The following is a 56,022-nucleotide window of genomic DNA, read 5'->3' as shown; positions in this document are numbered from 1 at the left end:
TCGCCGCACGGATCTCATCGTCGTCGACCACGACGATCTCGTCGACCAGGCGCTGGTTGATGGAGAAGGTGAGTTCGCCGGGGATGTCCGCGGCCAGGCCGTCCGCGATGGTGCGCGGCACGGGGACCGCGACCCGGCTGCCCGCGGCCAGGGAGCGCTGGGTGTCGTTGCCGGCTGCCGGCTCGACCCCGATCACCCGGGTCCCGGCCGCCACGCCCTTCACGGCGGTGGCGCTGCCGGCGATCAGCCCGCCGCCCCCGACCGGCACCACCAGTGCGTCCGGGGCGCCCGCCTCCTCGACGAGTTCGAGGGCGGCGGTGCCCTGGCCCGCGATGACATGTGGATGCTCGTACGGCGGGATCAGCGCGAGGCCGCGCTCCTCGGCCAGTGCCTCACCGAGCGCGACCCGGTCCCCGGTGTAGCGGTCGTAGGTGACGATCTCGGCGCCGTACCCGGCGGTGGCGGCCAGTTTGGCGCGTGGGGTGTCCTCCGGCATCAGGATCATGGCCGTCGTGCCCAGCTCCCGGGCGGCCAGGGCGACCGCCTGGGCGTGGTTGCCCGAGGAGTAGGCGGCGATGCCCTTGGCCAGCTGGTCCGGCGACAGCCGGGACGCGGCGTTGTACGCGCCGCGGAACTTGAACGCGCCGATCCGCTGGAAGTTCTCGCACTTGACGAGGACCTCCGCGCCGGCCATGCGGTCCAGGGTGCGCGAGCGCAGCACCGGGGTGCGGTGCGCCACGCCCTCGATCTGTGCGGCGGCGGCGCGCACGTCCGCCAGGGTGACCTGGGCCGTGTCCGTCATGCTGGTGACTCCCTCCCGAACCGGTGCGTGCCGGCACCGGCCGCCGATCAGGAGCCTAGTCCGGCGCTCCCGCGCCCGGGCGGCGTGGGTCGCCCACCCGCCCTTCGGGCGCCGCGGTCACCCGGGGCCCGGTCATCCGGGGCCCGGTCATCCGGGGCGAAGATCTCCTCGCACCGAGACCGGGGAAGGGCCTGCCCCTCGTCCACCAGATGGCGCTCGCCGTGCTCGGCCGGGTGCCGGGCTGCTCCCGGCCGCACCGGCCGGGGGTGCGTGTCACGTCCGCCAGGGGAAGGCGTCGCGCGGATCGGCGGAAGGCGTCGCGCCGGTCGGGGTCTCGGTGGGGCCGCCGTGGGCGCGGCACCGTGGCCGTCCGTCAGGCCATCGCCTCGTCGACGAAGCACCACCGCCAATCCTCACCCGGCTCGTAGGACTGGACGATGGGGTGCTCGGTGGAGGCCGCATGCCCGCGGGCATGCCGGCCCGGGGAGGAGTCGCAGCATCCGACGTGTCCGCAGGTGAGGCACATCCTCAGGTGCACCCAGCCGGTCCCCGCGGCCAGGCACTCCTCGCAGCCCTGCGGGGTGTTCGGCGTGACGGGGCGCACCATCGCGAGGTGCGGATCGGGTTGCATGGTCATCGAATTCGTCCCCTTCGTCCGGTTCGCCCTGTTTCCAGTCTCCTGTATTCGCCGCCGTACCGGATTCGCGGCGGCGAACGGAGGGGACTGAGCGCCGCGACCCGCTGACGCAGGGCGGGCGTGGAAGCCGCTCCCCGGCTGCCCGGGCTCGCCCCCCGCCCGCCCGGGGTTCGCCCCCGCACGCCCGGCCCCCGCTCCCTGCCCGTCCGGGACTCGCTCTCCGTCGGTTCCGGGCCCGGGGCTTTCCGTCCATCGGCGGCTATCGTCTACAGTTCTGTAGACGAAAGTCGGCGTCTCACGCTCGGCCTCCCGCACCGGACGAGGTCCCGCCCCGGAGCCGTGTCTTCCGTGCCCGCCGTCCTCACACCCGTACGAAAGAGAACCGATGAGCGTGATCAACGTCGGCCAGGCCGTGATACTCGGGGCCGTGGAGGGGGTGACCGAGTTCCTCCCGGTCTCGTCCACCGGACATCTGAAGATCGCCGAGGGCCTGATGGGCATCCCGGTCGACGACAACGCCGTGATCGGCTTCTCCGCCGTCATCCAGGTGGGGGCGATCGCCGCCGTACTGGTCTACTTCTACCGGGACATCGTACGGATCGCCGGCGCCTGGCTGCGTGGCCTGGCGCACAGGGGCGAGCGGTACCACCACGACTACCGGTTCGCCTGGTGGGTGATATGCGCCACGATCCCGATCGTCGCCGTGGGCCTGGCCGCCAAGCCGCTGATCGAGGGGCCGCTGGCGTCGCTGTGGGTGGTCGCCGGGTCCCTGATCGTCGGCAGCGGGGTGATGTGGGCGGCGGACCAGATGGGCCGGCACAAGCGCGGCGAGGACGACGTCTCCTTCAAGGACGCCATGCTGGTGGGCTGCTCGCAGATCCTCGCGCTGCTCTTCCCCGGCTTCTCCCGCTCGGGAGCGACCATGTCCACCGCCCTGGTGCTCGACCTGGACCGGGTCGCGGCCACCCGCCTCTCCTTCTTCCTCGGCATACCCGCGCTCACCGGTGCCGGCCTGTACGAGCTGAAGGACGCGCTCGGCACCGGCGTGGGGGCCGCGCCGCTCGCGGCCGGCACGCTGGTCTCCTTCGTCGTCGCCTACGCCTCGATCGCCTGGTTGCTGCGCTTCGTGGCGAAGCACTCGTTCAACGCCTTCGTCGTCTACCGGATCGTCGTCGGAGTGCTCCTGCTCGGCCTGCTGGGCACCGGCGCGCTGAGCTGACGGACGGCAGCGCGGCCCGGGGCGCCGTGGCCCTTCCACGGGGGCCGGGCAGGATGCGGTCGGGATGCGGACGGCCGCTTTCCGCCGGGACGGGACGTCCCCGGCCCGCTCAGGACCCGGGCCGGTAGCACCGGCCCGGCGGCACGTCATCGGCCCGGCGGCATGTCATCGGCCCGGCGGCATGTCATCGGCTTCCCGGCCATTCCCCCTGGGCCACCTCCACGCCGCGGTGCAGGACGAGGGCCCCGGCGGCGGCCGTGGCGGACGACACCCCGGCGCACAGCGTCAGCAGCGTGGCCAGCGCCACCACCAGCCGACGGGGGCCCACCGGGTGCCGCAGCAGCGCCGCCACCCGCTGGGGCACGGGGCCGGTGGTCGCGGAGGGCAGGAACGCCGGACGGGCACCCGAGGTGCCCCGGGCGGCCAGCGCGGCCCGGCCGATGGCCTGGGCGGTCAGCCGCCGGTCCCCGGTCACGCGGGCCGCGGCCTCGTCCGCGGCGCGCTCGGCGGCCAGGGCGACGGCGCCGCGCAGCGTACGGAGCCCCGGATGGCAGCGCGCGGACAATTCCGCGGCGGCGAGGAAGAGATGGTGCCGCCCCGCCAGGTGCGCGCGCTCATGGGCGAAGAGCGCCGCGTGCTCCCGCGGTGTGAGGGAGCGCAGCATGCCGCTGGTGACCACGATCCGCCCCGGGCTGCCCGGCAGGGCATAGGCGTCGGGCCGGTCGTCCTCGACGATGCTCAGATCACCGGCTGCATGCCGCCCGCGGGCCGCCGCACGCGCCCGCTGATACAGCCGCCACTGCCGGACGACGGAGCGCGCCGTGGCCCACCCCCAGACGGCGAGGGCGCCCGCCGAGAACAGCGTCGCCGGATACAGCAGCTCCCCGGGCCCCACCGCGAGCGGGTGGACCAACTCGCCCAGCTCGGCGGCCGGCGGCAGCCCCAGCACCCCGGACAGCAGCAGCCCGCCGAGCGAGACCAGCGTGCTCGCCCCGAGGACGGCGCCGGCGACCGTGAGCGACCACAGCGCGGCGACCGGGTGGCGCGAGCCGGCCAGCCGCGCCGCGAGCAGCGGGGCCGCGAACGGCACGAGCAGGGGGACGACCAGCAGCGCGATCACCGGTCACCGGCCTCCAGCAGCTCCCTCAGCACCCGCTCGTCGTCCGGGCTGAGCTGCGAGACGAAGCGGGCCAGCACCACCTCGCGGTCGCTGTCCTTGTCGAGCTCGTGGTGCATACGGCGGGCGGTGAGACCGTGGGCGTCCTGGGCGGGGGAGTACGCATAGCCGCGTCCCGCGCGCGCCCGGACCACCGCGCCCTTCTCGTGCAGCCGCGCGAGGATCGTGGCGACCGTCGTCCTGGCCAGCGGCATCGGGAGGCTGTCCTGCACCTGGGTGGCCGTGCGCGGCCCCTCGGCCGCCCAGAGCGCGGCCAGCACGCTCGCCTCCAGCTCACCCGCCGGTCGTCGCTCCGCACCCGTGTCGGACACGGTGAGCCTCCTCTCATGCTCCGAGCTGTTGTCTACACTGATGTAGACATCGCATCGATGCAAGCCGCCCGGGCATGCCGTTTCGCTGCCCGGCACCATTATGAGAGGCCCCCCGACCATGGCCGCACCCCTGTTCGCCGCGGGCCCGCTCGCCCTGAACGTGCTGGACGCCCAGTCCCTGCTGTCCGCCTTCGGTGTGCTGGGCATCGCCCTGGTGATGTTCGCCGAGACTGGGCTGCTGATCGGGTTCTTCCTTCCCGGCGACTCGCTGCTGTTCACCGCGGGACTGCTCTGCACCGCGCACGCGGGCCGCGGCACCGTCCTGTCGCTGCCCCTGGTGCTGCTCGCCTCGGCGGGGGGCGCCCTGATCGGCGCCCAGTGCGGCTACTGGATCGGGCGGCGTGCGGGCGGCGCCCTGCTGGCGCGGAGCCGTTCCCGCCGGCTGCACGAGGGCGCCGAGCGCGCGGAGGAACTGCTCGCCCGGTACGGGCACGCCAAGGCCATCGTGCTCGCCCGCTTCGTCCCCGTGGTCAGGACGGTGCTCAACCCGCTGGCCGGAGCGCTGGCCGTGCCGGTGCGGACGTTCACCTTCTGGCAGGTCGCGGGCGGTCTGGTGTGGTCGGTGGGACTGGTGGTCGCCGGGTACGCACTGGGCTCCTCCGTGCCGAACGTGGACCGCTACCTGCTGCCGGTCGTCGTCCTGATCGTCGTGCTCTCGCTGCTGCCGCTGGGTGCCGAACTGCTGCGGTCCCGCAGGCGGGCGCAGGAGGGCGGCAAGACACGATGACGTCCGAGGACCGGCCCGGCACCGGCGGGGACGTCCGCACCACCGCGGGGGCGGGGGATGTCCGCACTTCCGCGGGGGCGGGGGACGTCCGCACTGCAGTTGGCGCGGGGAGCGGCCGCACCGCCGCCGGTCCGCCACCGCCGCCGGGCCCCGCGGTTCCGTACGGGGTCCGACCCCGCCTGCCGCTCGGGGCCGGACTGGCGGCCCTGGTGGCGTTCGCGGGGCTGGCCACGGCGGTCGCGGTGGCCTCGGGCCGGCCCCTCCTCGCCGACGAGTCGGCCCATCTGTGGGGTGTCGAGCACCGGGCGCCCGTCGCGGTCGCGGCGGCCCGTGCCGTCACCGCCACGGGCACCGGAGTCTGGCCGTACGCGCTGGTGGCGCTGGCCGGTGTCGTCATGGGCCGCGGCGCCCGCGGGCGACTGTGGGCGGCGGTCTGCTGCCTGGTCTGCCTCTGCGCGGGGCAGGGTCTGCGCACCGGCGTGCTGGTCCTGATCGCGCGGCCCCGGCCGCCCCTTGGCGACTGGGCGACCCACGCGTCGAGCTGGTCCTTCCCGTCCGGCCACGCCACCACGTCCGCGATCACGGCCGGGGTGCTGATCACCGCCGTCCTCCTGCGTTCCCCGCCCGGCAGGGGCGTGCTGGTGGCCGTGATCGGCTGCTGGGCGGTGGCCGTCGCGCTGACCCGGGTCTACCTCGGCGTGCACTGGCTCACCGACGTCGTCGCCGGCTGGTGCTTCGCCGTCGCCTGGCTGTGCCTCTGCGGTGCGGCCCTGGGGCGGCTGACCTGGGGGCGGCCGGCGCCGGTGCGGGCGCCTCCGCCGGCCCGGGCCGGCGGGACGGAGGCGGCCCGCGGCTCCGGCTGACCCCGGATCGCGTCCGGCCGGGCGGCCGTCAGGGGGTGTGCGGCCGGTGGCCCCGTTCCTGGCGCGGCATCGACTGGACGTCCGGCACGGTCGGCGAGGGCAGCGTCGCCGCCTCCTCCACCTCGCGCTCGTACAGCGGCGCCGGGTCGGGCAGCCGCGGGAACGACGCGTCCGGACGGCCCAGTCGCAGCGCCGAGGTCAGGTCGCCGACGGTTCGGCGGCGCCAGGCGCTGATGTGGGGCTCGTGGACGCCGAAGCGGCGCTCCAGGAGCCGCAGCATGGAGGTGTGGTCGAAGACGTCGCTGCACACCCAGCCGCCCCGGCTGAACGGCGAGATCACCAGCGCCGGCACCCGGAAGCCCAGGCCGACGGGTCCGGCGGTCCCGGCGGCGTCCGGGGGCAGTGGTGCGGTGATCCACTCGCCGGGGGTGCCGGGCGGCGCGGTGGGCGGGACGACATGATCGAAGAAGCCGTCGTTCTCGTCGTAGGTGAGGACGAGGACGGACTTCGCCCAGATGTGCGGCCGGGAGGCCAGCGCCTCCAGCGCGTTGTAGATGTACTCCGCGCCGGCGGCCGGCAGTGCGGGGGCGTGCTCATTGGCCTCCGGCAGCCCGAACACCGAGGGCAGGTACTGCGAGTCCAGCCACACCACCGACGGCAGCCGGTCGTGCAGGACGTCGTCGGCGAAGTCCGAGGGGTGGTGCGGCGTCATCGCGGCCACGTGGAGGTCCGAGCCCGGCTCCGCCTCGCGGAACTGCCGGAACCAGCCGAGGTTGGTGTCGAGCGGGTTCGCGGTGTAGTACTTCCAGCTGACGCCGGCCGCCTGCAGCCGCTCCGGGTAGGTGGTCCAGGTGAACGGCGCGGCCGCGGTGAACGCGTTGCTCACGACCGGCCCGCCGTGCGTGCCCGCCGGGTCGATCGTGCCGCTGATCGACATCACCCGGTTGGGGTGGGTGGGTCCGAGCACCGAGCAGAAGTACCGGTCGCAGACGGTGAAGGCGTCCGCGAGGGCGTAGTGGAACGGAAGGTCCTCGCGTGTGTAGTAGCCCATCGCGAGCGGCCCCACCACGTCCCCGTCGGCGGCCCGGTGCGCGGGCATCCAGGCGTCCATCCGTCCGCCGTTCCAGGACTGGTGCTGCGGCCCCCAGGCGTGGGTGGTGGTGGGGACGGCCGCGGAGCTGGTCGTCGTGGTGTCCAGGCGGAACGGCAGCACGTAACCGTCCGGGTGGACGCTGTCGGGCTGGTGGAACACGCTGCGGCCGTCCGGCAGCGTCATCGCGTGCGGGTCGTCGAAGCCGGCGACGCCGGGCAGCGTGCCGAAGTAGTGGTCGAACGACCTGTTCTCCTGCATCAGGAAGATGATGTGCTCGATCTGGTCGAGCGACCGCAGCGGCTCGGCCTCCGCGGCCAGCGCCTTGCGCACCGACCCGGGCAGCAGGGAGAGGCTCGCGGCACCGGCCGCCGTGCCCGCGGTGCCGAGGAAACGGCGTCTGGTGACGCCCTTGGAGCCCTTGTGTCGCATGGCTGTACCTCCCGCAGCGTGGCCTGGCCGACACGAGAGGATCCCAGCACGTGACCGGCCGCCGCCAGCGGGCACCTGTCCGGCCGGGGACAGGAGTTGACGCCCCGGCGGTCCCCGCGGTCGTGCCCCGCGCCGTACGGGTCGGGGACCGCGGGAGCCGCCTGCGGACCGCCGGATCAGATGACCGCGGCCTCCGCCGACTCCGGCGCGAACAGCTCCTCGGGCGTGAACAGCCGGTCGGAGAGCCCCTGCTCGTGGTGGTAGCGCAGGAACGTCTCCAGCGTGGTGCGGTTGGCGTCGACGCCGTAACTCCAGTAGTCGTCGCCGAGGAGGTCGCGTGCCTCCTCCACTCCCTGGATCAGCCAGGGCAGCATGAAGCGCAGCGCCGAGCTGTCGTAGATGGTGTTGTACGCCTCGTTCTTGGCCGTCAGCAGCGCCTTGTAGAGGGATTGGGCGACCCACGGGTGGCGCTCGTAGACGTCCCGCCTGATCACCACCACGTGCATGATCGGGAAGATCCCGGTGGCCGCGTAGTACTCCTTCTCGCTGGCCACCACGTCCGGGAAGAGCCTGCGCACCCGCGGGTCGCGGGCGGCGAACGGGCTCGGCACGCGTGGCGTGCACAGCGCGTCTATCTCCCCGTCGGCCAGCATCCGGGAGAGGGTCCGGTCCTCGGGTGCGCGGCTGATCCGGACCGACTCGGCCAGTTTCAGGGTGGCCTTCTCCACCCGGCCCGTACTCTCCTGACCGCCGGTGACATAGCTGACGGAGTCGAACGGCACCCCGTACCGGTCCCCGAGGATGCCCCGCATCCACACACAGGCGGTGAGCTGGAACTCGGGCGTGCCGACCACCTTGCCCCGCAGGTCCTCGGGCTTCTCGATACCGGCCGCGGAGTTGAGGTACAGCGACCCGTGCCGGAACATCCGCGAGGTGAAGACGGGCAGCGCCACGAACGGCGACGGATCCTGCTGCAGCGACACCACGTACGAGGACAGCGACAGCTCGGCGACCTCGAACTCCTGGTGGCGCATCATCCGGAAGAAGGTCTCCTCCACCGGCAGCCGCAGATAGGTCAGGTCGATGCCGTCGGGGCGCACCGTGCCCTCCTGGAGGGCACGCGTGCGGTCGTAGTCGCCGCAGGCGAAGGTGAGATGCAGTGGGGCCACGGTCGTGCTACCTGCCTTCCGAGGTCAGTCGTGCGTCCAGCCGCGGGTAGACCCGCCGGGCGTTGGTCTCGAACACCTTGCGGCGCTGCTCCTCGCCGAGCGGCAGCCGGTCGATGTAGTGCTTGGTGTCGTCCCAGGCGCGTCCCGTGTCGGGGTTGGTGCCCCGCACCGCACCCAGCATCTCCGACGCGAACAGGATGTTGTCGGCCGGCACCACCTCGTGCAGCAGGTCGATGCCGGGCTGGTGGTAGACGCAGGTGTCGAAGAAGACGTTGGCCATCAGGTGCTCGGCGGGGTCGGGCCGGCCGAGCCGGGTGGCGAGCCCCCGGTACCTGCCCCAGTGGTAGGGCACCGCGCCGCCGCCGTGCGGCAGGACGAACCGCAGCCCGGGGAACCGGTCGAACAGGTCCGTCTCGACGAACTGCATGAACGCCGAGGTGTCCGCGTTCAGGTAGTGGGCGCCGAGCGCGTGGAAGTTCGGGTTGCAGGACGCCGAGACGTGCACCATCGCCGGCACGTCCAGCTCCACCATGGCCTCGTACAGCGGGAACCAGTAGGGGTCGGTGAGCGGCGGGGACGTCCAGTGGCCGCCGGAGGGGTCGGGGTTGAGGTTGCAGCCCACGAAGCCCAGCTGCTCGACGCACCGGCGCAGTTCGGCGACGGAGTCGTCGAGCGCCCCGCCGGGGGTCTGCGGAAGCTGGCAGACCGGCGCGAAGTGCCGTGGGAACAGCTCGGTCACCCGGTGCACCAGGTCGTTGCAGGCCCGTGCCCAGGCGCGGGCGGTGGCCGGGTCCGGCACATGGTGGGCCATCCCGGACGCCTTGGGGGAGAACAGCATCAGGTCGCCGCCGCGCTCGCGCAGCAGCCGCAACTGGTTCTTCTCGACGCTCTCGCGGATCTCGTCGTCGCTGATGGGCGCCTGCTCGGACACCGGCAGTGAGGCGTCGGAGAGCCGGGCGAGCTGGGCCTCGCGGAACGCCTGGTGCTGCGGGGGAGCGGTGGTGTAGTGGCCGTGACAGTCAATGATCATCGGTTCCGTGGTCCTTGCTGGGGTGGCGGGCGGGACGGGCGCGGCCTGCCGCCGGGGGCGCGGACACCGGTGCTGCGGCGCGATACCGGCACCGCGCGGCCCGCGGCGGCTGCCCGACCGCGGCGGGCTCAGTCGCCGTCCTCGTCCAGGTCGACGTAGGTGAGCCCCTTGCGGGCGAGCCGCTCGCGCATCGCGTTGACGTCCAGGCCGAGTTCACCGCGCGCATAGCGCTCGCGCGACGCGGCCTCCTTCTCCTCCCGGGCCCGGGAGGCCGCGAGGACCCCGGCGGCGGAGAGCCGGGGCACGGTCACCACGCCGTCGTCGTCGGCGACGATGACGTCACCGGGCTCGATCCGCTGCCCGGCGCAGACCAGCGACGTGTTGACGTCGCCGAGGGTCTCCTTGACGGTGCCGAACGCCGAGATGTGCCGGGCCCAGACCGGGAAGTCCATGGCCTTCAGCTCGGCGATGTCCCGGCAGCCCGCGTCGATCACCACGCCCCGCACCCCGCGGGCCGCCACGGAGGTGGCCAGCAGCTCGCCGAAGTAACCGGCCTCGGAGGGGGAGGTGGGGGCGATCACGAGGACGTCGCCCGCCCGGCACTGCTCGACCGCGACATGGATCATCCAGTTGTCGCCGGGCGGCACGCTGACCGTGACCGCGGTGCCCGCGATGTGCGCGCCCGGGTAGACGGGACGCAGGGCGGGGTCGAGCAGCCCGGTGCGGCCCTGTGCCTCGTGGATGGTGGCGACGCCGAAGGCACCCAGGGCGTCCACCGTGGCCTGGTCGGTGCGGCGGGGGTTGCGGACGACGGTGCTCACGCGGCCTCCCCCCAGGGCAGCAGGGAGACGTGCACGGCGTCCTCGCCGCCCTCACCGCCGACGGTGCGGATGGCACGGTCGGTGTCCTCGAGACCGAAGGTGTGGGTGCTCAGCTTCTCCAGGGGGAATCGGCCCGAGGCGAGCTGTTCCAGGGCGAGTTCGCAGGAGCGGTAGCTGTGCCCGCGGGCGCTCTTGAGGCTGATGCACTTCTCGGTGAGCTTCTTCAGCGGGAAGTCGGGGAACGCGGCCAGCTCGCCCTGCACCACCATGGTGCCCTCCCGGCGCTTGAGGGCGTCCACCCCGAGCAGCACCGGAGCCGTGCCCGCTCCCGCGGTGCAGTCCAGCACCACGTCGACGCCCCGGCCGCCGGTGATCTCCCGTACCCGGGTGAGGGCGTCCTCCTGGCGGACGTCGATGACGTGGTCCGCGCCCAGCTCCCTGGCCAGCGCGAGGCGGGCGGCGTCCCGGGTGGTGCCGGTGACGACGATGCAGGACGCGCCGGCCTGCTTGCAGGCCACCACCTGGGACAGTCCCTGCTGGCCCGGGCCCTGGATCAGTACCGTGGAGGCATAGCCGACACCCGCGGTGACCAGCGCCCACTCGATGCCGTTCGACAGCGGGGTGACGAGGCCGGCCAGCTCGGCCGAGACACCGTCGGGCACCTTGTGCGTCACCGAGTTCCACGGCAGGTAGAGGTACTGCGCGAAGCCGCCCCACAGGTGGTAGGGATTCTCGGCGGACGTGTAGCCGTAGCGCCGGGCGTCGGGATTGGTGCGCCAGTCGGTGGCCTCGCAGTGCCGGTACTCGCCCTGGTGGCACCACTCGCAGCGGTAGCAGCCCACATAGTGCTCGACGAAGATCCGGTCGCCCTCCACGAGCCCCTTGCGCTCGGTGAAGGTGCGGCCCGCCTTCGCGATCACGCCGACGTTCTCATGGCCCATGATCACCGGGTCGTCGAAGGGCGGCTTGCCGTACATCTTCACGTCGGTGCCGCAGATCCCGGCCACCTCGACCTTGAGCAGGGCCCCGTCGTCGGGTATGTCCGGCATGGGGAACTCACGCAGCTCCGTCGTGCCCGGCGCCGTCCTGACCGCCGCCAGCACCTGCTCAGCCATGACCTCTCCTCACCTCGGCGATCTCTGCGAGGCAGCACCCTACCCTATGGCCTTATGGACTGACCATGCTACCTTTCCGGACTGAGATTCCAACGGTCCTTCGATCCCGGCCGGCCGCCGTAACCGGTGTGCCGTACCGGCAACGCCGCACCGACACAAGGGAGACGGGCTTCCGACATGGCCGAACCGCACCCCACCTCCGTACCGCGGCTCACCACCGTGACCCGCACGCAGGGCAACAACGCCGCACTGAAGGACGGCACGGTCACGCCGCAGGGTTTCCGCTTCGCCTTCGAAGAGGTGCCCGTGCTGGTCAAGGCCTTCCGGCGGATGGTGCGCGGCCTGGAGTTCGACATCAGCGAGATGGCGCTCACCACCTACCTCGTCGCCAAGGAGCACGGCGTGCCGTTCACCGCCGTGCCGGTCTTCCTCGTGCGCGGCTTCCACCACGGCGCGATCCGGTACGACCCGGCTTCCGGCATCAGGAGCCCGAAGGACCTGGAGGGCCGCAGGGTCGGCGTGAGCCGCGGCTACACCGTCACCACCGGGGTCTGGGCCCGGATGGTGCTGCAGGAGGAGTACGGCGTCGACCTCAGCAGGATCACCTGGGTGCTCTCCGGCGACGAGCACGTCAGCGCCTACCGCCCGCCCGCCAACGTGGAGCCCATCGAGCCCGGTCGCACCCTGGAGGGGGAACTGGCGGCCGGGAACCTCGCGGCGGTCATCGGGGCCGGCTACGACACCCCCGACCTCGCGCCGCTGATCCCGGATCCCGAGGAGGCCGGCTTCACGGCGCTCCGCGAGCGCCGCCTGTACCCCATCAACCACCTGGTGGTGATCAGGGACGAGCTGCTGAAGGAGCACCCGGGCCTCGGCGCGGACGTCTTCGACGCCTTCGCGCGGGCCAAACACGGCTACGTCGAGCGGTTGCGGATCGGCGACATCGCCGACCCCGGACCGGCCGACCGGATGTACCGGCGCGTCCTGGAGCAGACCGGCGGCGCGGACCCGCTGCCGTACGGGATCGAGCCCAACCGGCAGATGCTCCAGACGCTGCTGCACAGTGCCGTGGACCAGCGCATCCTCACCCGGCCCAGGCCGCTGGAGGAGCTGTTCGCCGAGGGCACCCACGACCTGACGGCGTGACGGGCGGACGGCGGCGGACCGGGAGCGGACAGAGCAGGCGGAGGAGACACCATGCGCATCGCCCTTGCCGGGGACCACAACGGCATCGCACTCAAGGCACGGCTGACCGTCTGGCTGACGGAGCGCGGTCACCAGGTCGAGGACCTGGGCGCTCCCGACGGCACCGAGATGGTGGACTATCCGCCGCTGTGCGCCGCGGTCTGCCGCCGGGTGACCGAAGGGGCCGTGGACCGCGGGATCGTGCTCGGCGGCAGCGGGCTGGGCGAGACGATCGCCTGCAACAAGATCCACGGCATCCGTGCGGGTCTCTGCCACGACCTGTGGAGTGCCCGCATCTCGCGCGGCAACAACGACTCCAACGTGCTCGTGCTGGCGGCGAAGGTGCTGTCGCACGGGACGGCGGAGGAGATTGCGGGGGTCTGGCTGGAGACGCCGTTCAAGGGGGGTGTGCATCAGCGCCGGGTGGCGCAGATCGCCGATTTGGAGCGTGGCGCGCGGTAGTTCCGTGACCGGACCCGGGGCGGTCGCCCCCCGCGGGTTCGCGGTCGGCCGCGGGTCGGTGACGGTTCTCCGCGCGGTTCCCCGCGCCCCTGGAGGGGGTGCCTCTTGTGGGTTCCCGGTCGGCTGCCGGTTGGCGGTGGGTTGCCGCGCAGGTCCCCGCGCCCCTGGGGCGGCGCCCGGGGAGGGCACAACGGCTCGCCGTTCACAGGCCCGCCTCCCGCACGGGTCCGTCGAGCGGACGAAGGGCCGGGGCCGTGCCCCGAAGGGGGCGGCCCCGGCCCTTCCCGCGTTCGCGACCATCGCTACGCCGCCGCGGCCGGCACCCCGTCCAGGAAGCGGAGGATGCGCGCCGGTGCCGTATCCTCCGTCTGCTCCGCCACGGGGACGTCCCAGTACTCGGTCCGCGGCAGGCACTCCTGCAGGTAGCGGGCCGCGGACGTGGCATGGGAGTCGTCCTGGCCCGGGACGATCAACGCGGGCACATCGAGCTCCATCAGGTCCTCGGGCTCGGGTCCCGGCACGGTGTCGCGGTCGAAGAGCAGCCGCACCATGCCGGACACCAGGGTGAGGTACCGCCCGGGATCCGTGGCCGCGTAGCGGGCGGCGAACTCGGGGTCGCGCCGGAGCACATTGACCCAGGGCCCCAGGCGCGGGTCCTTGGTGAAGCCGGCGTCGGTGCTCCGGGCCAGCGCCACCACCTGCTCCAGACCCTCCGCCTCGGCGTACGCGAGATGGCTGGTGAAGCGCGCGTGCTGCTTCATCCGGTACCGTGCGCCGCCGGCGGGGGAGTAGAGCACCATGCTGAGCACCCGATCGGGGTGGGCCACCGCGACCGCGGCCACCGTGGAGCAGCCGACGCAGCCGCCCATCAGGTGGGCCTGCCCGATGCCGAGGTGGTCGAGCAGCCCCACGCCCTGGCGGACGTAGTCGGCCCAGGAGACCCGTTCGAGGCGCCCGCCCGAGCCGCCCGACTCGCGCCGGTCGAAGGTGATGCAGGTGTAGCCGCGGGTGAGGTGGTCGAGCAGGCCGAGACGGCGGTAGACGCCCACCGTCCGCCAGCCCTCCAGGGTGGCGTCGAAGCCGCCGGGCGAGAACATCAGCAGCGGCGGCCCCTCGCCCGCCACCTCGTAACGGGTCACCAGCCCGTCGATGACGGCGGTGGGCATGCGCTGCTCCTCTCCTCGGTGCCGATGGGACCGCGTGCCGGTGGCACGCGCGGTGCGGTGCGGGCCGTGTCCTCAGCCCGCCGGATCCGGCGGCACGGGCACGCCGCCCGCGATCTGCCGCCCGGCCCGGACGTCCCCCGTGTACGCGGTGATCGCGTCGAGCGTGATCTGTGCGACGTTCGCATAGGTGACCGGGGGGTTGTCGATGGCGGACTCCGCGTATCCGATGGCCGCGTGGGCCATCCGCATCCGCCCGTCGAGCCAGGGCCCACCGCCGAAACCGCCGACGACCGGTATGGAGACGGCACCGGCCACGGCGGCGCCCACCACGGGCCCCGAGTTGGTGAAGTTCAGCAGCACCGCGCCGGCGTCCTGGAGCCGCTTGGCCTCCGCGATCAGCGCGTCCCGCATCTCCACCGGTACCTGGTCGGCGGCCGAGGGGATGGCGCGGTACTCCACGCCGTACCGCAGCGCGGTCTGCGGGGTGATGCCGAACTGCGCGAAGACGGGGATGCCGGCCCGGGTGATCGCCTCCACGGCCTGAGGGAAGTCGGGCGCCGCATCGACCTTGACCATGTCGACGCCGGCCTCCTTGACGAACCGGATGGCCGCGCGCACCGCGCTGTCCGTGCCCTCCTGGAGCGGGCCGAACGGGAAGTCCGCGCTGAGCAGCGCCCTGCGGACGCCGCGCCGCACCGCCCGGGTGACCGTGATCATCTCGTCCATCGTCACCTCGAAGGGGTTCGACTGCCCCCAGAGGTTCACGCCGACCGTGTCGCCGACGGAGACGATGTCCACCCCGGCCCGGTCCACGATGCGGGCGATCTGGTAGTCCCAGACGACCACTCCGACGATCTTCTCGCCGTCGTCCTTCATCCGCTGCAGGCCGCGCACGCTGACCTTGTCGGGCATACGTTCTCCTCGTTCCCGTCCTCACACCTTGCCCGCCCGTGCCCGCCGGGGGCGCGGCGGGCACAGGACCTGGGGGGTTTCTGACCCCTAGACCCTGAGCGCCGTCAGCAACTCGGTCACATCGCTCTCGTCCGCGGACAGCAGCAGCACCCGGGCGTACGGCCGCAGCGCGGCGACCGCGTCGTCGGCCTCGAAGTCCTCGCCGAGCACCACGCCCGCGGTGGTGATGCCGCCCGCGCCGCACAGCCTGCCGATGGCCGCCGCGTACCGCTCCCCGCTGTCCTCGGTGGCCAGTACGACCACCACATCGGTGCCGCTCAGCACCTCACCGAGCGGCGCCGGCCTGCCGTCGAGCCGGTGCAGCACGGTCTTCTCCGGGGCCGCGCCGGGGTCCGGGGCGGCCTGGCAGGTGTAGAACGTGGCCTTGGCCCAGGGCCGTCCGGCGACCCGCCGCGCGACCGCCGTGGCCCGGTCGTCCAGGGCGATCACGCGTGCGTTGCGGGCCGGCCGGATCGGTACGTCGATCCGGAACCGCGACTCGCCGGGTGCGGTCGCGCGGGCACACTCGCTGAGGTGGACGGATGGCGCGCGCATGTCGGTGCCCGCCACGTCAGACCGAGGACTGCGGGACGCCGGGCATGACCTTGACCGCGTCGCGGCAGGAGTCCAGGAAGGACTCGGCCTGCGGCAGCACCACCGCGGCCGAGCGCACCCGGTGGTGCTCCGGGTTCACACCGGGCGGGGTGATCCCCTCGTCCCTGAGCGCGATGGCGGCCTTGCGCAGCTTCTGGCGGGCCTTGATGATCCCGCTGTCGGCGGGCACCAGGCGCTCCTTGCTGCGGTCCACGATCGGGCCCATGCTCTCCTGGAGCGAGGCGTCCTGCATGGCGATGCCCGCCACGCCGGAGTAGGTCTCGCCGCGCTTCTGCGCCTCACGGTCGATCAGGTAGTCGTTGTCCATGTTGGCGGCCGGCCGGTAGGTGCCCGGGATGTTCTTGCTGTGCACCCCGTGCCCGTCGATCATGGCCTGCCGCTCGGTCGCGGTGAGCGGCCTGACGGGGTGGTAGTCGAAGGAGTACGTCCAGCAGTTCTCGTCGTCGATCGGCACCCAGAAGTGGCCGTGCACCGGGTGGTCGCCGCGCGGCGGCACCATCGTGAAGGCGGGCATCACCCAGGGCGTGATGCGCCAGTAGTAGCTGCCCTCCTCCGCGTTGCGCCGGGCGCCCACGAAGAGCCCGCCGTCGCTGTCGGCGACCTCGAAGAACGGCTTGGTGTCCTTCATGTTGTACTCGTTGCCCTTGGCGCCCTTGAAGAGCGGGTCCGTCTTCAGGCCGCCGGAGTGCAGGAAGGTGACATGGCTCGAGTCGATGCCGCCCTCGAAGGCCTGCAGCCAGTTGCACTGCTGCCAGCGCTTGGAGGTGTAGGTCTGCTCCGGCGGCACATGCACGAACTCGAACTCGGGCAGCGGGGGCTGCTTCGCCGGGTCGCCCATGTACGTCCAGAGCACGTCGCCGACCTTGACCAGCGGGTACGAGGTCAGCTTCACGTTCTGGCAGAAGCTGCTGTTGTCGGCCTCCGAGGGCACCTCGATGCACTGGCCCGTGTAGTCGTACTTCCAGCCGTGGTACGGGCAGCGCAGCCCCGCTTCCTCGTTGCGGCCGAACCACAGGGACGCGCCGCGGTGCGCACAGAACTCGTCGACCAGGCCGTACCGCCCTTCGCTGTCGCGGAAGGCGATCATGCGCTCGGACAGCAGCTTCACCCGTACCGGCGGGGAGTCGTTCTCGGGAAGCTCCTCCGCGAGCAGGGCCGGTATCCAGTACTGCCGGAAGAGCTCACCCATCGGCGTACCGGGACCGGTCTGCGTCAGCAGCTCATTGATGTCTTTTCTCAGCACGGCCGTTTCCCTTTCACGTGATGGCCCGCCGGCGCGGTGACCCGGTGACCGGGTGCCCTCGGCGGCGCGGTGACCCGGTGGGGCGGCGGCCCGGCGGGTGGCGCCGTGCCGGGCCGGGCGCCGTTCGCGGCGCGGGGGTCAGGGCTGCTCGGGAGGTATCTCGACGGTCAGGCCCTCCAGGGCCTCGCTGACCCGGATCTGGCAGGCGAGCCGGCTGGTCTCGCGCCGCTCGGAGACCGCCATGTCGAGCAGGTCCTCCTCCATGTCGCCCGGCGGGCCGACGAGCGGCGCGAACTCCTCGCCCACCCAGACATGGCAGGTCGCACAGGAGCAGTTGCCACCGCACTCGGCGACGATTCCGGGGACGCCGTTCTTGACCGCGGCCGACATGACCGACTCGCCGTCCGTGGCGTCCACGGTGTAGGTGCGCCCGGCACTGCCGATGAAGATCACTTTGGACAAGATCCTCATGTCCTCTCACGGTTGGGACGGTCCCCGGAGCAGCGAACAGGCCGCTCTCCTGAGCGACGTCCGTTGGTATGTCCATTAGACCAGACGGTCTCACGGGCGCACAAGCATCCGCATGCGCCCCGGTCCGCCGCACTCCGCCGGCGCCCTCGCCGACCTGCGGCGCCGCACCCCACCGCGCCCCCGGGGCGCCCGGCCGCCGACCGCGTGGGCCAGGATGCGGCCATGAAGACGCTGATCCTCCTCCGCCACGGCGAGAGCGAGTGGAACTCCCGGAACCTCTTCGCGGGCTGGGCCGACGTCGACCTGACCCGCGCGGGCGAGGAGCAGGCGCGCCACGCCGGCCGGCTGCTGCGCACGGCCGGCCTGCTCCCCGACGAGGTGCACACCTCCGTGCTGACCCGCGCGGTCCGCACCGCCGACCTGGTGCTGCGGGCCGCGGACCGCTCGGACGTCCCGGTCGCCACACACTGGCGGCTGAACGAGCGCCACTACGGCGCCCTCCAGGGCCAGGACCGCGCCGCCGTGCTCGCCCGCTACGGGGAGCGGCGCTACCGGCACTGGCGCCGCTCCTACGACGGCACCCCGCCGCCCATCGACCCCGCCGGGCAGCGGGCACTGGCGGACGACCCGCGCTATGCCGAGCTGGCCGGGCGGCTGCCGCGCACCGAGTCGCTCGCCGACGTCACCGCCCGCCTGCTGCCCTGCTGGCACGGCGCGCTCGCCCCCGCGCTGCGCGCCGGGCGGCGGGTGCTGGTGGTGGCGCACAGCAACTCCCTGCGGGCGCTCGCCGCCCACCTCGACCGGCTCGACCCCGCCGAGATCATGACGCTGGACATCCCCACCGGCATGCCGCTGCGCTACGACCTCGACGACGGCCTGGTGCCGCTGGAGCGCGGCGGCCGGTACCTGGAGCCGGAACGCGCCGCCCGGCGCGCCGCGGCGGTGGCCGAGGAGGGCCACAGGCGCAGGGAGGGCTCGGCGCCGGGGCGGGCGTGACGCCGTCCGTGCCGTTGACAGGGGGAAATCCATGGACTTAGGGTCCTACCAATGTGCCGCCGCGGTCCTCCCGTCCGACCCGCCGCCCCGCCCCTTCCGGCCCCGCCGGCATCAGGCCGGGCCCTCGCGCAAGGACCGGCCCGCGGCCGTGCCGGCCCGGTGTGGGCCCCAGCCAAGTCCGAGCAGGAAGGGCCGCTGCATGGCCAGGGACGCAATCGTCAACGACAGCCTGGCGGCGAAGTTCGCCACCGAGAAGGACTCCCCGTACACGCGCTGGGTGGCCGACGAGGGGCTCGACATCATCGCCGCCCACTACGTGCCCGATCTGCGCACCGTCGAGCTGAAGCCGTGGGAGCGCCGCGGCGGCCGCGGCGTCTTCATCAACCACGAGGCCACCCGTACCTCCAACGACTGCTATGTGTGCGAGATCCCGGCCGGGGGCCGGCTCGCCCCGCAGCGGCAGCTCTTCGAGGAGATGATCCTCGTCCTGGACGGGCACGGCTCGACCAAGGTGTGGAACGACGCCGGTGCCGAGGTCACCTTCGAGTGGGGGCCCGGGTCCCTCTTCGCCATCCCGCTCAACACGAACCACCAGCACTTCAACGGGTCCGGGCAGAAGACGGCGCGCTTCGTCTCCTCGACGAACCTGCCGCCCGTCCTCAACCTCTACGACGACGTCGACTTCGTCTTCAACACCGCACGGGACTTCCCGGCCCGTTTCGACGGCGAACCGGACTATTTCGCGCCCAAGGGCGAGCAGAAGGGCCTGCTGCTCGACACCAACTTCGTCGCCGACGCGGCCAGCCTGCCGCTGATCGAGGCCAAGGAGCGCGGCGCGGGCGGCGGCCACATCCGCTTCGCGATGGCCAGGGGCTCGATGAACAGCCATATCTCCCAGTTCCCCACGGCCACGTACAAGAAGGGCCACCGGCACGGCCCCGGTGCGCACGTCATCATCCTCACCGGCACCGGCTACAGCCTGATGTGGCCGGAGGGCGAGGAGCCGCGCCGCTACGAGTGGGGCCCCGGCAGCCTGATCGTGCCGCCGAACATGTGGTACCACCAGCACTTCAACACCGGTCCGGAGCCGGGCCGCTACCTCGCCTTCAAGCACGAGGGCGTGTCGGTGCGCAACGCGCAGGGCGTGCCGAAGGCATGGATCAGCCAGCGGATCGGCGGTGACCAGATCGACTACGCGGACGAGGCGCCCCTGGTCCGCGAGATGTTCGCCGAGGCGCTGGCCGAACACGGCATGAAGCCGCAGATGGACGAGGCCTACGCCGCCGAGCTGGAGACGCTGCCGCCCAAGCCGTGACCGGCGGAGCCGGAGCTGCGAGGCGGGGGCCGCAGGAGGCGGATCCTCTGCCTCTCCCGAGCAGGTGCCGGACCGCCGGCCTGGTCCGGCACCGTTGACTGTGCGGCCCGCCAACTCCCCGGCGGGCCGCACTCGGCGTTCCCGGGACCCGCCCCGGACACCGGACCGCGGCCGCTCCCCGAACTCGGGCTCTCCACGCCGGATCCCAGCCCCCGCCGCCGGATCCCAGCCCGTCTCCCGGACCCGCGGCAACCCGCCGCCCGGCCGCACGCGGACGGCCACGCCCCCCGAGCACCACGAGGAGTTCGCCCGTGACGCACACCGCCCACCACCCCGACGAGGCGCACTCCCACCACCCCCCGCAGCACGGCGAGGACCGGCCGCGCACCGTCTACGCGGCTCACGTCCCCGACCACGACCACGTCCACGACGACGAGGCGCTCAGCCCGCTGGAGGAGAACCCGATCTGGCAGCAGGACAACGTCACGCTGCACAGCGTCGGCATGGACATCGGCTCGTCCGGCACCCAGGTCGTCTTCTCCCGCCTGCACCTGCGCCGGATCAGCGAGGAGCTGACGAGCCGGTACATCGTGGTGAACCGGCAGACCGTGTACCGCTCGCCGGTCGAGCTCACCCCGTACGCCGACGCGGAGCTGATCGACGCCCGCGCGCTGGGCGGCATCGTCGACCGGGCCTACGACGCGGCCCGGGTCGACCCCGCGGAGGTGGACACCGGGGTGGTGATCCTCACCGGTGAGGCGCTGCGCCGCCGCAACGCCGAGGCGATCGCCCGGGTGCTGGCCGAGCGCGGCGGCGAACTGGTCAACGCGACCGCGGGCCACCACATGGAGGCCATGCTCGCCGCCTACGGCTCCGGTGCCGCGAAGGCCTCCTACGACACCGGGCAGCGCATCCTCGTCGTCGACATCGGCGGCGGCACCACCAAGCTCGCCGTGCTGGAGGCCGGGCGGGTGGTCGGCACGGCCGCGCTGCACATCGGCGGCCGCCTCCAGGTCGTGGACGAGGACGGCAGGATCGTCCGCCTGGACCCGGCCGGCCGTGACCACGCCGAGCGCGCCGGATTCGACTGGCACCTCGGCGACACGGCGGCTCCCGCGGAGCTTCAGCGGGTGGCGCGGACCATGGCGGAGACCCTGGTCACCGCCCTGACCACCACCCCCCTGCCCGCGGACGTGGAGAAGCTGTACCTCACCGAGCCGCTCACGCTGCCCGGACCCGTCGACGGGGTGATGTTCTCCGGCGGTGTCGCCGAGTACGTCTACGACCGCGAGCAGCGCTCTTTCGGCGACCTCGGCGCGCCGCTCGGCCGCGAGCTGCGTCGTCTGGTGGACTCCGGCGCGCTCCCCTTCCCGCTGCTGCCCGCCGGCGAGTGCATCCGCGCCACGGCACTCGGCGCCTCCGAATACAGCGTCCAGCTCAGCGGGAACACCGGCTGCATCACCCACCCCGACGCCCTCCTGCCGCGCCGCAACATGCAGGTCATCAGGCCCGAGTACGAGCTGGGGGAGACGGTCGACGCCGCGGCGGTCACCGCCGCCGTGCGCACCCACCTGGCGGCGCTGGATGCCGGCCCCGACGGTCCGGACGTCGCCCTCGCCCTGACCTTCACCGGTCTGCCCGGCTACGACCGGCTGATCGCCTTCGCCCGCGGCGTCCGGGACGCCCTCGCCGAGCGGATCGACCGGGGCCGCCCGGTGTACCTGATGCTCGACGGGGACGTGGCCATGACGCTCGGCCGGCTGCTGCGGGAGGAACTCGGCGTCACGGCCGATCTGCTCGTCATCGACGGGCTGAGCCTGCACGACTTCGACTACATCGACATCGGCCGCGTCCGCTACCCGTCGAACACGGTGCCCGTCACCATCAAGTCCCTGGTGTTCAGCGTGGACCCGCGCAACGCTTGAGCGGAGTGTCCGGCCCGGTGGCGACCCACGGGCTTCGCCGTGGCCGATCGCAGGGGCCGGGCCCGCCCGGGCCGGCGCGCCGCATCTCCGCGCTGGCGGGCGCCTGACCCGGGACAGCCCACCGGGCGGGCCCACCGAGGTGGTCGCGGAGCCTGTCCGTGCTGACCCGCCCCGGCCCGCCCAGGGGCGCGAGGCCGTGTTCGTTATGCGGCTCCGGCGCGTGGCGGCGGCCGGCCCCGATAAGACAGCTGCCATGCGGTTGGTGATCGCCGAGGCCTCTGCGCTGCCGCGCGAGTGCCTCATGCGGCTGCCGGCCGACGAGGGGCACGAGACGGTCGCGGCGGTGCACGATGCGGACGTCCTGCCGGCCGCGGCGGCAGCGGGGCCTCCCGTCGTCCGGCCGCACTGGAGCGGGTGCACGGCGGCGGCACGGAGTGAGCGATTCCGGGATCGTGCGCCGCCTCTTCTGACCAGCCGAATTGCCGTAGCCAAGGCACGCACCGCGCTCCTCGCGCTGAAGCCCTCCGGCCTGACCGACCTGCCCGGGGGAATCGTCGACAGCATCCAGCACCTCTACGGCGGCGACTTCGTCCCGTGGGCCGGAGGTGTTCTGATCACCGAGGGCGATGTGATCCTCGGTGCGGCAGGCGCATCCGGTGCCCACGCCCTCGAAGACGAAGAGGCCGTCCAGACGGCAGTGCAGCGCTGGCAGAAGAGCCGCTCCGCGCGAACAACCGGCCCTGCGGCGCACCCCCACCCGCATGGGGGCGCCCCCGCTCCCGGGTGCGGTCGCCGGGAGCGGGGGCGCGATTCGGGGGCGGCGATCAGGCCGCCGGCGCCGGATTGGCCGGCGCGGTGATGAGGGACTTCAGGGCCGTGTCGCCGTCACGAGCCGGCTCCGCGGGAATGGTGGCCCCCTTGTCGAGCGCCCTGCGCACTGCCATGTAGTCCGCCGGACGATTGACCGCATCGGCCGCGATCAGCCGCCCCCGGCGGTAGTAGAGCACCGAGAACCGCTCGCCCTCCGGGTCGCCGCGCAGCACATACGTGTCATGCCCCTGCGAGAGCCCGGCGATCTGCAGCCGCAGGTCACCCTGGAACGACCAGAACCACGGCACCTGCGCCGCCCCCGCGGGCCGGCGGCCGAGCAGTGTCGCCGCCGCGACCTGGGCTTGCGCCACGGCGTTGTGCACGGACTCCAGCCGCACCCTGCCCCGCCCCGTCACCGGATGCGGCTGCACGGTGCAGTCGCCGGCGGCGACCACCGCAGGGTTGCTGGTGCGCGCGGCGGCGTCGACCACGATGCCGCCCTCGCACACCAGCCCCAGCTGCTGGGCGAGCTCGGTGCGGGGCTGTGCGCCGACGCCGACGAGCACCACGTCGGCGGGCAGCCGGGTGCCGTCCGTGAGCCGCACCCCGGTCACGCGGCCGGCCTCGCCGTCGAGCGCCGTGACGCCCGTGGAGAGCCGTATCCCGCTGCCGCGGCGCCGGTGGGCGGCCGCGTAGAAGTCCGAGACGACGGGCGCCACGGCCCTGCCCATCAGCCGGTCCGCGGCCTCGACCACCGTCACCTGCGCACCGAGGGACCGGGCCGCCGCCGCGGCCTCCAGGCCGATGAAGCCGCCGCCGACCACGACCACCCGGGGGCCGCCCGCGAGCAGGCCGCGCAGCCGTGCCGCGTCGTCGTGGTCCCGCAGATAGCAGACGCCGTCCAGATCGGCGCCCGGCACGTCGAGACGCCGGGGCGCGGCCCCCACCGTCAGCGCCAGCCGGTCGAAGGGGAGTCGCCGGCCGCGGTCGGTGGTGGCCACGCCCGAGCCGGCCGGACCCGCGTCGGTGAGCCGCACCTCGGTCACCCGCTCGCCGCAGACCAGCTCGATCCCGGCCTCGGGGTAGTAGGAGGGCGCGCGGAAGGCCAGTGCGTCGGGCTCGGCCTGCCCGGTCAGGAACTCCTTGGACAGCGGGGGCCGCTGGTAGGGCGGCCGCGGTTCCTCGCCGACCAGGGTGACCGGTTCCGTGTCGCCGAGTTCGCGCAGCGACACGGCCATCTGGAGGCCCGCCTGACTGGCCCCCACGATCAGGGTGCCGCCGCTCATCGGACGCTCCCGCCCGGGCGCGTGACCACATGGCGGGCCTGCCGGGCCACGGGGCCGCGCACGGGCCGCGGGGACCGCCAGGACGCGGCCCGGCGCTCTGGGCATGGACGCAGGTCTGTGCGTAGCATCGGCAAATCTCTCTGACTCAGAGCTATTAATGTAGGACCATTAAACCATCGGCGCCCGCCGTCCGGGAAGAGCCGCTCTCGAAGGCCCGTGTCGCGCCGTCCCCGGTGGGAGCCAGCCGCTGTCGGATCCGTTGACGGCCCAGGGGTCCGTTGATATAACGGTTAGGCCATTGGAGATGAGGGTGGTTATGTCTGTTCCGTGCAGGTCAACCACCGTGGACAGGACGGCAGTTCGAGCACACGGCAGCGCTCGCTGCGCCCGCGTCACCCCACCGGGCCGCGGCCGGTTTCGGCCGTCCGCGCTTCCCGGAAGCGAAGTCCATTGAATACCGCGCCCGTGCGATCCCCGGGCACCCCGCCACGCGGCGGGGCCCGTGAGCGCCCGGTATCCCGCCCCACAGCACCGCGGGGCGTGCGCTGCACACCGGAACACCGACGGTCGACTGCGAGCGCCAGGGCCGAGGCCGGCGCCGAGACCAGGAGGAGCAGAACTGTATGAGCGGCAAAAAGGGCCGGGTCTTCCTCAGGGGGATCACATCGGAGACATACGGGCTGAAGGAGTTCCGCCGCAAGCAGCTCGACGCCCCGCGGGTCCGCGACGACTCGGTGGTGGTCGACGACGCGAAGGTGGCCCACTCGGGCGACTCGGAGAAGTCCCGCACCTGGTGGCGCATCGGCCCGGGTGACGACCCCTTCCTCACCCAGAGCCTCCAGGTCCACTTCGTCGAGCTGCCCCCGCAGTCGTCCAACCACGGCCACGGGCACCAGAACGAGGCCGCCTTCTACATCCTGGAGGGCCGCGGCTACGAGATCCACGACGACCAGCGCTACGAGTGGGAGAAGGACGACCTGGTCATCGTCCACACCGACTCGGTGCACCGGCACTTCAACCCCTACGACGAGACGGCCCGCTGCCTGATCTTCAAGGCCAAGTCCATGTGGATGTACGCCGGCCTGATCCAGCAGGGCCGCAGCGGACCGGTGGAGAACGAGGACCGCTTCGGCCCCCGCGAGGACTGGTCGCAGGTGTGGACGCCGGACGTGGAGAAGCGCCGCAAGGTCGTGAAGTCCTCCGACACCACCTGGGAGACCACGCCGCTCGGCCGGGTGCGCAGGCTGTCGGGCCCCGGCGACGACGTGCGCACCTTCAGCGTCGACGCCTTCGTCCTGGACATCCCGGCGGGCAGCCGGTCCGGCAAGCGCTGGCACATGGCCGACGAGGTGCTCTACGTGCGCTCCGGTTCCGGCTACAGCCTGCACTGGGAGGTGGAGGCGGAGATCGCCGAGAAGTACTACGCGCGCATCGCCAAGGAGCCCACCCGGCACGAGATCAAGGCGGGGGACACCCTCTACGTCCCGCAGAACACCGTCGCGCAGCACTTCTCCGCCGACGGCGAGCCGCTGGTGATGATCTCCGGTCAGAACCGCCTGTTCAAGCAGCTCGGCTACGACAACGTGGTCTACCTGGAGAACGCTCCCGAGTACGACCAGGCGTAGTACGCCGAGGCGGCGCACGGGCACCGGCCCGTCCCCGGACCGCCGAGTTCCTCGCAGTCACGAAAGGCCCCGCAGCCAGCAAGGAGACGAGATGCCGGAGCAGAGCCGAACCGCAGCAGCAGTCTGGTCCGACCCGGACTTCGCCCGGGCCTGGCTCGGGGCCGATCCGCAGGGGGCGGCCGACCTGCTCGAACTGCCGCGCAGGATCGCGGCCGGGCTGGTCGCCGACGCCACACCCGAGCCGGGCCTGGTCGTCGATGTCGCGGGCGGCGCGGGCAAGTTCCTGGCCGTGCTGCTCGACGCCTTCCCCGGCGCCCGGGGCGTCTGGCTCGACGTCTCCGAGACCATGCTCGACCGCGCCAGGAGCGACCTGGCGCGGTTCGGCGAGCGGGTCGACTTCCGGATGGGCGACATGACGGCGCTGCGCGCCGCGGGCGTCCCCGAGGGCGCCGACGTCGTGCTGTCCTCCCGCGCCAGCCACCATCTGAGCCGCGCCGAACTGCACGGCTTCTACCGAGAGGCGGCCGGGCTGCTGAAGCCGGGCGGCTGGCTGATCAACCTCGATCACATCGCACCGGACGACGATGTGTGGGACCGCCGCTACAGAGCGGTGCGCACCCGCTTCACCCCGCCCAGGCCCGCCGCCACCGCCCACCACCACGACGGCCCCCTGCCGTGTGTCGGCGACCACCTCGACGGCTACCGCGCCGCCGGGGTGAGCGAGGTGGACATCGCCTGGAAGGCCTTCTACACCTGCCTGTTCGCGGGCCGGACACCGTCGGCCTGACCATCGGCAGGCGCGCACCGATCCGCCCCCCGCCTCCACCCGCCGCCCCACCCCCGACGGCCGGCCCCGTACACACCTGCCACCGGACCGCAGACCGGCACACACCGGCACCCGGCGTCCGGCGCGCGCTCCACCCACCGGCAGATCCCGGGGTTTTACGCGCACCACACCCACCCTCCGCGAGGCCGCCGGCCCTTCCCGGTCGGCGGCCGTCCCGTTCACGCCGCCGGCCCGCCCGGCCGCACCTCCCGCAAGAGCCGCGCAAGGATCACCATGACCACCGACACCGAACCGGGCACCGGCCGGCACGACAACGCACGCAGCGCGCTGCGCGGCAGGCATCTGTACAGGTGGCTGCATGTCAGCCTGCCCCTGCTGATCGCCTTCTCGGTCGCCCAGTTGAGCAAGTCCTCCATCGGCGTCATCGTCGCCGACGGTCCCTTCAGCCACCAGTTCGGCCTGGACCGGCACCCCGGCTCGGTGGGCTGGCTGACCAGCCTCTTCCTGTACGCGTACGGGATCGCGCTGTTCGGCTGGGGATTCGTGCTCAAGCGCCTCGGGCCGCGTACCTCCATGCTCATCGGCACCGCGATCTGGGTGGTGGCGCTCGCCCTGCCCCCGTTCGTGAACTCCCTCAACGAGCTGTACGCGACCCGGGTCCTGCTCGCCATCGGCGAGGCCTGCTTCTATCCGGTCGCGCACACCCTCACCGCCCGCTGGTTCCCCATGCACGAGCGGGCCCGCGCCAACGCCTCCTGGCTTTCCGGGATCTTCGTGGGCTCGGCGCTCGGCAGCTCGCTCACCACCACCATGCTCTCCTCCGCGGGCTGGCGCGTCACCTTCTTCGTCCAGGCGCTGGTGGCCGCCCTGTTCGCCTTCTGCATCGTGCTGGTGCTCCTCAAGGACCGCCCCGACGACGCGCGGGGAGTGAGCGAGGAGGAGGTGCAGCACATCGTCGAGGGCCGTTTCGAGTCCACGACCGTCATCCCCAAGCGGGGCCCCGAGTCGCCGTTCCGCAACTACCGGTACTGGCTGACGATGCTGATGTACATCGGCACCAACGCCCCGTTCTACGGCCTGGTGACCTGGGTGCCGCTGTACCTGCGGGACGAGCGCCATGTCGACCTCGGCGACATCGGCCTGCTGCTGACCGTCGCCAACGTGCTCTCGATCATCGTGATGCTGCTGGTGGGCCGGGCCTCCGACCGGAAGGTGAAACGTGCCGGGTGGGCGGCCTGGGGGTTCGCCATCGAGGGGACCGGGATCGCGGGCACGGCACTGTTCGGCAACGCGGGCGTCGACAGCTTCTTCATCTTCCTCGGCCTCGCCGGCAACGCCTGGTGCGTCGTCACCAACTGGTCGCTGCTGCACAGCCTGATGCCGACCCGCCAGTCCGAGTACTCCAGCAGTGTCTTCTCCTCGCTGACCAACCTGGTCGGCGCCGCACTGCCCGGTCTGATGGGCACCCTGCTGACCGCCACCGGCTCCTACACCGCCGGATTCGGCGTGCTGTTCGCGTCGGTGGTGGTGTCCCTCTGCTGCTGCCTGGTGCTCCGCCCGCAGGGGTACTGAGGGCGCCGAGGCGAACCGGTGCTCGCGGACGACGGCGCCCCCGGGGTCTCCCGGGGGCGCGGGCGTTCTTCCGGCACCAGGTGGTGCGCGGCGCAGAAGGTCCTGCGGAACCGTACGGCGTCAGCGGCGGGTGGCCACGGCGTCACGGTGCCGGCGGCGCGGACGCCGCGGCATCCTGCTCCGGCTCGTCCAGGCAGAGCCGGTCGGCCGTGCGCGACAGGTGCTCCCGCATGATCCGCGCACCTGCCTCCGCGTCACCGGACTTGATGGCGGCGAGGATCGCGCGGTGCTCCTCCAGGCCGCGGTGGCCCATCTCCGGTGCCGTGCTCTTCGCCGTCCGCAGGGACATCAGCAGCGGGCCGTGGAAGGAGCGCACCAGCATCTCGAACGCGGTGTTGTGGGTGGCCGCGGCGAGCCGGGTGTGGAACTCGGCCGAGAGCGAGACGTCGTACTCCCCGCTGGCCAGGGCCGCCTCCTGGCGGTCGCAGATGGCGGTGAGGGCGGCGATGTCCGCCTCGTCCGCGTGCGCGCAGAGGACCGGGATGATGCCCACCTCCAGCACCATACGGACCTCGGTGACCTCGCTCGCCGTCACGGACGACAGGGTGAGCAGGTCGACGATGCTGGCGCCCACCCGGTCGCTGGTGGGCTGGGTGACGAAGGCGCCGCCGTGGGCGCCGACGCGGATCTCCACCAGGCCGCCGGCCTCGAGCACCCGCAGGGCCTCGCGCACGGTGACCCGGCTGACCCCGAACCGCTCGCACATCTCGCGCTCCGGGGGAAGACGGTCACCCGGGGTGAGCTTGCCCTCGTGGATGAGCGTGCGGACCTGGTCCACGATCAGCGCGGAGATCCGGCGGTCGTTCACCGGACTCAGCAGTCGGCCGGACTGGCCGTCCGCGCTGTTCGCGGAGGCTCGGCGGGGCGGCATAGGGGGTCCTTTCGTTACGCGTTGACGAGTCTAGCGTAGCGGATTAGGGTATGACCAATAGTCCCTGGGTGGGGACCGCCCCCGTGCGCCGGCCGACTCGTCCCCACAGTGACATCCACGCGCGCATGTGCGTGCCGGAACCGGGAAACCCGCGGCGGCCGCCGGAATCCCACCGGCGGACCGCGCAACCGCACCCCGGCGTGGCGCGCGCCCGCTCGCACGTGGTCGCCGCCCGGCGGAGAGAACGACAGCGACTCCGGACGAGGTGCCAGCGTGGACGAAGCACTGCCCGAGCGAGCCCGGGCTGCGGTGGCCGAGGGGCCCTGCACCACCCGGCTGCGCGACCTCCCGCTGCCCGTGACGGGCCCGGACGAGGGCCTGTTGCGGGTGGAGGCGACCGGCGTCTGCGCCGCCGACTGGGAGAGCTACCGGCGCGGTCCCGGCGGGGTCATCCTCGGTCATGAGACGGTCGGGAGGGTGTCGGCGCTGGGGGAGCGGGCCGCCGAACGCTGGGGAGTGGTGGTCGGCGACCGGGTGGCCGTGGAGGAGTTCCTGCCCTGTGGCACCTGCCGCCCCTGCCGCCGCGGCGACTACCGGCTGTGCCGGGCCGCCGGCGACGGCGGCGGGGTCCGCCCCCCGGGCTACGGCCGTACGCCGGTGGCCTCCCGCCCCGGCCTGTACGGCGGCTTCAGTGACTACCTGTACCTGCATCCGCGCGCCGTCGTGCACCCCGTGGGGGAGGCCGTCGACGCCCGGTCGGCCACCCTGTTCGCGCCGCTGTCCAGCGGGATCCGCTGGGTCGTGCGGCAGGCGCGGCTGCGTGCCGGGGACACCGTCGTGGTCGCCGGTACGGGCCGGCAGGGCCTCGGGTGCGTGCTGGCCGCCCATGACGCCGGCGCCGGCACCGTCGTCGCGGTGGGTCCCGCCGCCCACTGGCAGCACCTGCACCTCGCCAAGCACCTCGGCGCCGGCCACGTCGTCTTCTGCGACGAGGAGGACGCGGTCGGCAGTGTGCGCGAGCTGACCGGCGGGCGCGGGGCGGACATCGTGGTGCACCTCACGCCCCGGGCGGGCACCGTCGCGGACGCCGTCGCGATGGCCGCCGACGGCGGCAGGGTCGTGCTGGCGGCGCGGGGCGCCGGCCCACTGCCCGAGGAGTTCCCCTACGAGACCGTCGTGCGGCGGGAGTTGCGCCTGATCGGCGCGCACGGGCACGACCACCGGTCGGTGGAGCCCGCGCTGGACATCATCAGGTCCGGGCGGTACCCCCTCCACCTGCTGACCACCCATCACTTCCCGGTGGCCGACACCGACCTGGCCCTGCGCACGGCGGCAGGACACACCGGGGAACACGCCCTGCACGTCAGTGTGGGGGCCTGAGGGGTCCCTGACGAGCCCGTCAGGCCCGCCGCAGTCCGCAGAGCACTTCCCGTCGCTTCCGGGCCCCTCCGCCGGCGGCCGGTCGCGCGTACGGTTCCCCCCGGCCCGTGCCGGGTTGCGGCCCCCCGGGCCGGTGGCACGAGGCGTCACGGCCACCCCGCGCATCCGCACCGTCACGCCCGCACACCCCCGCGCGGGCGTACCGCAGGAGTGTTGAAGAAAAGCCTGCCGCTTCTATTGCAATGGTCATACCCTCAGCCCAGAATGACAGGGATTTTTCGCGGCGGTAACCCATCGATATCAGCCACTGCCCGGTCTTCCCCGTGGGCCTCTACCGGAAGTTGACCGCATGCACCAAGAGCGAGAAGCGCAAGAGCAGCACGAGCGGCAGGAGATGCGAGAGCCGAGCAGGCAACGGAACCCGCGGACCCGCGCCGCGCGCGGCAGACGGCGCACCCCGGCCCGGGCGGCCGGAGCGGCCCTGCTGGCCGGCGTGCTGACCGCCTGCTCCAGTGGGCTCGCCGGCACCACCACCCGCGTGGCCCCGGCCCAGATGCCCGAGGACCTGCTGCCCAAGGCGGCCGAGGAGGGCAAGGTCCTCTGGTACACCACGTTCGCCGACGACGACGTGAACGGCATGATCGCCGCCTTCCAGAAGGAGTACCCGAAGGTCAAGGTGGAGGCGCTGCGGCTGAGCGCCGACAAGCTGCCCTCCCGCCTGATCACCGAGCAGCGCGGCGGCAAGTACAACGCCGACGTCATCACCGCCGACAGCGAGCCGGTCTACCAGCTCATCAAGGTGGGCACGCTCGCCCCGTACCGCGTCCCCGAGACGCCGGACCTGCCCAAACAGCTGCGGAACCTCCCGGAGGGCTACGGCAACGTCGTCTACGTCAACACCAGCGCCATCGCCTACAACCCGAAGTCCGTCGCCGCCCAGCACCTGCCGGTCCCGCACGCCATCGAGGACCTGACCAAGCCGGAGTGGAAGGGCCGCTTCTCGATCAACCCCAACGCCATCAACTGGTACGAGGGCCTGATCTCGGCCATGGGCCACGACAAAGCGCTCGCCCTGGTGAAGAAGCTCGGCGACAACTCCCCCCGCCTGGTGGAGAGCCACACCCAGTCCCTCACGGATGTCCAGTCCGGCGACCCGGCCGCGGTGGCCAACGCCTACGGCTACAAGGCCGCGGCACTGGCCAAGAAGACACCTGGCCGGATCGCGTTCAGCAACACCGATCCCCTCCCGTCGGCCGCCGTGCTCGCGGAGATGGCGAACAAGCCCCCGCACCCGGCCGCGGCCCGGCTCTTCATCGACTGGATCATGTCGAAGCGCGGCCAGCAGCAGGTCGTCAGCATCAGCAACCACGTCTCGCTGAGCGACACCGAGCACGACGACACCTCGGTGTGGAACCCCGGCAGGTGGACGCCGGCCTGGTCGACCCCGGTCATCCCCGCGGACACCTACGACCGCTACCTGGAGGAGTACCAGAAGGCGCTGCACGCGGCCTGACACCCGCGCGACGGTCCGCCCTGCGGACACCCACCGCTCCGGCACCCCACGCCCCGACACCCCCCGCCCTGACATCCGCCCCGCCCACCGACACCAGGACGGCCACGACATGAGCCTGATCAGCCGCTCCCGTCCCGCGCCACCACCGGCACGGGCCCCGCTACGCCCCGCACGCACCACCCGACTGCACACCGTCCTGGAGTGGTTCCGCGACCCGCGCCACATCCTGCTGGCCGTGGTGGCCCTCGTGGTCGCCTACCTGGCCGTGGTGCCCGCCGCCACCATGCTGGTGGCCAGCCTGCAGTCGTCCTTCCTCAACACGGGCCCCGTCGAGTGGACCCTGCGGCACTACACCGAGACGCTGGGCAGCGCGGACTTCTGGGTCCTGGTCGGCAACTCCTTCGCCTACGCCGCCGCCACCGCCGTCCTGTGCACCGTGATCGGCTTCGGCCTCGCCTACCTGGTGACCCGCACCAACACGCCGGCCAAGTTCTTCGCCCAGGTCGCCGCGCTGGTGCCGCTCATCATCCCCGGCATCCTCAACACCGTCGCCTGGGCGCTGCTGTTCGCACCGCACACCGGCGCGCTGAACGTGCTGCTGCGCGACCTGCACCTGCCGGCGTTCAACATCTACTCGCTCGCCGGCATGGTCCTGGTCCAGTCCATGCACGTCGCGCCGGTCGCCTTCCTGATGGGCACCGCGGCCTTCACCTCCATGGACTCCTCCCTGGAGGAGGCCGCGCTGAGCTCCGGGGCGCCGCCGAGGCGGGTCTTCCGCACCATCACCGCCCGGCTGATCAGGCCGGCCATCATGTCCGCTGCCCTGCTGATGTTCGTGCAGACCATCTCCACGTTCGAGGTACCGCAGCTCATCGGCGTGCCCGGGCACAAGTTCGTGTTCGTCAGCAGAATCTACAAGGCACTGCAGACCTTCCCCACCGACTACGGGACCGTCGGCGTCACCGGCATCTTCATCCTCGCCGTGGCCACCCTCGGTCTCTGGCTCTCGCGCCGCCTCAGCGGCTCGGGCGCCGCCGCGCAGACCATCACCGGCAAGGGCTTCCGGCCCACCGTGACGGACATCGGACGGTGGCGGTGGCTGGGTTTCGCCGTCTTCGTGCTGTTCTTCATCGCCGCCGTGGCCCTGCCGCTGCTGATGCTGGTCTGGTCGTCCCTGCTGCCCGGGTACGAGCCGCCCTCGCTGTCGGCACTGCACCACCTCACCCTGGCCAACTACCGCAACATCCTCGACACCCCCGCCCTCACCAGCTCGGTGCGGAACAGCCTGATCACCGCGGTGCTCGCCGGGGTCATCGTGACCGTGCTCAGCTCGCTCGTCGCCTACATCACGGTGAAGACCAAGGTCCGCGGCCGGGGTGTGCTGGACGGCCTCGCCACCGTCCCCCTCGCCGTGCCCAGCGTCGTCATGGGCGTCGGCATCCTGTACTGGTACCTGACCGTCCCGATGCCCTTCCAGATGTACGGCACCCTGACGATCCTGGTGATCGCCTTCGTCACCATCGGGCTGCCCTACGGACTGCGGTACATCGTGCCTGGCATGTCTCAGATCAAGGACGAGCTGGAGGAGGCCGCCGCGGCCAGCGGCGCGACCTGGCTGCGCACCTTCCGGCGGATCTACGTGCCGCTGCTGGTGCCCTCGCTGCTCGCGGCGTTCCTCTACACGGTCATCGTCGCGTTCCGCGAGATCTCGGCCGCCATCTTCCTCTACACCCAGGACACCCAAGTGGTGTCGGTGACGATCTATCAGGAATGGTCCAACGGCAGCTACCCGATCGTGGCCGCCCTCGGCGTCACCATCGTCGTCTTCCTGGCCCTGATCGTCGCGCTGGTCCGCCTGCTCGGCAGCAAGACCGGACTGAACCGTCAGTGAGCCTGAGTACTCAAAGGAGAGTGTCGTGATCGAGGTACGCGGCCTGGTCAAGCGTTTCGAAGGACGGGCGGTGTCGCGCAACGCAGTCGACGGCATCGACCTGGACGTCCCGGAGGGGAAACTCGTCACCCTGCTCGGCCCCAGCGGCTGCGGCAAGACCACCACCCTGCGCCTGATCGCAGGCCTGGAACGGCCGGACGCCGGGAGGATCACCATCGGCGGCAAGCTGGTGTGCGCGCCCGACGAGGGCGTCTACGTGGGCGTGCACCAGAGGCCCATCGGGGTGGTCTTCCAGTCGTACGCCGTCTGGCCCCATATGACCGCCATCGAGAACGTGATGTTCCCGCTGCGGTGCGGCCAGAAGCGGCTGCCACGCACCGAGGCGCGCCGGCGCGCCATGGAGGCCCTCGACCTGGTCGGCCTCGCCGACCTCGCCGACCGGCCGTCGCCCGCGCTGTCCGGCGGTCAGCAGCAGCGCATCTCGCTGGCCCGCGCCCTGACCAGGGAGCCGGAGGTGCTGCTGCTCGACGAGCCGCTGAGCAACCTGGACGCCGGCCTGCGCGACCGGGTCCGCGACGAGATCCGCGGGGTGCAGCAGCGCCTGGGTATCACCACCGTCTTCGTCACCCACGACCAGGACGAGGCGCTCGCGGTCTCCGACGAGGTGATCGTCATGGACCGCGGCCGGATCGTGGAGCGGGGCGCCGCGCAGGAGATCTACGCCTGGCCCCGCGAGGAGTTCACCGCACGCTTCATGGGGATCTCCAACAGCCTGCCCGGCACGGTCAGGGGCCGCAACGGCGAGACGGTGGAGATCGACCTCGCGCAGGGCCGGCTCAGCTGCCTGCCCACCGGAACGCTGAGCGAGGGCACCAGCGTCAACGTCTTCCTGCGCCCGGAGAGCCTGGTGCTGTCCCGCAAGGACCCGACGGGACGCGGCTGGAAGGGCACCGTCGAATTCAGCATCTACCACGGCGACTGCTGGGACTACCACGTACGCGTCGGAGACACCCTGCTCCGCTCGCGGATGTACCGGGAGAAGATCGGCCTCGCGCACGGCGACCCGGTCTACGTGGTCCCCGAGGAGGCGACGGCCATCGCGATCCCGGTCGGGGACCGCGCCGGTGCGGGCTCCGGTGCCGGCACCGGAGCCGAGGCGGGCACCCCCTCCTTCTCCGCGACCGCCGCGAAGGGCGCCGGCGGCGTCCGCTGAGGTCACGGACCCGGAGCGTCCGCTGAGGTGCCCCGGCACCCCGGGCCCGGCCGGGCCGGTGGCGCACCCGTGCGTCTTGGCCCCGGCCGGGCGGGGCGTCCCCGCCCGTGCCGCCGCACGGCTCGTGACACGTGCGGTCGTCGTCCGGCCCGCCACCCGGGCCCGTCGTGCCGTCACGCGTGCCGGACGCGTCGGCCCCTCGGCTCGGCACACGTGTCGTCACACGTGCAGGAGGCCGCTCAGCTCGTCCGCGTGCAGCGGGACGGCGTAGACGTTGGTGCCCGGCTGGTGCTTGCGGCCGCCCCGGCCGAGGTCGCCCACGTCGACCGCGTCGAACCCGATGTCCCGGATCAGCCCGGACACCACCGCCTTCGCCTCCGAGTCGGTGCCGGAGACGGGAATGGCCAGCCGCTCCGGGTCGCCCTTGGGGCGGCTGCCGTCGCGCAGAGTCTCCCAGTACATGGCGTTGAACGCCTTGACCAGGTTCGCGCCGGTGAACTGCCTGATCTTCTCGCTGGACGTGGTGACGTCGTCGTCCAGGTCGGGGTCGTGTCCGTCGCGCTCGGGATAGTAGTTGGCGGTGTCGACGACCACCTTGCCGCGCAGTTCCCCGGCGGGCAGCTCCCGGTAGCGGCCGTAGGGGATGGACACGACGACCACCTGGCCGAACTCGGCCGCCTCCGCGGGCGTCACCGCCCGCACCGATCCGCCGATGCCCGCCACCAGGTCCCTGAGTGTCTCGGGTCCCCGGGAGTTGCTGAGGGCCACCTCGTGGCCGATCCCGGCGAAATGCCGGGCGAGGGTGGCGCCGATGCGCCCCGCCCCGATGATGCCGATCTTCATGTCTGCCTCCCTCCGTGGCCGGGCGTCCGGAGCGGCGCCACGGCCCCGCGGCACCGGCCGTCCGCCTCGCCCGCCGTCCCGGCACCGCCGAGTGCCCTGAGGCGGCGCCGCCGAAACGCCGCGGGAGGCGCGTGCGCGGGAGGCGCGGGCACCGGTGGGCCCGGGTGCCGTCGTCCCCGTCCCGGGCCACGAGCGCGGCCCCGCCGATGCGTGCGCCCGGCATCGGGATTCCACGCCGCCCACGGATCGGTACGACGAACGGTTGTGCTTTCTTGCGTTGCCTTGCCCTGACCTGCCCTGACCGGTCCGGTCGGTTGTTCGCTCCCGCCGGCTCCTCGTCCGTGGCGTGTGCGGCGGGGGCGCGTACGGACGTGGTGGGACGGCGCCCAGAGCGGCGCAGGGGCGCTGAAGGGAGCGCCTGAGCGCGGCGTGGGTAGCGCGTTGGTGCTGTCGGTGTGCGCGGGCGTGCCATGTGCCTGGCGCCGTACGCGAGGGGTGTGGCCCGGGGCTTTGCCAGCACTTTGACGGTAATTGAGCGTGCCTCTGGGGCTCCGGCGCACACTGGCAAGTTCAGCGGCCCGGCTGCCGTTCCGGTGCACCGCCGGCCGGCATGGCCGCATGGGGAGGAATCATGCCATCACCACATTCATCCCACCCCTCGCCCCAGCAGCACCACGTGCCCGCGCCCCGGCCCACCGCCGAGTCCGGAGCGGACGAGGCGGCCCCGCCCCCGGAGGAACCCGGAGCGGCCGAGCCGGACTCCGGCCCGCCCGTCGTGGGCTGGCTGCTGGTGCCCGCCGGGCTCTGGACAGAGTTCGATGCCCCGGAGGCCGGGCGGCTGCACAGCCTCGGGCTTCACAACATCACCGGTCTGCACGACATCGCCGACCCGCCCGCGCCGGCTGCGTAGACGTCTGTCCGGCCGTCTCCCCCCTGGGCCATCCGCCCAGGATCAGCGCCCGGCGGCCTCGGGGGCCGGCGGTCCGGGCGCGGGCCCGTCCGGTGCGTACAGCAGGCGCACGAACTCCTCCAGCGCGGCGTCGACGCCGGTCCGGTCGCCGGTGGCGAGCAGGTCGAGCAGCAGCCCCCGGACGACGGCGAGCGCCAGCCGGGCCCGGGCGCGGGCCGTGGCCGGGTCGGTGCCCTGTGCCGTCTCCGCGCCGGCGATCGGCTCCAGCCAGTCGGTGACCAGCCCGTCCAGGACCGGCACGGCCTCGGGCCGGCCCTGGAGGGCCTGCCCGCAGATCTCGAAGAACAGCCGCTCCTGCGCCGCCAGCCGGGGGTCGGCGAGCCGGCGCCACAGACGGCGGGCGGCGTCGGCGGGGGAGAGGTCCGGATCGCTCGTGAGCCGGGCCAGGTGTTCGCGCTGGCGCTCCTCGGCGGCCCGCACGATCTGGACGAACAGGCCCTCCTTGGAGCCGAAGTGGTGGATCAGCATCCGGTGGCTGGTCCCGATCGCGGCGCCCAGGCGGCGCAGGCTCAGCCCGGCGATGCCGTGCTCGGCCACGTAGTCGGCGGCCGCGTCCAGCATCTGCCGGCGGCGCTCCGCACCGCCCCCGCGACCCCGGACCTCACGCCCGCTTCCCGGGGCCCGCCCGTGCTGCCCGTCCCGCCCGTCACCGGTCCGCTCACGTTCCTCTGCCACGCCCTCACTGTACCAATTGGTACATGGCGGGTGTACCGTATGGTTCATGAGGTCTGTCACCGTGTCGATCGACGTACCGCAGGCGCCCGAGCCGGTCTACGACTTCCTCGACGTCATGGCCCACCACGAGTCGTTCACCGACCACTACCTGACCGACTGGCGTTACGGCGGCCCCGAGCGCGGGGTGGGAGCACGCGTCACGGTCACGGCCTCGCTGGGCGGCGCGCGTGCCGACGTCGGCATCGAGGTCGTCGAGGCGGAGCGCCCGCGGCGGATCGTCGAGCGGAACACCAGCGCGGGCGGCCGCCGCAGGGCGCGTGGCACGTACCGCATCGAGCCGTTGCCCGCCGGCGGGAGCCGGGTTGCGTTCGAGTACGCCTGGCTGCACGCCCCGCTCGCCGACCGCCTGCTGGCCCCGCTCGTCAGGGCCGCGATCCGCAGGGCCAACCGCGTCGGCATGCGGCGCATGGCCGCCGAACTGGCCCGCGCGGACTCCGCGACCACGCGCTGACGGGGCCCGGGCGGCGACCTCGGCGACGACGTGCGGGGCCGCCGCCGGCGAACGCCGGGCTCCTCGGACCAGGCCGTGCCCGCCCGGCCGTGCCTACCCGGCGGCCGGCCCCGTCCAGTCCGCCCGCACATGACCGAGGCGCACCCGCTGCGGGTGGTCGCCGACCGGCACGGACACCCTCTTCTGCCCGGTGGCGAAATTGATGGCGGTGACCTGGTCGGCACCGCTCTCGGAGACGACGCAGTCCTTCCCGTCACCGCTGACGGTGGCCCAGTACGGCTTGGCGGCGGTGACGAGCGGCCCCTCCCGGAGGCTGGAGCGGTCGACGACGGTCGCGTAGTCGTCCATGGTGGCCGCGACGCACAGCTTGCTGCCGTCGGGGCTCATCGAGATGCCGTGATCGCGCGAGTCGTTGACCATGGTGGTGCGGTCGTCGCTGGTCGCCGGGTTCTTGGGGAGGGTCTTGACGCGGGTGATCCGGTCGGTGGCGACGTCGTACTCCAGGAAGCCGTTGAAGAAGGAGACCTGGAAGTAGAAGGACGACTCGTCCGGTGAGAACACGGCCGGCCGCACGGCGTCCGAGAAGTTCGTGAGCCCCGCGGCGTCCAGCCGCTCGCGCATGTCGATGACCTTCACCTGCCGGTAGGTGGTGGCGTCGACGACGGTGATGTGCCGGTCGCCCTTCGTCCAGTCCAGCCAGGGCTCGTCGAGGCCGGTGTTCACCTCGCCGATCGACATGTTCCAGAGGTGTCTGCCGTCCTCGGTGAAGATGTTCTCGTGCGGTTTGTCGCCGGTGGCGAACGAGCCCAGTTCCTCGCCGGTGGCGATGTCCAGGACGTGCACCTTGTTCGCGGTGGAGGCCGAGACGGCGACCCGGGTTCCGTCGGGGGAGAGGGCCATGTGGTCGGCGCGGTAACCCGCCACGGGAAAACGCCAGTTGACCTTTCCGGTCGTCAGGTCGAGGGAGACCACGTCGGCGAAGCTGGGCCGCGAGACCACCACGGAGGAACCGTCCGGGGTGGAGTACATGTCGTCTGCGAACTGGTCGTGACCTTCGCCGACGGTCTCCCGGATGGCCTGGTAGTAGATCCACCTGATGGGGTCGGCCCTGATCTCCGCCAGCCGCTCCGCCTTGTCCGGGATGACGTTGATCCGTCCGAGCCTCGCGAAGTCGCCGGTGGACGCGATGACGTCCGCGGTGCCGTCCCAGTTGTTGCCCACGAACAACACCTCCCGCAGGTCCGCGGCGGCGTGCCGGGTGCCGGCGGCCGTGGCGGCGGTCCCGGGCGCGGTGACGGTCAGGACGAGGGCGGCGGCCAGGGAGCACAGGTACCTGGTGGTGGTGGCAGGCATGACTGCTCTCTCCTCTTCGGGTGACAGCTTTGGTGGGGACATGCCAAGCGCGCGAGCAAGTCTGAACAGCGGCACATTCAGATTGACCTACCGAAAAGTAAGGAAGGGGCCGCCTGCTCCACAAGACCGCGTACACGACAAAATTGGCGGACGGAGGGACGAAGAGGGGGAGGAGGCGGTCCGTGACCGGCAGGCTCAGGGCGCCGACCGGCCGCTACCGCGGCAAGTCGGCCGGCGAGCGGCAGGCCGAGCGCCGCCGCCGGTTCCTCGACGCGGCACTCCAGCTCTTCGGCGACACCCCCGGCTACCGGGGCACGACCGTGGCTGCGCTCAGCGAGGCGGCCGGCCTGTCGACCCGCCAGTTCTACGAGGAGTTCCGCACCCTCGAGGACGTCCTGGCCGCGCTGCACCTCCAGGTCAACGGCTGGGCCGAGCAGGCGGCGCTGGCCGCCCTCGGCGACGCCGCCGGCCTACCCGTCGAGGAGCGTGCCGCCGCGGTCTTCCGCGCCTACGCCACCAACGTCACCGGCGATCCCCGCCTGATCCGCGTCGCCTTCGTCGAGATCATCGGCGTCAGCCCCCGGATGGAGCGGCAGCGCCTGGCCCGCCGCTCCCGGTGGGTCCGCCTCATCTGCGCCGAGGCCGAGCAGGCCGCCGCCCGCGGGGAGGCCGCCCGCCGTGACTACCGGCTGGCGGCCACCGCCTTCATCGGCAGTGTCAACGGCCTGCTGCACGACTGGAGCGCCGGGTGGGTGGAGGCCACCCTGGACGAGGTCGTCGACGAGCTGGTCCGGCAGCTGCTCGGCATCCTGCGCCCACCGGACTGGCGGCCCCCGGCGGACAGCGGGAGCGTGCCCTGAGCGGTGGTGCAAGGGCCGGAGGCAAGTACGGTGGGAGCGGCAGGCGGACCGCAGCCGCGCAGGGCCGACGACCGACACCAGGAGCGCGACGCGATCGGCCCGCTGATGACCGCCGCGGGCGCCACCGGCGCGATCCGCCCGGACACCACGCCCGAGACCGTCTTCCGCGCCATGGGCGCCTTCTGCGCCTCGCACGGGGCCCGGCTGGGAGGCCGGGGCACAGGCCGTGGTAGGTCTGCTGTACGACGGGCTGCGCCACACCGCCCCCGGCCCGCGGTGAGCACAGGGAGAACCTCGCCATGGACGACGACGGCCGCCACCACCCGGCCGGCCCGGAGCCGTACCACCTGCACGTGCGCCGGCTCGCCATCGCGCCCGACACGGAGCGCGCCTACGCCGAGCTGTTCGCAGGCAGCCGGCACAGCTTCTGGCTGGACAGCGCCTCCCACGCCGACGGCGACGCCCGCTTCTCCGTGCTGGGCGACGGCACGGGCCCGCTCGCCGAGTACGTCACCTACCGGGTCGGGGACCGAACCGTCCGGGTGGAGCGCGCAGGCCGGCCCGACGAGGAGATCGCGCAGGGGTTCTTCGACTATCTCGCGGCCCAGCTCCGCCGGCGTGCCCTGCCCGTCGACGAGAGGCTGCCGTCCGCCTTCAACCTGGGCTACGTCGGCTACCTCGGGTACGAGCTGAAGGCCGAGACGGGCGGCACCGCGGCACACACCGCCCCGACCCCGGACGCCGCCCTCCTCTTCGCCGACCGGGCCGTGCTGGTCGACCACGCCGACCACACCGTCCACCTGCTGGCCCTCGCCACCGCGCCGGACGACCCGGACACGGAGAAGTGGCTGGACAGCACGGCGGCCCGCCTGGAACTGCTGAGCCCCGAGCGCCCCCGGCCGCGGCGGCCTCTCGTCACGGCGGCCCCGCTCGCCGAGGCGGCCCTGGTGGAACGGCACGGCAAGGCCGCCTACCTGGCACGCATCGACCAGTGCCTGACCGAGATCAGGAACGGCCAGTCGTACGAGATCTGCCTCACCAACACGCTCTCCACCACCCGTGTCCTCGACCCGCTCCCCACCTACCGGCTGATGCGGGATCTCAGCCCCGTCCCGTACGGGGCGCTGCTCGACTTCCCCGGTGTGGCGGTGCTCAGCGCCTCCCCGGAGCGGTTCCTGTCCATCGGCGCCGACCGGACCGCCGAGTCGAAGCCGATCAAGGGCACCCGGCCGCGCGGGGCCACTCCCGAGGAGGACGCGGCGCTCCGGGACGACCTGCGCACCAGCGAGAAGGACCGCGCGGAGAACGTGATGATCGTGGACCTGCTCCGCAACGACCTCGGCACCGTCTGCGCGACCGGCTCCGTGCACGTCCCGGAGCTCTTCGACGTCGAGACCTACCCACCCGTGCACCAGCTCGTCAGCACCGTCCGCGGCACCCTGCGCGACGGTGTGTCCGCGGTGGACTGCGTACGGGCCTGCTTCCCCGGCGGCTCGATGACGGGAGCGCCAAAGCTCGCCACCATGGAGATCATCGACCGGCTCGAGGACGGCCCGCGCGGTGTCTACTCGGGCGCCCTCGGCTGGTTCTCCCTGGCCGGGGCCGCAGACCTCGCCATCGTGATCCGTACCATCGTGAGCACCCCGCACGGCGCCTCCTTCGGGGTGGGCGGGGCCGTGATCGCCTCGTCCGACCCCGCGGCGGAGTACGAGGAGACCCTCGTCAAATCCCGCACGATGGCGGCGGCGATCGCGGGGCAGGGCTCCGTCCCGGACCCTCCTCACACCCCCGACCAGCAAGGACCCCACCCATGAACGCCACCCCCGCCGGGCCCGAGGCCCCGTCCCCTCTCGCGTTCGGCACCTGGCCGACGCCCGTGGAGCCGCTGCCCAGGCTCGCCGCCGCGCTCGGCCTCGGCCCCGACGACCTCCTGGTCAAGCGCGACGACCTGACCGGTCTGGGCGGCGGCGGCAACAAGGTGCGCAAGCTGGAGTGGACGGTGGGCGCGGCAGCCGCCGACGGCGCGGACACGCTGGTGACCACGGGCGCGCCGCAGAGCAACCACGCCCGGCTGACCGCTGCCGCCGCCGCACGCCAGGGCATGCGCTCCGTACTGGTCTTCCCCGGCACCGCGGGGCGCTCCCGGTCGGGCAACCTGGTCCTGGACGGGCTCTTCGGCGCCCGCGTCGTCTACTCGGGAGCCACCGGCCAGGAAGACCTTGACCGGGCGGCGCAGGACGTCTGCGCCCGGCTGCGGAGGGACGGCGCACGCCCCGCCCTCATCCCCTTCGGCGGCTCCAGCGCACTGGGCGCCCGCGGCTACGTGCGCTGCGGGCAGGAGTTGCGGGAGCAGGTGCCGGACCTGCGGACGGCGGTCGTCGCGGTGGGCTCCGGCGGCACCATGGCCGGGCTGGTCGCCTCGCTCGGCGCGGACCGTGTCCTCGGCGTCGACACCGGGGCCCTGGAAAGGCCCGTGGACGTGATCGAGTCCTTCGCCACGGAGCTGACCTCCGAGCCCCTCGGCACCGGCCGCCTCCGGGTCCGCCGCGACCAGGTGGGTGCCGGCTACGGCACGCTGACCGAACCCGTCAAGTCCGCCCTCACACTGGTGGCACGCACCGAAGGCATCGTGCTGGACCCGATCTACACCGGGCGTGCCATGGCGGGCTTGATCGCCGCCGCCCGCGAGGGCGCCATCCGGCCCGGCGAGCGGACCGTCTTCGTCCACACGGGCGGCCTGCCCGGTCTCTTCGGGCACGAGGACGCCGTCGCCCACGGGGAGGGCTCCCTCCTCACCGGCGACTGACGGTTGTTCCGCCCGCTCGGCGGGGGCGGCCCTCCCGCCGGGCCGGCCGGGGGCGGACCGGCGGTCCGGGCCCGCTCGTGGGAGCGCCGGCAGCCCTAGACTGGTGGTGTGGCGAGGTGGGCCGCCCCGCGGCCCGGCCATCGGCGTGCCGCACGCATAAGTGGCGCACGGTCCCCGACGCCCGCACGCCGTGGGCACGCAGTGGCGACGCAACCGTCCGTCCCCGCCGCGCTCGCGAAGGATCGTGGCCATGGCGAACCCGACTCGGAGTTCCACACCCGCCGCCCCGCCGTGTCCCGCCGTGCTGGAGCTGGACGGGAGGGGCCGGATCCAGTGGTGCAACGACCGGATGGCCACGTCCCTCGGCCGCACGGCCGACGAGGTGCGCGGCGCCGTCCTCGCCGATCTGCTGGACCCTGGTGCCGCGTCCGTCAGGGACTGGGGCCTGGTCGCCTCGCAGTCCGAGGGCCGTCCGATGATGATCAGCTTCCGGAACCTGGCCGACCCGGCCGCCGTGCCGGTAACGCTCCTGGTCAGGGCCGAGCGGCCGGCCGACGAGGAGGCCGGGCCGCCGGGACCGTCGCCGCCGGGACCGTTCCCGAGGGTGCGGCTGACCGAGGTCGAACCGCGCGACGACCTGGACCGGCTCGCCGAGCCCCTGCACCTGGTCGGCCGGCTCAGCGGGACCGGGATGTGGATCTGCGCGCCCCGGGACGAACGCATCGCCTGTGTGGGCACCACCGCGCCGCTGCCCGGCCTGCCCCAGCTCACCCAGCTCCACGTCTCCGAACTGCTCTCCCGGGTGCACGAGGAGGACATCGGCAAGGTGCGGCAGATGCTGCTCGGCACCCCGGCCGGCACCACCGAACCGGCCTGGACCCGGTTCCGCATCCGGAGCCCCGGCGGCGGCTGGCGCCGGCTGATCGGCCGCGGCGGCTGGTACCGGCAGGGCCCGGGCGGTGAAGCGGTCCACATCGGAGTGGTCCGCGAGGACGAGCCGCCGGGAGAGGGCCGGGAACACCTGCTCGGGCAGATACGGGTGGAGCGGGAGCGCAGCGCCCAGGTGGCCGACGTCTCCGCCTCGCTGATCAGCGCCACCACCGAGGAGGAGTTCTCCCGCGTCATCGTCGACAAGGTCGCGGAGGCCTTCGGCGGCATCGGCACCGTGCTGGCCTTCGTCGACGACGACCGGCTCCGTGTTCCCGGGGGGCTCGGCCTGGACGCCTGGCACCAGCGCGTCATGGACGGCATGCCGCTCACCGAGTCCCGCATCCTGCCCTACGCCATCCGCACCGGCGAAGCGCAGTTCATCGACAACCGGGAGGAGTTCGCCGAACGCTGGCCCGCCGCCGAGGAGTTCCTCAAGAGGTTCGACGCCAGGTCCGGCGCGGTGGTCCCGTTCGGAACCGGCGGGCGGTCCATCGGCGGCTGGGGTGTCATGTACGACACCGAGCACATGCCGCCCGAGGACGAGCGCATCCTGATGCGCACCCTCGCCTACCTCGCCGGGCAGGCGCTGGAGCGCATCCAGCTCCAGCAGGCCAGGCTGGACATGGCCCGGGTACTCCAGCGGAGCATGCTGCCGCCGCGCATCCCGTGGATCCCCGGCCTGCGGACCGCCGCGCGCTACGCGCCCGCCCAGCGCGGCCTCGACATCGGCGGCGACTGGTACGACGCCTTCCTGCTCGGCGACGAGACGGTGGCGCTGGTCATCGGCGACGTACAGGGACACGACGTGGACGCCGCCGCCTTCATGGGCCAGGTCCGCACCTCCATCCGCGCCTTCGCCTCCCTGGAACCCGACCCGGGCACCGTCCTCGCCCGCACCAACGACCTGCTCGTGAAGATGTCCGTACCCACCTTCGCGAGCTGCACCTTCCTGCGCTACCACACCCGCGACGGCCACATCGACGCGGCGCGCGCCGGGCACATCCCCCTGGTGTGGGCCTCCGGCGACGACTCCCACGGCGCCCTGGACCTCAGCGGCGGGCCCGTCCTCGGCGTGGTGGCCGACGCGGAGTTCCCCACCCGGAACTTCACCCTGCCGCACGGCTCGGTCCTCGCACTGATCACCGACGGCGTGGTGGAGGGCCCCGCCCAGAGCCTCGACACGGGCCTGGCCCGGACCAGCGCCCTCATCGCCGAGACCCTGCACCAGGGCCTCGGCCCGCAGGCGACCGCCGACCGCCTGCTCGCCTCCGCCCAGGCCGTGGGCCACGAGGACGACGCCGCACTGCTCGTCCTCCGCCGCCCCTGACCGCCCGGGCCCCGGTACCCACCGCCGGCGCCCGACGGACGGCCGGCCGGTGGGCCGGGGTGCGGCGGGTCCGGGCCGTCCGGTCCTGCCGCCGGCCGGACCCTCGGCGGCCCCGGGCTGGTGGTGCCCGCCTGCCGGCGGCGGGCACCCGGCGGTCACCCGGCCGGCACGAGCGTCACCTTCGACGGGTCCACCCACAGGTGCACCGAGGTGCCCGGCTCGATGGACCGCGTCGGGTGTGAGCGGATGCGCATCTCGCGCTTGCCGACCCGGACCACATGGTCGACGGCGTCGCCCAGGTACGCCCGGGTGAGCACCTCGCCCGTCCACCGGTTGACCCCCTCGGAGGGCTGCTCGGTGCCGATGTCCACGGCCTCCGGACGGATGGACAGCAGCACGTCGCTGCCCGCACCGGGCGCCGCCGTCCCCGCGCTGCCGTGCGCCGTCCGGCACACCACCCGGCCGTCCGGGGTCTCCACGGACACCTCGTCGCCCGACACCGACCGCACCACGCCCGTGACGAAGTTGGAGACGCCGATGAACTCGGCGACGAACCTGGTGGCCGGCCTGGTGTAGATCTCCCGCGGGCTGCCGATCTGCTCGATCGCGCCCTGGTTCATCACCGCGATCCGGCTCGACATCACCAGCGCCTCGGACTGGTCGTGCGTCACGTACACGGCGGTCAGGCCGAGGTCGCGCTGCAGCCGCTTCAGCTCAAAGCGCATGCTCTCCCGCAGTTTGGCGTCGAGGTTGGACAACGGCTCGTCCAGCAGCAGCAGTTCGGGCTTAACGACCAGCGCCCGGGCGAGCGCCAGGCGCTGCTGCTGGCCCCCGGAGAGCTTGGTGGCCGGGCGGGAGGCGTACGCCGACAGCTCCGTGACCTCCAGCAGCCGCGCCACCCGCTCGTCGATCTCCGCACGGCCAGGCCTGCGCCCGCGGGGCAGGACGTCCAGCGGGAACGACACGTTCTTGGCGACGGTCATGTGCGGCCAGATCGCGTACGACTGGAACACCATGCCCAGCGCACGGCGGTTCGCGGGCACGCTCACCCGTCTCGTCGCGTCGAAGAGCACCCGGTCCGAGAGGGTGATCCGGCCGCCGTCCGGCGTCTCGAGGCCGGCGACCGAGCGGAGCGTCGTGGTCTTCCCGCAGCCCGAGGGGCCCAGCAGGGTGAACAGCTCACCGCTGTGCACCTCGAAGCTGGCGCCGCCGACCGCGTGGACACGCGCGCCGTCCGCGCCGCCCCGCCGCCGGCCGCGCGCCCCGGGGCCGTAGCTCTTCACCAGGTTGTCGACGATCAGCATGTCCAGGTCCCTCCTGGCTAGTTGGCGGTGTCGGACTGAAGGCCGGTGCGGGCGCCGAGGCGCTGGGCGAGCAGGACCAGCACGACGAGGATCAGCACCATGCAGACGCCGAGCGCCGCGAGCGTGGTGAGCTGGCCGTTCTCGAACTGCTCCCAGATGAGCACGGAGAGGACCTCCGTGCCGGGGCTGTACAGCAGGATGGTGCTCGACAGCTCGCGGAAGGACACGACGAGGATGTAGATCCACCCGGCGATGAGACCGCTGCTCGCCAGCGGCACCAGAATCCGCCGGAACGTCTGCCACCAGGAGGCGCCGAACACGGTCGCCGACTCCTCCAGCTCGCCGGACATCTGCGCCATCGCGGCCGACGCGTACCGCATGCCGTACGGCAGATAGCGGGTGCAGTAGGAGATCAGCAGGATGAGCAGCGTGCCGTAGATCGGCAGCGGAACCCTCAGGTACACGAACGCCAGCGCCAGGCCGAGGACCAGGCCGGGGACGACGATCGGCGTGAACGCCAGCAGGTCGAGCAGCCGCCTGCCGGGGAGCCGGGTGCGCACCACGGCCCAGGACACCACGGCCGCCAGCGCCATCACGACGGTGGCCGCGCCGACGCCGAGGATCAGCGAGTTCTTCAGTGCCGTGGCCGCGAGCGGCAGGTGCAGCACCGTCGAGTAGTTGTGCAGCGACATGCCGTGCAGTGCCTTCATCGACGGTGTCGAGTACGTCCTCAGCAGGGACGCGTAGACCAGCACCGCGACCGGCAGCACCACGGTGAGCAGGAAGTACAGCACGACCGCGGCGCCCACCCAGGGCCGGGCCCGGCCCAGCGCCACCGGCTGCGGGCGGAACGCCTTGCCGGTCACCGTCTGGAAGGACCGTCCGCCGCGTTGCAGCCACGTCGACAGCAGCACACCGACGACGGCGATGGCGAGCAGGCCGACCGCGTAGGCGCCCGCGCTCCCGTAGTCGATGGGGTACGACCGGAGCACGAAGTAGATCCGGCTGGTGAACACGTAGGTGCCGTTCTGCAGACCGAGCAGCCCCGGCACCTCGAAACTCTCCAGGGACTGCACGAACATCAGCAGCGCCGCCGAGATCAGCGCGGGCCGCATGAGGGGCACGGTGATCCGGCGCAGCACCGTCAGCCGGGACGCGCCGGACATCGCGGCGGACTCCTCCAGGGAGGGGTCCATGCCCCGGAACGCGGCCACCATCAGCAGGAAGGCCACCGGGGCGAGATGCAGCCCCTGCACCCAGATCATGCCCCAGACGGTGTACACGTCGACCGGGCTCGCCCCGAACAGCGGCTTGAACACCAGGGTGTTGACGAGCCCGATCGAGGGGTCGCCGAGGAAGATCCAGGCCGCCGCGTACAGAATGCCCGGCACGATCAACGGCACCAGGGACGCCGCGAAGAGCAGACCCTTGAACGGCAGGTCGGTGCGGACCTGGAGGTAGGCGAGCACCGACCCGACGACGAGCGCGAACGCGGCCGCTCCCACGGCGAACTCCAGGGAGTCGAGCATCATCCGGCCGGCCTGGGCGTTGCCGCCGTAGGCGCGTCTGAACGCGTTCAGGGACAGGCCGTGGTCGCCTACGAAGGTGTCGTGCAGCAGGTACCCGAGCGGGACGAGGGCGAGGAAGCCGACGACCAGCATGGCGCCGCCCACGATGAGGATCTGGGGCGTGAGCAGCCGGCGCAGGCGGGCCGGCTCGTCGGCCACCGGCGCGGGCGCCGCGGGCCCGGCGGGCAGGTCGGTCGTGACGGTCATATGATCACCTCACGTGGGAAGGGAGGGGCGGAGGGCGGGGCGGGAACGGGGACGGGCTGCGGGCGGTGTCCGGTGTGCCTATGTGCCGTCCGCGAGCACCCCGCGGAGCTGCTCGTCGTACCGCTTGTCCCAGGAGCCGCTTGAGGTGGCCAGGGTCTTGGCGTCGAACGGGACGAGGTTGAGGCCCTTGAGGCTGGTGTCGCCCGGTACCTTCGTGGACGGTGTGAGGTGCTGGGAGACCAGCACCTTCTGGCCCTCGTCGAGCATCCAGTCGTAGAACAGCCAGGCCGCCGCGGGGTGCTTGGCGCCCTTGAGCATGCCGACGCCGTTCGGGCGGGGGAAGGCAGGGATGGGGTTGGTGCCGTCGGGCAGCCGGTACGACACGGGGGCGCCCTTCGCCCGCGCCTGCTGGGTGATGTACGTGTAGTTCATCGAGTCGAGCGGTGTCTGGCCGGCGCCGAGCAGCGACATGATGGTGGTGTGGCCCTTGGTCACCTTGCCGTTGGCGACGATCGCCTTCCACAGTGCGCTGACCTGCCGCCGGGTCTTGCCGTGCGTCAGCCAGTAGTGGGTGACGTTCTCGTACCAGTCGCTGTCGGTGGGTTCCAGGGTGAGCTTTCCGCGGTATTCGGGGTCCGCCAGGTCCTCCCAACTGCGCGGCGCGTCGGCGGGCTTGACGAGGTCGGTGTTCCACGCCGGCAGGAAGACGTTGAACCGGTCCGCCGTCCAGCCCTCGAAGCGGCCCGACGCGGCGACCCGGGCGAGCCCGGGTCCGGTGTAGCGGGCCAGGACGTGCTGCTCGCCCAGCTCCGTCATCTCCAGGAAGTCGCTCTCGACCGCGTCGGCGCCCAGCTTCCTCGCCTGCGACTCCTGCAGGACGCGCTGGAGGATCGTCTCGGAGTTGGCCCGGAACATCGAGACCCTGATCCCGAACCTCTTCTGGAACGTCTTCTGCACCACCGCGGCGACGTCGTCCGTCAGCGAGGTGTAGACCTTCAGGGTCCCCTCGTCGCGGGCCAGCCGGACCGCCTCGGCGCGCTGCCTGTCCCGTGGCAGCGACTGGATGTCGTCGTACACCTTCTGTGCCGCCTCGGAGGCGACGTCGGCCACCCGGATCTGGCCCGAGTCGGCCGCGCCGGCCCCGCAGCCGGTCACGAGCAGAAGAGAGAAAACGCAGGCCACGCCGCACGTTCGGGTCCGCATTGCCCTTCCTTTCGGCCAGATCTGCTGTCGCGCGTCTAGCTGTCTTACCATTTGCCCTTTCGGGCGGGAAGGGGGTGCGCACGGCCTTTGCGGCGGGGAGCGGACGTGCAGCGGTGGGCCTTTGGAGCGGTTCGGGTGCGATGGCGGGCCGGCCCGGGGAGTGGCGGGCGGACGGGAGGGCCGAGGCGGGCGCACGTGCCGCGCGACGCACGGCGGCCCCGTCCGCTCGTCTCGACGACGCGGCGGACGGGGCCGGAGAAGGGAGCTGACGGTCAGTCGCGGATGCGAAGGTGGAGATCCAGGCCACCCGTCCCGGGTACCTCCGCACCGGGCAGTAGCCGCATGTCATGGCCGTAGTCGCCGCCGTCGAGCCGGCGGAACGGGACAGGCTCCGCCGTCCAGAGCCGCTCAAGCCTGGCACGGTACGCCTGCTTCGCTGCCGCGAACCGCTCTTCCGGCATCCCGGGTGTCTCGTACAGCGCGAACGGCTCCAGGGGCGTCATGCCGGTGAACCAGAACAGGCCGTGCTGGATGGGGTACAGAACATCCGCGAGCCGGCCGTGGATGCCCCGGTCGGAGAACGCGGACTCCCGGGCGCCGATCGTCACCGACACCATCGCACGCCGCCCCGCCAGCGCGCCCTCGCTGTACGGCGGGGGCAGCGACGGGCCATGGGCGAACTCGAAGGTGAAGACCCGGTCGATCCAGCCCTTCAGGAGCGCCGGCACCGAGAACCACCAGAGCGGGAACTGCAGGATCACCATGTCCGACCACCGCACCTTCTCCTGCTCCGCCGCGATGTCCGGCGCCAACCGCCCGGCCAGCGTGGCCCGGCCCGACTCCGCGAGGACGTCAAGCCGCCGGTCCGGGACGTGCTCGGGGAAGTCGTCGGCGTCCACGCCCGCCTTCCACTTCATCGCGTACAGGTCGGAGACCCGCACCTCGTGCCCGGCCGCACGCAGTTCCTGTGCGGCGAAGGAGGTCAAGGCGGCGTTGAGCGAACGGGGTTCCGGGTGGGCCGTGACGATCAGGACGTTCTTCTTCGGGGGAGTTTCGGTCATGACGCCACGTTCTCCCGGGCGGCGCCCGGCAGCCAGCACCCGGTTCGACCGTCGGAACGCCGATCCTGGTACTGCGCGGACCACCCATACTGGAACGCATGGACAGTGTGGACTACGCCGAGCGCACGGTCGCCTCCGGTGGCAGCCCCGGGCACGCCGACGCCGGTGGCCGCCCCGGCGGCGCCGGCCGCGCGGCAGGCGGTGACCCCGCAGGCGGCCTTGACCGTGCCGACCGGATGCCGGGTGCCGGCGGGGCCCCGGTCGTCGACGGGTTCGGCGACGCCCGGCGTGCCCTCGGCAGCTTCCTCCGGGCCCGCCGCAGCCGGGTGGCACCGGAGCACGTGGGCCTCGCAGGCGGCCGACGCCGGCGGGTGCGGGGCCTGCGCCGGGAGGAACTCGCCCAGCTCGCCGGGATCAGCGTGGACTACTACGTGCGCCTCGAACAGGGCCGCGCCACCCAGCCGTCCCAGGAGGTACTGGACGCGCTGGCCAGGGCACTCGGCCTGGACGCGGCGGAGCGCAGGCACCTCGCCACGCTGGCCGCCGGCAGGACCGGCTCTCCGCCCACGGCCCGCGTCAGCCCGCTGCTGCGGCGGCTGATGGCCGCCATGGACGGCTTCCCGGCCGTCGCGATGAACCACCGGCTGGACGTGGTGGCCTGCAACGCCCTGGGCGCCGAGCTGATGGGCGGCCTGGCCGAGCCCGGCCGCCGCGACCCCAATCAGGCCCGGTTCATCTTCCTCGACCCCGCCTCCCGGACCGTCTTCCCCGACTGGCCGGACAGGGCCGCGGAGGCCGTGGGCATGCTGCGGGTCTCCGCGGGCCGCTTCCCCGACGACACGGAACTGGCGGCGCTCCTCACCGGGCTGTCCGCGCACAGCGCCGAGTTCCGGCGGATCTGGGACACCGGCGAGGTCGTGATGTGCGCCTCGGGCCGCAAACGGCTGCGGCACCCCGAGGCAGGGTTGCTGCACCTGGACTTCGAGACCCTGCACGTGCCGGTCGCGCCCGGCGAGACCGGCCTCGTCGTGCACGTCTTCGGCGCGCAGGAGGGCAGCACGGAGGCCGCCGCCCTCACCCGGCTGGCCGCGACGGTCACGGACCGTCCGCACCGTGACGCCGGGCTAGACGCACCGTGACGCCGGGCGAGACGCACCGTGGCGCCGGGCGAGACGCACCGTGGCGCAGGACGAGACGCACCGTGACGCGGGATGGGACGACGAGCGCCGCACACGGGACGAACGAGGGTCGGCCTGGCGGGCGTGCACGGTACGTCGGCCGGCGCTCACGGTATGGCGACGGGCTCTCACGGTGTGCCGACGGGCGCGCGGAGCCCGGGCCCGCCCGAGTTGCCCGTGCGGCGTGCAGCGGCGAGCCTGCTGGAGGGGCCACCCACGCGGGCCGGAGGCGGGCGGGCGAGGCGACGGTGCGACGGCCCGGGCCACGCCCCGGCACACCGGCGACGCGGCGGTTCAGGAGGCAGCGGTGACATCGCAGATCACGTCCTCGTCCACGTCCGCGTCCACGAGTGAGGCGTGGCCCCGGCTCAGGGTGACGGACTGGACCGGCACCCGGGACACCCTGCACATGTGGACCCAGGTCGTCGGCAAGATCAGACTCGCCCACGCGCCCCTGGTCAACCACTGGTGGCAGGTCACCCTGTACGTCAGCCCACGCGGCCTGACCACGTCCGCCATCCCCTACCGCACCGGTGCCTTCGACATCGAGTTCGACTTCGTCGACCACCGGCTGCGTATCCGCAGCACCCGCGGGACCACCCGCGAGGTCGCCCTGGAGCCCAAGACGGTCGCCCGGTTCTACGGCGAGACGATGCACGCCCTCGACGAACTGGGCATCGAGGCACCCATCCAGGCCCGCCCGAACGAGGTGGAACTGTCCATCCCCTTCCCCGACGACGACCGGCACGCCTCGTACGACCCCACGGCCGCGCACCTGTTCTGGCGCCAGCTCGTCCAGGCCAACCGCGTCATGAGCGAGTTCCGCTCCCGCTTCGTCGGCAAGGTCAGCCCCGTGCACTTCTTCTGGGGCGGCATGGACCTGGCCTGCACCCGCTTCTCCGGCCGCCCCGCCCCACGGCACCCCGGTGGCGCGCCCCACTGCGGGGACTGGGTGATGGAGGAGGGCTACTCCAAGGAGCTCAGCAGTTGCGGCTTCTGGCCCGGCGGCGGAGAGGAGGGAGCCTTCTACGCCTATGCCTACCCCGAGCCCGAGGGCTTCGCCGAGAGCACCGTCACGCCCGGGGAGGCCTACTACAGCAGGGACAACGGCCAGTTCCTCCTCCCGTACGAGGCGGTGCGCACCGCCGCCGACCCCGACCGCGCCCTCATGGGGTTCCTGCAGAGCACCTACGAGGCGGCCGCGGAGCACGGACACTGGGACCGAGCCGCGCTGGAGGACGACCCGCGGCGGTGGGACCACGTACTCGACGTACGGCGGTGAGCCCGCGACGCCCCGGTCGGTGGCCCACGCCGCCCGGCCGGGCCGCGCCGTGGGCCGTCCTGCCCGGGCCTTGCCAATTCCGCAAGCGCTCTGTCCGGGCCGCCGGGAACCTGCATGATCGTTGTTGTCGGGTCCGTGGCCGTTGGCCGTCGGCCGCCCGCCGTCGGTCAGCGGCCGCCCGGCCCTCGGGGGCCGCCGGAACGACACCGGGCCCGGGTACAGCCCGCACGCTCACCGTGTCCGTCTCCGCCGCGCGAACGGCCCAGGAGGATCCATGCCGCAGACACCCCCGGCCGACCACACACCTTGGGGGGCCGCCACTCCCGGCGCGGCCGCCGCCGCTCGCGGCGCCGCCATGCCGCCCGGCCCCTCCGCCACACCGGACTCCACCCTCGCACCGGACCCCGTCGCCACACCGGACCCGGCCCCCGCGGGGGACTCCGCCCTCGCACCGGACCCGGCCCCCACGCCGGGCCCCGCCCGCGGCGCGACCCCGGCCCACCGTGCGCACGACGCCCACCGCGGGCAGCTCACCCACCGCCTGGTGCCCTCGCCCGCCGGCCGCACGCACCTGGTGGAGCAGGGCGAGGGGCCGCTCGTGCTGCTCGTGCACGGCTTCCCGGAGTCCTGGTACTCGTGGCGCCACCAGATCCCGGCGCTGGCCGCGGCCGGCTACCGGGTGGCCGCCGTAGACGTGCGCGGATACGGCCGCTCGTCCAAGCCCGGTGAGGTCGGCGCCTACCGGATGCTCGACCTGGTGGAGGACGCCGCCGCCGTGGTGCACGCCCTGGGCGAGCGCTCCGCGGTGATCGTCGGGCATGACTGGGGCGCGAACATCGCGGCCACCTCCGCGCTGGTGCGGCCCGAGGTGTTCCACGCCGTGGGGCTGCTGAGCGTGCCCTACACGCCGCCCGGCGGGCCCCGGCCCGGCGAGGTCTTCGCGCGGATGGGCGGCCCGGACGAGTTCTACGTCTCCTACTTCCAGGAGCCCGGCCGTGCCGAGGCGGAGATCGAGCCCGACGTCCGGGGCTGGCTGGCGGGCATCTACGCCGCGCTGTCCGCGGACACCATGCCGGCCCCCGGCGCGCCCGACCCGCACTTCGTCGGCCCCGGCGAGAGGCTGCGCGACCGCTTCCCGGCCGACCGCCTGCCCGCCTGGCTGACCGAGCGGGATCTCGACGTCTACGCCGGAGAGTTCGAGCGGACCGGGCTGACGACCGCGCTCAACCGCTACCGGAACATGGACCGCGACTGGCACGACCTCGCGGACCTCGCGGGCGCACCCGTCACCCAGCCGTCGCTGTTCGTGGGCGGCGCGCTGGACGCCTCCACCACCTGGCTGGAGGACGCCATCAAGGCGTATCCGACCACGCTGCCCGGCCTCGTGGCCTCCCACATCCTCGAAGGCTGCGGCCACTGGATCCAGCAGGAGCGCCCCGATGACGTCAACCGGCTGCTGACGGACTGGCTCGGGACCCTGCGCCCGTGACGTGGGCCCACCACCCCGGGCCGGCGGCCGGAATCGGTACCTCCGGAACGACCGCCAGGGGCGATGTGGCACGGTGAGCAGGTGAACCGCCGACGGAGAGAGCACCGGCGACGGATCACGCAACCGATCACAGCACACCGAGCACAGAGGAGGACGAGCCGTGTCGAACCCACCGCTGTCCGAGGCCGCCATCGCCATGCTGGAGAAGCCGAACCCGGCCGTCATCGCGACGGTACGCGCGGACGGTCAGCCGGTGTCCACCGCCACCTGGTACCTCTGGGAGAACGGCCGGATCCTGGTCAACATGGACGAGGGCCGCAAGCGGCTCGAGCACCTGCGCAACGACCCCCGTGTCACGCTGACCGTCATCGACGACGAGGACTGGTACACCCACGTGAGCATCATCGGGCGCGTCACGGAACTCGTCGACGACAAGGACCTGGCCGACATCGACCGGCTCGCGCAGCGCTACCTCGGCAAGTCCTACCCGCAGCGGAGCCGTGACCGGGTCAGTGCCTGGATCGAGGTGGACCGCTGGCACGGCTGGGGCAGGCTCAAGGACAGCAGCCAGCCCGGCTGACCGGCACCCGGTTCGTCGGCCGGGGCGGCGGGGCGGGGACACGGAGTTGGGACTCCTCCCGCCCGCCCCGGCCATGTTCGCACGGGCCGTCGCTGCCTTCGGCGCGCCGGCCTCAAGCCCGTCGTGTGCACGCGCCACGCCTCGCCGTGTACCTCCCGTCCCGGGGCCCGCGCAGGCGCGTGCGTCCCCGGCCCGGGTGACGAGCACAGTGAAGGGCGCCCGCTGACCTGAGTACGACTTCCGGCGTGGGCGCCCTTCCGAACGGCACTCTACGTGTGTGCCGGCGCCGCCATGACCTCGTACTACCCGATCGGGCGATCATCAGATCGGGCGATTGTCCTCACCGGCCTCGAACCAAGACTGGGCCGGTCCGCGGGAACCGAACGCCGCTGCCGGCACCGGACCTGACGGCGTCGTACCAAGCCCTGACGGCGCCGAGCCCCCATCCGGTACCGTCCAAGAAAACCGAACACCACGGGCATGCGAACGAGGGGGACATGGCGCGCGACAAGGACCTGTCGAACGGGCGGGATCCCCGGGTGCAGCACCTGATCGAGCAACTGCGCCTGCTCAAGGACGTCAACGAACTCAGCATCGCCCGGATGGCGGCCAGAACGGGATACAGCAGGGCGTCGTGGGAACGGTACCTGTCGGGCCGCAACCTCCCGCCGAGGGAGGCCGTGGAGCGGTTCGCGGTGGCCTGCGGTGTGGACCCGACGCGTCTGCTGACGCTCCATGAGGTGGCGGCCGATGCCTGGGCCGCATCGAAGACGGCGTCCGCCGGCCCCGCCGAACCCCCTCCTTCCGCGGAACCCGGTCCCCGCGGGCCGGGGTTCCTCCGGCATCGCACGAGACGCGTCGCCGCCGTCGCCGTCGCCGTACTGGTGGTGATCGCCGGCACGGTCCTCCTGGTGGTCCGGCCCTGGCACCACGAGGAGCCGACCGCTGCGCCCCACTACTCCTGCCACCTCACCAGCAGCGGCGGCCGCCTGTACGCGGGCCTGAGCGAAACCCGTACCGCCATCGTCCAGGAGGGCATGGCCGGCCGGCAGGTCGCGGAGGTGCAGTGCCTGCTGCGGCACGTG

At 72.8% G+C, this 56,022-nt stretch carries 50 protein-coding genes (2 of these 50 running past the window's edge); 27 read left to right on the top strand and 23 right to left on the bottom strand.

The window, feature by feature from the left end:
* Both ACSMXW_RS00485 and ACSMXW_RS00480 read right to left on the bottom strand, forming a co-directional pair.
* On the bottom strand, window positions 1-802 hold the 5' portion of the coding sequence (locus ACSMXW_RS00485) for a pyridoxal-phosphate dependent enzyme (protein ID WP_485803058.1). Its footprint begins 167 nt before the window's first position; the window shows 802 of its 969 coding nt (coding positions 1-802); the start codon lies at window positions 800-802; the stop codon falls past the left edge of the window.
* Between the two features lie 373 nt (window positions 803-1,175).
* Window positions 1,176-1,439: a UBP-type zinc finger domain-containing protein gene (locus ACSMXW_RS00480; protein WP_485803056.1), complete on the bottom strand. Its 264-nt coding sequence runs from the start codon at window positions 1,437-1,439 to the stop codon at window positions 1,176-1,178.
* 385 nt (window positions 1,440-1,824) lie between these two features.
* Between ACSMXW_RS00480 and ACSMXW_RS00475 the strand changes: the two genes are divergently transcribed.
* On the top strand, window positions 1,825-2,658 hold the full coding sequence (locus tag ACSMXW_RS00475) for an undecaprenyl-diphosphate phosphatase (protein ID WP_485803055.1): 834 nt from the start codon (window positions 1,825-1,827) through the stop codon (window positions 2,656-2,658).
* 184 nt (window positions 2,659-2,842) lie between these two features.
* Here ACSMXW_RS00475 and ACSMXW_RS00470 read toward each other — a convergent pair whose 3' ends face one another.
* Both ACSMXW_RS00470 and ACSMXW_RS00465 read right to left on the bottom strand, forming a co-directional pair.
* Window positions 2,843-3,778, bottom strand: coding sequence for a M48 family metalloprotease (locus ACSMXW_RS00470; protein ID WP_485803053.1), 936 nt, complete (start codon window positions 3,776-3,778; stop codon window positions 2,843-2,845).
* Window positions 3,775-4,146 carry a BlaI/MecI/CopY family transcriptional regulator gene (locus ACSMXW_RS00465; RefSeq protein WP_485803052.1) on the bottom strand — a complete coding sequence of 124 codons (372 nt, stop codon included), beginning with the start codon at window positions 4,144-4,146 and terminating at the stop codon, window positions 3,775-3,777. Before ACSMXW_RS00465 ends, ACSMXW_RS00470 begins: the two co-directional genes overlap by 4 nt.
* Before the next feature lie 118 nt (window positions 4,147-4,264).
* Here ACSMXW_RS00465 and ACSMXW_RS00460 point away from each other — a divergent pair, with 118 nt between their 5' ends.
* Both ACSMXW_RS00460 and ACSMXW_RS00455 read left to right on the top strand, forming a co-directional pair.
* Window positions 4,265-4,933 carry a DedA family protein gene (locus ACSMXW_RS00460; RefSeq protein WP_485803050.1) on the top strand — a complete coding sequence of 223 codons (669 nt, stop codon included), beginning with the start codon at window positions 4,265-4,267 and terminating at the stop codon, window positions 4,931-4,933.
* Window positions 4,930-5,796 (top strand): phosphatase PAP2 family protein, encoded by an 867-nt coding sequence (locus ACSMXW_RS00455; RefSeq protein WP_485803048.1) that lies wholly within the window; start codon window positions 4,930-4,932, stop codon window positions 5,794-5,796. The genes ACSMXW_RS00460 and ACSMXW_RS00455 overlap by 4 nt, the downstream gene beginning before the upstream one ends.
* Before the next feature lie 28 nt (window positions 5,797-5,824).
* Here ACSMXW_RS00455 and ACSMXW_RS00450 read toward each other — a convergent pair whose 3' ends face one another.
* From ACSMXW_RS00450 to ACSMXW_RS00430, 5 genes are all read right to left on the bottom strand, one after another.
* The gene (locus ACSMXW_RS00450) at window positions 5,825-7,318 is read right to left on the bottom strand and encodes an alkaline phosphatase family protein (protein WP_485803047.1); all 1,494 of its coding nucleotides are present in this window, start codon (window positions 7,316-7,318) and stop codon (window positions 5,825-5,827) included.
* 176 nt (window positions 7,319-7,494) lie between these two features.
* Window positions 7,495-8,487 (bottom strand): type 2 periplasmic-binding domain-containing protein, encoded by a 993-nt coding sequence (locus ACSMXW_RS00445; protein WP_485803046.1) that lies wholly within the window; start codon window positions 8,485-8,487, stop codon window positions 7,495-7,497.
* A gap of 7 nt (window positions 8,488-8,494) precedes the next feature.
* Entirely contained in the window at window positions 8,495-9,517 is a 1,023-nt protein-coding gene (locus tag ACSMXW_RS00440; protein WP_485803044.1) for an amidohydrolase family protein, read from the bottom strand.
* Window positions 9,518-9,645: 128 nt separating this feature from the next.
* Window positions 9,646-10,338 carry a 4-carboxy-4-hydroxy-2-oxoadipate aldolase/oxaloacetate decarboxylase gene (locus ACSMXW_RS00435; protein ID WP_485803042.1) on the bottom strand — a complete coding sequence of 231 codons (693 nt, stop codon included), beginning with the start codon at window positions 10,336-10,338 and terminating at the stop codon, window positions 9,646-9,648.
* Window positions 10,335-11,453: a zinc-dependent alcohol dehydrogenase gene (locus ACSMXW_RS00430; RefSeq protein WP_485803041.1), complete on the bottom strand. Its 1,119-nt coding sequence runs from the start codon at window positions 11,451-11,453 to the stop codon at window positions 10,335-10,337. The genes ACSMXW_RS00435 and ACSMXW_RS00430 overlap by 4 nt, the downstream gene beginning before the upstream one ends.
* Before the next feature lie 177 nt (window positions 11,454-11,630).
* Between ACSMXW_RS00430 and ACSMXW_RS00425 the strand changes: the two genes are divergently transcribed.
* Window positions 11,631-12,599, top strand: a complete 969-nt coding sequence (locus ACSMXW_RS00425; RefSeq protein ID WP_485803040.1) for an ABC transporter substrate-binding protein — start codon at window positions 11,631-11,633, stop codon at window positions 12,597-12,599.
* A 51-nt stretch (window positions 12,600-12,650) separates the two neighbouring features.
* Window positions 12,651-13,100: an RpiB/LacA/LacB family sugar-phosphate isomerase gene (locus tag ACSMXW_RS00420; protein ID WP_485803038.1), complete on the top strand. Its 450-nt coding sequence runs from the start codon at window positions 12,651-12,653 to the stop codon at window positions 13,098-13,100.
* A 302-nt stretch (window positions 13,101-13,402) separates the two neighbouring features.
* Here the strand turns inward: ACSMXW_RS00420 and ACSMXW_RS00415 are convergent, their stop codons facing one another.
* The 5 genes from ACSMXW_RS00415 to ACSMXW_RS00395 all read right to left on the bottom strand — a co-directional run bounded on the left by ACSMXW_RS00415 (window position 13,403) and on the right by ACSMXW_RS00395 (window position 17,546).
* Window positions 13,403-14,266, bottom strand: coding sequence for an alpha/beta fold hydrolase (locus ACSMXW_RS00415; RefSeq protein ID WP_485803036.1), 864 nt, complete (start codon window positions 14,264-14,266; stop codon window positions 13,403-13,405).
* 72 nt (window positions 14,267-14,338) lie between these two features.
* On the bottom strand, window positions 14,339-15,178 hold the full coding sequence (locus tag ACSMXW_RS00410; RefSeq protein WP_485803035.1) for a 3-methyl-2-oxobutanoate hydroxymethyltransferase: 840 nt from the start codon (window positions 15,176-15,178) through the stop codon (window positions 14,339-14,341).
* A gap of 87 nt (window positions 15,179-15,265) precedes the next feature.
* Window positions 15,266-15,772 (bottom strand): 3-methyl-2-oxobutanoate hydroxymethyltransferase, encoded by a 507-nt coding sequence (locus ACSMXW_RS00405; protein WP_485803033.1) that lies wholly within the window; start codon window positions 15,770-15,772, stop codon window positions 15,266-15,268.
* A 16-nt stretch (window positions 15,773-15,788) separates the two neighbouring features.
* Window positions 15,789-17,075: an aromatic ring-hydroxylating dioxygenase subunit alpha gene (locus tag ACSMXW_RS00400; protein ID WP_485803032.1), complete on the bottom strand. Its 1,287-nt coding sequence runs from the start codon at window positions 17,073-17,075 to the stop codon at window positions 15,789-15,791.
* Window positions 17,076-17,213: 138 nt separating this feature from the next.
* Window positions 17,214-17,546 (bottom strand): 2Fe-2S iron-sulfur cluster-binding protein, encoded by a 333-nt coding sequence (locus tag ACSMXW_RS00395; RefSeq protein WP_485803030.1) that lies wholly within the window; start codon window positions 17,544-17,546, stop codon window positions 17,214-17,216.
* 222 nt (window positions 17,547-17,768) lie between these two features.
* On the opposite strand from ACSMXW_RS00395, the gene ACSMXW_RS00390 reads away from it, so the two are divergent.
* The 4 genes from ACSMXW_RS00390 (at window position 17,769) to ACSMXW_RS00375 (ending at window position 22,641) form a co-directional block, all read left to right on the top strand.
* Window positions 17,769-18,542, top strand: coding sequence for a 2,3-bisphosphoglycerate-dependent phosphoglycerate mutase (locus tag ACSMXW_RS00390; protein ID WP_485803029.1), 774 nt, complete (start codon window positions 17,769-17,771; stop codon window positions 18,540-18,542).
* Window positions 18,543-18,741: 199 nt separating this feature from the next.
* Window positions 18,742-19,857, top strand: coding sequence for a cupin domain-containing protein (locus tag ACSMXW_RS00385; RefSeq protein ID WP_485803028.1), 1,116 nt, complete (start codon window positions 18,742-18,744; stop codon window positions 19,855-19,857).
* Window positions 19,858-20,168: 311 nt separating this feature from the next.
* A complete protein-coding gene (locus ACSMXW_RS00380) occupies window positions 20,169-21,782 on the top strand; it encodes an ethanolamine ammonia-lyase reactivating factor EutA (RefSeq protein WP_485803027.1) in 1,614 nt (537 codons plus the stop codon).
* A 262-nt stretch (window positions 21,783-22,044) separates the two neighbouring features.
* Window positions 22,045-22,641 carry a heme-binding protein gene (locus ACSMXW_RS00375; RefSeq protein WP_485803026.1) on the top strand — a complete coding sequence of 199 codons (597 nt, stop codon included), beginning with the start codon at window positions 22,045-22,047 and terminating at the stop codon, window positions 22,639-22,641.
* On the opposite strand, the gene ACSMXW_RS00370 is transcribed toward ACSMXW_RS00375, so the two are convergent.
* Window positions 22,607-23,878: an NAD(P)/FAD-dependent oxidoreductase gene (locus ACSMXW_RS00370; RefSeq protein ID WP_485803024.1), complete on the bottom strand. Its 1,272-nt coding sequence runs from the start codon at window positions 23,876-23,878 to the stop codon at window positions 22,607-22,609. The two genes, ACSMXW_RS00375 and ACSMXW_RS00370, sit on opposite strands and share 35 nt — an antisense overlap.
* A 623-nt stretch (window positions 23,879-24,501) precedes the next feature.
* On the opposite strand from ACSMXW_RS00370, the gene ACSMXW_RS00365 reads away from it, so the two are divergent.
* From ACSMXW_RS00365 to ACSMXW_RS00355, 3 genes are all read left to right on the top strand, one after another.
* On the top strand, window positions 24,502-25,503 hold the full coding sequence (locus ACSMXW_RS00365) for a cupin domain-containing protein (protein WP_485803022.1): 1,002 nt from the start codon (window positions 24,502-24,504) through the stop codon (window positions 25,501-25,503).
* A 91-nt stretch (window positions 25,504-25,594) separates the two neighbouring features.
* Window positions 25,595-26,290, top strand: a complete 696-nt coding sequence (locus ACSMXW_RS00360) for a class I SAM-dependent methyltransferase (protein ID WP_485803021.1) — start codon at window positions 25,595-25,597, stop codon at window positions 26,288-26,290.
* Between the two features lie 273 nt (window positions 26,291-26,563).
* Window positions 26,564-27,862, top strand: coding sequence for an MFS transporter (locus tag ACSMXW_RS00355; protein ID WP_485803019.1), 1,299 nt, complete (start codon window positions 26,564-26,566; stop codon window positions 27,860-27,862).
* Between the two features lie 142 nt (window positions 27,863-28,004).
* Here the strand turns inward: ACSMXW_RS00355 and ACSMXW_RS00350 are convergent, their stop codons facing one another.
* Window positions 28,005-28,793, bottom strand: a complete 789-nt coding sequence (locus ACSMXW_RS00350) for a FadR/GntR family transcriptional regulator (protein ID WP_485803017.1) — start codon at window positions 28,791-28,793, stop codon at window positions 28,005-28,007.
* Between the two features lie 273 nt (window positions 28,794-29,066).
* Here ACSMXW_RS00350 and ACSMXW_RS00345 point away from each other — a divergent pair, with 273 nt between their 5' ends.
* From ACSMXW_RS00345 to ACSMXW_RS00330, 4 genes are all read left to right on the top strand, one after another.
* Window positions 29,067-30,173, top strand: coding sequence for a zinc-dependent alcohol dehydrogenase (locus tag ACSMXW_RS00345; RefSeq protein ID WP_485803016.1), 1,107 nt, complete (start codon window positions 29,067-29,069; stop codon window positions 30,171-30,173).
* Window positions 30,174-30,522: 349 nt separating this feature from the next.
* Complete coding sequence (locus ACSMXW_RS00340; RefSeq protein ID WP_485803014.1) at window positions 30,523-31,686, top strand: ABC transporter substrate-binding protein; 1,164 nt, start codon at window positions 30,523-30,525, stop codon at window positions 31,684-31,686.
* 109 nt (window positions 31,687-31,795) lie between these two features.
* Complete coding sequence (locus tag ACSMXW_RS00335; protein WP_485803012.1) at window positions 31,796-33,577, top strand: ABC transporter permease; 1,782 nt, start codon at window positions 31,796-31,798, stop codon at window positions 33,575-33,577.
* Between the two features lie 25 nt (window positions 33,578-33,602).
* Complete coding sequence (locus ACSMXW_RS00330) at window positions 33,603-34,790, top strand: ABC transporter ATP-binding protein (protein WP_485803010.1); 1,188 nt, start codon at window positions 33,603-33,605, stop codon at window positions 34,788-34,790.
* Between the two features lie 219 nt (window positions 34,791-35,009).
* Here ACSMXW_RS00330 and ACSMXW_RS00325 read toward each other — a convergent pair whose 3' ends face one another.
* The gene (locus ACSMXW_RS00325) at window positions 35,010-35,633 is read right to left on the bottom strand and encodes an NADPH-dependent F420 reductase (RefSeq protein WP_485803008.1); all 624 of its coding nucleotides are present in this window, start codon (window positions 35,631-35,633) and stop codon (window positions 35,010-35,012) included.
* 631 nt (window positions 35,634-36,264) lie between these two features.
* On the opposite strand from ACSMXW_RS00325, the gene ACSMXW_RS00320 reads away from it, so the two are divergent.
* Complete coding sequence (locus ACSMXW_RS00320; RefSeq protein WP_485803007.1) at window positions 36,265-36,543, top strand: hypothetical protein; 279 nt, start codon at window positions 36,265-36,267, stop codon at window positions 36,541-36,543.
* Window positions 36,544-36,585: 42 nt separating this feature from the next.
* On the opposite strand, the gene ACSMXW_RS00315 is transcribed toward ACSMXW_RS00320, so the two are convergent.
* Window positions 36,586-37,278, bottom strand: a complete 693-nt coding sequence (locus ACSMXW_RS00315) for a TetR/AcrR family transcriptional regulator (protein WP_485803005.1) — start codon at window positions 37,276-37,278, stop codon at window positions 36,586-36,588.
* 46 nt (window positions 37,279-37,324) lie between these two features.
* Between ACSMXW_RS00315 and ACSMXW_RS00310 the strand changes: the two genes are divergently transcribed.
* Window positions 37,325-37,789: an SRPBCC family protein gene (locus ACSMXW_RS00310; protein WP_485803003.1), complete on the top strand. Its 465-nt coding sequence runs from the start codon at window positions 37,325-37,327 to the stop codon at window positions 37,787-37,789.
* Between the two features lie 93 nt (window positions 37,790-37,882).
* On the opposite strand, the gene ACSMXW_RS00305 is transcribed toward ACSMXW_RS00310, so the two are convergent.
* Window positions 37,883-39,142 carry a YncE family protein gene (locus ACSMXW_RS00305; protein ID WP_485803001.1) on the bottom strand — a complete coding sequence of 420 codons (1,260 nt, stop codon included), beginning with the start codon at window positions 39,140-39,142 and terminating at the stop codon, window positions 37,883-37,885.
* 182 nt (window positions 39,143-39,324) lie between these two features.
* On the opposite strand from ACSMXW_RS00305, the gene ACSMXW_RS00300 reads away from it, so the two are divergent.
* From ACSMXW_RS00300 to ACSMXW_RS00285, 4 genes are all read left to right on the top strand, one after another.
* Entirely contained in the window at window positions 39,325-40,002 is a 678-nt protein-coding gene (locus tag ACSMXW_RS00300; RefSeq protein WP_485803000.1) for a TetR/AcrR family transcriptional regulator, read from the top strand.
* A gap of 299 nt (window positions 40,003-40,301) precedes the next feature.
* On the top strand, window positions 40,302-41,816 hold the full coding sequence (gene pabB / locus ACSMXW_RS00295) for an aminodeoxychorismate synthase component I (protein WP_485802999.1): 1,515 nt from the start codon (window positions 40,302-40,304) through the stop codon (window positions 41,814-41,816).
* On the top strand, window positions 41,813-42,808 hold the full coding sequence (locus tag ACSMXW_RS00290; protein WP_485802997.1) for a pyridoxal-phosphate dependent enzyme: 996 nt from the start codon (window positions 41,813-41,815) through the stop codon (window positions 42,806-42,808). The genes pabB and ACSMXW_RS00290 overlap by 4 nt, the downstream gene beginning before the upstream one ends.
* A 250-nt stretch (window positions 42,809-43,058) precedes the next feature.
* Window positions 43,059-45,065 (top strand): SpoIIE family protein phosphatase, encoded by a 2,007-nt coding sequence (locus tag ACSMXW_RS00285; protein WP_485802995.1) that lies wholly within the window; start codon window positions 43,059-43,061, stop codon window positions 45,063-45,065.
* Between the two features lie 155 nt (window positions 45,066-45,220).
* Here the strand turns inward: ACSMXW_RS00285 and ACSMXW_RS00280 are convergent, their stop codons facing one another.
* The 4 genes from ACSMXW_RS00280 to ACSMXW_RS00265 form a co-directional block, all read right to left on the bottom strand.
* Window positions 45,221-46,369, bottom strand: a complete 1,149-nt coding sequence (locus tag ACSMXW_RS00280; protein WP_485802993.1) for an ABC transporter ATP-binding protein — start codon at window positions 46,367-46,369, stop codon at window positions 45,221-45,223.
* 17 nt (window positions 46,370-46,386) lie between these two features.
* A complete protein-coding gene (locus tag ACSMXW_RS00275) occupies window positions 46,387-48,144 on the bottom strand; it encodes an ABC transporter permease (protein WP_485802991.1) in 1,758 nt (585 codons plus the stop codon).
* Window positions 48,145-48,222: 78 nt separating this feature from the next.
* On the bottom strand, window positions 48,223-49,347 hold the full coding sequence (locus ACSMXW_RS00270) for an ABC transporter substrate-binding protein (protein ID WP_485802989.1): 1,125 nt from the start codon (window positions 49,345-49,347) through the stop codon (window positions 48,223-48,225).
* A gap of 272 nt (window positions 49,348-49,619) precedes the next feature.
* A complete protein-coding gene (locus ACSMXW_RS00265) occupies window positions 49,620-50,408 on the bottom strand; it encodes an NAD(P)H-dependent oxidoreductase (RefSeq protein WP_485802987.1) in 789 nt (262 codons plus the stop codon).
* A 98-nt stretch (window positions 50,409-50,506) separates the two neighbouring features.
* Between ACSMXW_RS00265 and ACSMXW_RS00260 the strand changes: the two genes are divergently transcribed.
* The 5 genes from ACSMXW_RS00260 to ACSMXW_RS00240 all read left to right on the top strand — a co-directional run.
* A complete protein-coding gene (locus ACSMXW_RS00260; protein ID WP_485802985.1) occupies window positions 50,507-51,547 on the top strand; it encodes an MmyB family transcriptional regulator in 1,041 nt (346 codons plus the stop codon).
* 346 nt (window positions 51,548-51,893) lie between these two features.
* Window positions 51,894-52,868, top strand: a complete 975-nt coding sequence (locus tag ACSMXW_RS00255) for a DUF5996 family protein (protein WP_485802984.1) — start codon at window positions 51,894-51,896, stop codon at window positions 52,866-52,868.
* Between the two features lie 274 nt (window positions 52,869-53,142).
* Window positions 53,143-54,357 (top strand): alpha/beta fold hydrolase, encoded by a 1,215-nt coding sequence (locus ACSMXW_RS00250; protein ID WP_485802982.1) that lies wholly within the window; start codon window positions 53,143-53,145, stop codon window positions 54,355-54,357.
* Window positions 54,358-54,517: 160 nt separating this feature from the next.
* Entirely contained in the window at window positions 54,518-54,937 is a 420-nt protein-coding gene (locus ACSMXW_RS00245; RefSeq protein WP_485802981.1) for a PPOX class F420-dependent oxidoreductase, read from the top strand.
* Between the two features lie 497 nt (window positions 54,938-55,434).
* Window positions 55,435-56,022: the 5' portion of a peptidoglycan-binding protein gene (locus ACSMXW_RS00240; protein WP_485802980.1), read on the top strand. It continues 135 nt past the right edge of the window; 588 of the gene's 723 nt are visible here — the first part of the coding sequence; the start codon lies at window positions 55,435-55,437; its stop codon lies beyond the right edge, outside the window.

This window comes from Streptomyces sp. DSM 116793 (genome assembly GCF_057320905.1).
The sequence above is the reverse complement of the archived record's forward strand: the minus strand, read 5'-3'. Positions and strand labels throughout refer to the sequence as shown.

What these genes read in the sequence shown, in the direction of transcription:
- ACSMXW_RS00480 (WP_485803056.1), bottom strand. Translation starts at nt 1,439, where the DNA reads ATGACCATGCAACCCGATCCGCACCTCGCGATGGTGCGCCCCGTCACG.
- ACSMXW_RS00475 (WP_485803055.1), top strand. Translation starts at nt 1,825, where the DNA reads ATGAGCGTGATCAACGTCGGCCAGGCCGTGATACTCGGGGCCGTGGAG.
- ACSMXW_RS00460 (WP_485803050.1), top strand. Translation starts at nt 4,265, where the DNA reads ATGGCCGCACCCCTGTTCGCCGCGGGCCCGCTCGCCCTGAACGTGCTG.
- ACSMXW_RS00455 (WP_485803048.1), top strand. Translation starts at nt 4,930, where the DNA reads ATGACGTCCGAGGACCGGCCCGGCACCGGCGGGGACGTCCGCACCACC.
- ACSMXW_RS00450 (WP_485803047.1), bottom strand. Translation starts at nt 7,318, where the DNA reads ATGCGACACAAGGGCTCCAAGGGCGTCACCAGACGCCGTTTCCTCGGC.
- ACSMXW_RS00440 (WP_485803044.1), bottom strand. Translation starts at nt 9,517, where the DNA reads ATGATCATTGACTGTCACGGCCACTACACCACCGCTCCCCCGCAGCAC.
- ACSMXW_RS00430 (WP_485803041.1), bottom strand. Translation starts at nt 11,453, where the DNA reads ATGGCTGAGCAGGTGCTGGCGGCGGTCAGGACGGCGCCGGGCACGACG.
- ACSMXW_RS00425 (WP_485803040.1), top strand. Translation starts at nt 11,631, where the DNA reads ATGGCCGAACCGCACCCCACCTCCGTACCGCGGCTCACCACCGTGACC.
- ACSMXW_RS00420 (WP_485803038.1), top strand. Translation starts at nt 12,651, where the DNA reads ATGCGCATCGCCCTTGCCGGGGACCACAACGGCATCGCACTCAAGGCA.
- ACSMXW_RS00415 (WP_485803036.1), bottom strand. Translation starts at nt 14,266, where the DNA reads ATGCCCACCGCCGTCATCGACGGGCTGGTGACCCGTTACGAGGTGGCG.
- ACSMXW_RS00410 (WP_485803035.1), bottom strand. Translation starts at nt 15,178, where the DNA reads ATGCCCGACAAGGTCAGCGTGCGCGGCCTGCAGCGGATGAAGGACGAC.
- ACSMXW_RS00405 (WP_485803033.1), bottom strand. Translation starts at nt 15,772, where the DNA reads ATGCGCGCGCCATCCGTCCACCTCAGCGAGTGTGCCCGCGCGACCGCA.
- ACSMXW_RS00395 (WP_485803030.1), bottom strand. Translation starts at nt 17,546, where the DNA reads ATGAGGATCTTGTCCAAAGTGATCTTCATCGGCAGTGCCGGGCGCACC.
- ACSMXW_RS00390 (WP_485803029.1), top strand. Translation starts at nt 17,769, where the DNA reads ATGAAGACGCTGATCCTCCTCCGCCACGGCGAGAGCGAGTGGAACTCC.
- ACSMXW_RS00385 (WP_485803028.1), top strand. Translation starts at nt 18,742, where the DNA reads ATGGCCAGGGACGCAATCGTCAACGACAGCCTGGCGGCGAAGTTCGCC.
- ACSMXW_RS00370 (WP_485803024.1), bottom strand. Translation starts at nt 23,878, where the DNA reads ATGAGCGGCGGCACCCTGATCGTGGGGGCCAGTCAGGCGGGCCTCCAG.
- ACSMXW_RS00365 (WP_485803022.1), top strand. Translation starts at nt 24,502, where the DNA reads ATGAGCGGCAAAAAGGGCCGGGTCTTCCTCAGGGGGATCACATCGGAG.
- ACSMXW_RS00360 (WP_485803021.1), top strand. Translation starts at nt 25,595, where the DNA reads ATGCCGGAGCAGAGCCGAACCGCAGCAGCAGTCTGGTCCGACCCGGAC.
- ACSMXW_RS00355 (WP_485803019.1), top strand. Translation starts at nt 26,564, where the DNA reads ATGACCACCGACACCGAACCGGGCACCGGCCGGCACGACAACGCACGC.
- ACSMXW_RS00350 (WP_485803017.1), bottom strand. Translation starts at nt 28,793, where the DNA reads ATGCCGCCCCGCCGAGCCTCCGCGAACAGCGCGGACGGCCAGTCCGGC.
- ACSMXW_RS00340 (WP_485803014.1), top strand. Translation starts at nt 30,523, where the DNA reads ATGCACCAAGAGCGAGAAGCGCAAGAGCAGCACGAGCGGCAGGAGATG.
- ACSMXW_RS00335 (WP_485803012.1), top strand. Translation starts at nt 31,796, where the DNA reads ATGAGCCTGATCAGCCGCTCCCGTCCCGCGCCACCACCGGCACGGGCC.
- ACSMXW_RS00325 (WP_485803008.1), bottom strand. Translation starts at nt 35,633, where the DNA reads ATGAAGATCGGCATCATCGGGGCGGGGCGCATCGGCGCCACCCTCGCC.
- ACSMXW_RS00320 (WP_485803007.1), top strand. Translation starts at nt 36,265, where the DNA reads ATGCCATCACCACATTCATCCCACCCCTCGCCCCAGCAGCACCACGTG.
- ACSMXW_RS00310 (WP_485803003.1), top strand. Translation starts at nt 37,325, where the DNA reads ATGAGGTCTGTCACCGTGTCGATCGACGTACCGCAGGCGCCCGAGCCG.
- ACSMXW_RS00305 (WP_485803001.1), bottom strand. Translation starts at nt 39,142, where the DNA reads ATGCCTGCCACCACCACCAGGTACCTGTGCTCCCTGGCCGCCGCCCTC.
- pabB (WP_485802999.1), top strand. Translation starts at nt 40,302, where the DNA reads ATGGACGACGACGGCCGCCACCACCCGGCCGGCCCGGAGCCGTACCAC.
- ACSMXW_RS00290 (WP_485802997.1), top strand. Translation starts at nt 41,813, where the DNA reads ATGAACGCCACCCCCGCCGGGCCCGAGGCCCCGTCCCCTCTCGCGTTC.
- ACSMXW_RS00285 (WP_485802995.1), top strand. Translation starts at nt 43,059, where the DNA reads ATGGCGAACCCGACTCGGAGTTCCACACCCGCCGCCCCGCCGTGTCCC.
- ACSMXW_RS00280 (WP_485802993.1), bottom strand. Translation starts at nt 46,369, where the DNA reads ATGCTGATCGTCGACAACCTGGTGAAGAGCTACGGCCCCGGGGCGCGC.
- ACSMXW_RS00275 (WP_485802991.1), bottom strand. Translation starts at nt 48,144, where the DNA reads ATGACCGTCACGACCGACCTGCCCGCCGGGCCCGCGGCGCCCGCGCCG.
- ACSMXW_RS00270 (WP_485802989.1), bottom strand. Translation starts at nt 49,347, where the DNA reads ATGCGGACCCGAACGTGCGGCGTGGCCTGCGTTTTCTCTCTTCTGCTC.
- ACSMXW_RS00265 (WP_485802987.1), bottom strand. Translation starts at nt 50,408, where the DNA reads ATGACCGAAACTCCCCCGAAGAAGAACGTCCTGATCGTCACGGCCCAC.
- ACSMXW_RS00260 (WP_485802985.1), top strand. Translation starts at nt 50,507, where the DNA reads ATGGACAGTGTGGACTACGCCGAGCGCACGGTCGCCTCCGGTGGCAGC.
- ACSMXW_RS00250 (WP_485802982.1), top strand. Translation starts at nt 53,143, where the DNA reads ATGCCGCAGACACCCCCGGCCGACCACACACCTTGGGGGGCCGCCACT.